We start from the raw sequence: 57,671 nt of genomic DNA on the forward strand, positions 1-57,671 counted from the left end.
TCATTCGCTCGACTTGCATGTATTAGGCACGCCGCCAGCGTTCGTCCTGAGCCAGGATCAAACTCTCCATAATAGAGAACTTAAAAAGCTCATTTTGTTTTGCTGGCATCATCATTAAATGATGTCATAATTGTTTTGCTATCAGACTAACAAGTTAATCTTTCAAGCTATTTCTTAACGTTTTGCATGTTCAGTTTTCAATGTTCATTTTGTTGTGTCGTTTTTTGCGACTTCTCTACTTTATCACTTTCGCTTTTCTAAGTCAAGAAGTTTTTTAAAAAACTTTTTCGTCGTAAGTTTGTGTTTCGTTTTTGACGACGCTTATTATAATACATCATAAAGAATTAGATTGTCAACAATAAAAACGAATAAATTTCTTATTCGTTTTTATTGCACACTCATTAACACTTTACTTTATAGCATCGATGCATGATTTGATTGCTTTTAGTGGTCTGTTCTTCTATTAATATAAAACCTTTATCCACTAAAAACTCAATAAAAACTTCAAGGTCCACTGAATATTTTTTCAGTTCTTCTTGTTCATGAATCTCTTGAATAGTCCAAAACTCTTTAGATGACAAAACTTCTAATATATGTTGAGCCCCATCCTTTGTTCTTGAATGAATTAAAAACTCACTTGCTAGAAATAGAAGTTCTAATCGTTTCTCTAACGATTCCTTACTTGATATAAGTTCATCGTATAATTTATAAATAGCAGGATCTAGTTGTTTGACTTGTTTCCAAACCATCACCTCTGGATGCATCCCATTTTCGAACACGGCTAGACGGGCTAAATGATGTAGAGAATCTACTATATGGTTATAGGCATCCAGATAATTCAACTGTTCAAAAAATACTTTACCTTCCATATATCTTCTACTTAACTTAGCAAATTCAATACCCATTCTAACTTTTCTTCCCTTTAACGGAAAATCATATAACTCTTTTTTCAGACTTTCTACATACTCATTACGATCGAAAACAACTCGTCCATTGATAATCCAGTCAACTAGTTTTGGATTAGTTCCTACTAGTAACCATTTTCTTAGTTGTGTTTCTGTAAGGATATGCATTGCTGTCTTCTTTTCATCATACGAGTAGTGCTTTGTAAAAACTGGTTTCTCGGCCTCTGATGTTATGATTAATAATATAGAATCAAACGTATCCGTAATTGGGCTAACTTCCTCCCGTTTTTCTACCGATATGATTCCTAGTGTATTTGGATCGCTTGCTCTTTCTTGATAAATTGGTCTCAATAACGCTTCCAAAATGGAGCCTCCTTTGTTTCCTACTACTTATAGCTTTTCGACAATTAGTTTAAATTTCCTTCTAACCTAATTTCAAAACATTACTTACTCCTAAAATATGATATAGTGGATTTATAATTTAGGAGGATGAAAAATGAAACCTTACAAAAACAAAATAAACCGAATACGTTCCTTTGCGCTCGGACTCATATTCTTTGGATTTATCATAATGTATGGTGCTATTTTCTTTAGAGAAAACGCAATTCTAGTAACTATTTTCATGACACTTGGATTACTATCCATCATAGGCAGTACAGCTGTATACGGCTGGATTGGTTTATTATCTACACGAGCTGTTCAAGTCGTATGCCCTAACTGCGGGAAGCATACGAAAATCTTAGGAAGAGTCGATATGTGTATGTATTGCAAAGAACCACTGACACTTGACCCAAATTTAGAAGGACAAGAATTCGATCAATCACTAAACAGAAAGAAATAATTGGACACTTTGCTTAAAAGCAAAGTGTTTTTTATATTAATATAGTATACAGCAAAGTGAAAAGTTATAGGAGAGCAATTGTTTAATAGCTTTTTTGATATTTACTATGTAGATTCCGGCTAATAGAGAAAAGTGTTTATTAACCAACCACTTTAAGGGTCAGACAAGTAAATAAACGAACAAAAAAACGAGCGTAAGACGATTACGCTCGTTTTCTTATTGCACTTTTGTCGCATGTTCTTTACATGTTGGACATGTTCCGTATATTTCCATCCGATGAGAACTCACATCAAAACCAGTTAGATGAGAAGCTAAATGCTCGACTTCATCTAGTCCAGGATAATGAAAATCTACAATTTTACCACAGGTATTACAAATCATATGATAATGATCATTTGTGATAAAATCGAATCTACTGGAAGAATCACCGTATGTTAGTTCCTTAACTAATCCCGCTTCTCTAAAAACGCGCAGGTTATTATAAACAGTTGCAACACTCATGCTTGGAAATTTACTTTCAAGTGCTTTATATATATCGTCCGCTGTGGGATGTGACATAGATTGGATAATAAATTCCAATATCGCATGGCGTTGAGGCGTAATTCGTACACCAGTTGATTTTAAAGTATCTAAAGCATCTCTTAAATGTACTTCCGTCATCGCAATGCACCTCTCTTCATATTCATTATTAATTTATAATTGTTATAATAAGTATAATGAAGAAATGCAGGAGCTGTCAAATTTTAAAGCATTTTAGAAATGAATCTTCTTTTAGTAACCTCTTTTTAAATCAATTATATTCTCTAACTGATTACTTTCATTCAACCATTCAGTCAAATTTTCAGAAAAAATCTCTAGTGCTCTTACAACATATTGCGAAGAATGACTGGAAGCATGAGGAGATACAATGACATTGTGCATCTTCCAAAATGGATGTTCTTTGTGAAGCGGCTCTTTTTCAAATACATCTAAAACAGCATATGCTATACGCTCTTCTGTTAGTGCTCGGAGTAATTCCTCTTCCTTTATAACGTCCCCTCTACCAAAATTCATAAAGATGGCAGATGGTTTCATACACTGAAAATGCTCGTATGTAAGCAAGTGTTTTGTCTCTTCCGTGCTAGGTAAAATAGATATAACGATGTCCGCATCTGGCAACACTTCCTTTAGTTGACCAAAAGAGACGATTGTATCCATAGAAGATGCCATTTTACCACTTCTGTTACATCCAATAGTATGGACACCAAAAGCCTGTAAAATTCTTCCGACCTCGCTACCGATTGCACCTGTGCCTAATATCAATGCAGTAGAACCAAAAAGCTCTGTTGGGTTCAGCTTAGGTGACCACTCCCCATTTCGCTGATTTTTAGCCATAAGTGGAAGTGATTTTTTAATGGAAAGTATGTGAGCGAGAATAGACTCTGCCATTGGAATTTTATGAATCCCACGCGCATTCGTTAATATAATATTTCGAGCAGCAATTTCATCTAAAGGCATTTTTTCAAGTCCTGCAGAAGCAACCATAATCCATTTCAATTGATCCGCTTTCTCTAAGTGAGAAGCATGTAGATCTTCCCCATATGTCACAAGTATATCAGCAGTTTTTAAAGCTTCTTCATCTAACGGTTTTTGAAAGATGAATTCTGCTTGGGGGAAATTTTCTATTAATCTAGTTTGTTGATCTCGTTTCGGATAAAAAGAAAATAATATCTTCATAATTATTCACCCTTAGAAGCAAATTTTTTTAACGTTTCTAATGCTTCATCTACATGTCCATTCACTTTCACTTTACGCCATTCTTTCACCACAGTACCTGTAGGATCGATTAAAAATGTAGAGCGTTCAACTCCCATATATTCATTGCCGAACATCTTCTTTAACTTCCATACCCCATACGCTTCAGATACCTCATGTGTATCGTCGATCAATAGGGAGAACGGAAGACCATGTTTTGCGATAAATTTCGTATGGGCTTTTTCGTCATCTGGACTGATACCTAAAATTACAGCATTCAATTCACTGAATTTCTCATGGGCATCCCTAAAATCGCACGCTTCCGTTGTGCAGCCCGGTGTTGAGTCTTTTGGGTAAAAATACAAAATAACATATTGCTTTCCTGCAAAGTCATCTAAAGATACAATTTCTCCTTGTTCATTTTTCAATGAAAACTTTGGTGCAATCATTCCTTCGAGTATTGTCATTATATTCCCTCCCTTATATACTCCTATCGTATCGAATTACTGGATGAGATTCAATTTCTTTAGCGTTTTTCACCATAATTGTCTACAATAGAAGAATACAAAAATGGCGGAGGTAAGGAATAATGAAACAAACTATATCTGAACAAATACAAATAGAGGCACTCGAACATATCGTAGGTGGAGTGAATAGTCCATCTAGATCTTATAAAGCAGTTGGTGGAGGTGCACCAATCGTAATGGAACGAGCAGAAGGGGCTTACTTTTACGATGTAGATGGCAATAAATACATTGATTACTTAGCGGCATATGGACCTATTATTACGGGGCATGCACATCCACATATTACAGAGTCCATCACAAAAGCTGCACAAACGGGTTTATTATATGGCACGCCCACTAAGCATGAGGTGACTTTTGCCAAAATGTTAAAAGAAGCAATTCCTTCTATGGATAAAGTACGCTTTGTGAATTCAGGCACAGAAGCAGTCATGACTACAATTCGTGTAGCACGCGCCTATACAGGAAGAACAAAAGTAATGAAGTTTGCAGGTTGCTATCACGGCCATTCTGATTTAGTATTAGTAGCTGCCGGATCAGGCCCTGCTACGCTTGGAACCCCTGACTCTGCGGGAGTTCCACAGTCAATTGCAAAAGAAGTAATTACGATTCCTTTTAATGATCCAAAGGCGTATGAGGAAGCAATGGAAAAATGGGGAGAAGAACTTGCCTGTATTCTAGTAGAACCAATCGTAGGAAACTTCGGTATGGTAGAACCAAATGAAGGGTTCTTATCACTTGTTCATAAAATAGCCAAAGACAAAGGGGCTCTTGTAATTTATGATGAAGTGATCACTGCATTTCGTTTTCACTATGGTGCAGCCTCTACTATGTTGAATGAAACACCTGACTTAACAGCTCTAGGAAAAATTATCGGCGGAGGTCTTCCAATCGGAGCTTATGGCGGTAAAAAAGAAATTATGGAACAAGTTGCTCCATTAGGTCCTGCCTACCAAGCAGGAACTATGGCTGGGAACCCAGCGTCTATGCAAGCAGGGATTGCTTGTCTAGAAGTATTGCAAACACCAGGAGTGTATGAAGAGTTAGACAGACTTGGTGCAATACTAGAAGCTGGCATTATAGAAGCAGCAAAGAAAAATGATATCACAATTACCGTAAATCGGATAAAAGGTGCTCTATCTGTTTATTTTACCGATGTAAAAGTAGAAAATTATGAGCAAGCGGAAGCAAGCGATGGAGAATTGTTTGCAAAGTTCTTCAAACTCATGCTTGCACAAGGGATTAACCTGGCCCCTTCTAAATATGAAGCTTGGTTTATCACAACCGCTCATACAGCAGAAGATATTAAAGAAACAATTACTGCAGTTCATCAGGCATTCGCCCAGTTAAAGCAGTAAACACTTCAATCTTGCATGAAATGAAAGGATAGGATTCAATGAAATTAGGAGCTCGCGTTTTTAAAACTGGAGTAGCCATCGTTTTCTCGTTATTCATAGCCGATTTACTCCAGCTACCTAGTCCTGTTTTTGCAGGAATAGCTGCGATTTTTGCCATACAACCTTCTATATATAGATCCTATTTGACTGTTATAGAGCAGGTGCAATCTAATATAATTGGAGCAGCCATTGCAGTGGTCTTCGCGCTAATGTTTGGCAATCACTTTATAGCCGTTGGATTTGCTGCAATAGTTGCAATTATGCTCATGCTTAAGCTAAAGCTAGAAAAAACGATTTCTTTGGCACTTGTTACCGTTATTGCCATCATGGAAATTCAAAGCGATAACTTTTTCACATACGCTTTAATACGATTTTCAACTGTTTTAGTAGGTGTCATTTCTGCATTTATTGTAAATCTAATATTTATACCACCAAAATTTGAATCTAAATTATTTAATGCAATACATTATACGCAAGATGAGATTATTCGCTGGATTCGAATTGCAGTACGTAGTGCATCGGAGCATAACTCTACTAAACAAGCGATCAATCAATTAAAAGACCGTCTAGCTCGCGTAGATCAACTGTATTCCTTTTTCAAAGAAGAACGTGGTTACTCAAAGAAAGCAATTTATACGAAGGGAAGAAAATTAGTTGTTTATCGAGAACTAATTTCCACTTCATATAAAAGCTTAGATGTACTAAAAAAACTTCACCTCCACGAAAATGAGGTGTCGGAACTTCCAGAGCATTTCCGAATGATGATTAAAGAACGATTAGATGCCCTATTAGCTTATCATGAACAGCTACATTTGAAATTTATCGGTAAGCTAAAGCCGGAACATATCGAATGGAAAAGTTCAGAAGCCTTTATCCAAAGACAAGAAGTAATGGATATCTTTGTTCAACAAATTGCATTAACTCGAATTGAAGAAGAATTCTCGACGTACCACTTATTACATTTACTATCGTCCATTTTAAAATACGAGGAACAGTTAGAACATATGGATACATTAATCACCTCCTATTTGAATTATCATGGGGAAGAGCTAACGGTTGAAATAGAAGAAACGCCATATTAAGAAAAACGTGTCACCTAAAGTCTAGGTGACACGTTTTTTAGTTTTTCATTCGTGGATCTAGGGCATCTCTTAGTCCATCACCCATTAAGTTAAATCCTAATACCGTCAACATAATCGCAATTCCTGGGAAAATCATCGTCCACGGCGCATTTCGTAAAACAACTCGCGCATCCGCGAGCATTTTTCCCCATTCAGGTGCTGGTGCTTGAGCTCCCAATCCAAGAAACCCTAATGCAGCTGCTTCTATAATAGCAGAAGCAATCGCAAGCGTACCTGCAACAATGACAGGTGCCATTGAGTTCGGGAGGATATGCGAAAATAGGATACGTACATCCTTCATCCCAATCGCTTTTGCAGAAGTTATGTATTCCTCTTCTTTAATACTCAACACTTTCGAACGAATGAGTCGGCCAAAGTTAGGAATATTAATAATCGCAATGGCTATTAATGCATTTTGTAAAGAAGGACCCAATACAGAAACAACGGCAATTGCGAGTAAAATGCTTGGAAAAGCTAACATAATATCAAATATACGAGATATTATCGTATCGACCCACTTTCCATAATAACCAGCAATAATCCCTAAAATACTTCCCGCAACAACGGATCCAACCACAGAAGAAAATCCAACCCATAAAGATATTCGAGCACCATGGATAATTCGCGAGAAAATATCTCGTCCAAAATCATCGGTTCCAAACCAATACTGACTGGATGGTGGTAGCAATCGGTCTTTTAAAGACTGATCATTAATTCCTTGTGGGGCGATGTACGGACCTAATATCGCTAAAAGTAGAAAGAAAAGAACAATCCCTGCTCCAACCAGCGCCACTTTGTTTTTACTAAAGCTTCGCCATGCATCTCTCCAAGGACCGGTCGATGGATCTGTTTGAATAACTATTTCTTTTGTCGAATTCGGTACCATTTGAGTCATATTCGTTTCCTCCTTTTAGTCATATTTAATCCTTGGATCTACTAAACCATATAAAATATCTACAAACAAATTAATCATAACGAACATAAATGCTACAACAAGAATACCTGATTGGATAACTGGATAATCACGGTATTGAATTGCATCATAAATATATCTTCCGATGCCTGGCCAACTAAATATTGTCTCTGTTAAGATCGCTCCGCCTAATAACAGTCCCATTTGAAGACCAATAACCGTTAATACTGGAATGATTGCATTTTTTAATGCATGTTTGTATACAACCCAAAACATTTTTTGTCCTTTAGCTCTTGCAGTTCGAATAAAATCACTACGCATGACCTCAAGCATACTCGACCTTGTCATTCTCGCAATAATAGCCATTGGAATAGTTGCAAGTGCAATACCTGGTAACACTAAGTGTTTCAACACTTGTCCAAGCTGATCAAATCTTCCTTGTAAAATAGTGTCTAAGACATACAAATTGGTGATCGCTGCAACAGGATTTCGTACTTCCTCTCGACCAGATGTAGGTAACCATTGAAGCTCAATTCCAAATAACCACTGCTCCATCAAGCCTAACCAAAAGATAGGCATAGATACTCCAATTAACGCGATAACCATCGCTAAATAATCGAACCAAGAATTTTGAAACCAAGCGGATATAATTCCTGCATTAACGCCGATAATTACCGCAATAATAACGGCAAACAGCGCTAATTCAAATGTAGCCGCTAAATACGGCCATATCTCGTTTGCTACAGGTTGAACTGTTCGCATCGATTCCCCTAAATCACCTTGAAATAGCCCTATCAAATAATCAAAGTATTGGGTGTACCAAGGTTGATCCAGTCCGAGTTTTATTTCTAAAGCCTCTATCGCTTCTTTCGTGGCCAACTGACCTAATATAACTTGGGCTGGATTTCCTGGTATTGCTCTAATAATCATAAATACAACAAATGTCATTCCAAGTAAAACCGGGATTAGTTGTAATAATCGTTTTCCAATGTAGCGAAGCACTGCTTTCACCTCTCCATCCAATTGAATAAGAAAAGGGAGAAATCACGAAGACCTCTCCCTTTTAAGCATATTACTTAAAGTCGACGTGCGATAATAAATCAGATCCAGTCGGATGTGGTTTGAAATCTACTATATCCGCTTTCCCTGCAAGTAATGGAGTTGAGTGAGCAAGTGGTACCCAAGGAGCATCTTCAAAAATAATCTCTTGAGCCTGCTTATACAATTCATTACGTTTATCTTCATCTACTTCTGTTTGTGCTTCAATTAGGATTTTGTGTAAATCTTGGTTGTCATAATATGTGTAGTTATTGCTTCCGATGTTGTCTCCATCAAGTAATACGTAGATGAAGTTGTCTGCATCTCCGTTATCACCCGTCCATCCTAATAAGAATGCATCTGCTTCACCTTTGCTAGCTTTGTCTAAATAAGTCGCCCATTCATAAGAAACGATCTCAGCTTTTACCCCAATCTCTTCTAGGTTCTTCTGAATAGCTTCCGCTACTTTTTTGCCATCTGGCATGTATGGTCTTGGTACTGGCATTGCCCATAGTTCCATTTCAAAACCATCTGCGAATCCAGCTTCTGCTAATAATTCTTTTGCTTTTTCTGGGTTATATTCATATCCTGTTATATCATCGTTAAAACCACTAATAGAAGATGGAAGTGGATTTTTCGCTATTTCTGCGCGGCCTTCGAAGAATGCCTCTACAATCGCTTCCTTATCTATTGCATAATTTAATGCTTGTCGAACTTTAACGTTATCAAAAGGTGGACGTGTAGTCGTTAAGCCTAAGTAACCAACATTCATAGACGGACGTTCAAATAATTGTAATGAAGAATCTCCCTCTACTGTTGTACCATCAGCTGGGTTAATACCATCCGCTAAGTCAATTGCGCCGTTAAGTAAATCATTCAAACGAGCGGAATTGTCTGGAATAGAGCGGAATATAACTTTATCTAATTTCGGAAGAGCTTCATCCCAATATCCATCAAATTTCTCAATTGTAATAGAATCATTGCGTTTCCATTCAACAAATTTAAATGGACCAGTTCCAACTGGATTATCTCCGAATTTATCACCGTCTTTTTCAAATGCAGTTGGACTTGCAATTGCAAATGGACTCATCGCGATATTTTTTAAGAATGGTGCTTGTGCTCGTGTAAGTTTGAATACTACAGTATAATCACCATCTGCAGTAACAGATTCGATTACATGACCTTCTTCTCCTTTAAAGCCACCAAACATAGATTTATAGTATGGGAATTTATCTTCTGAACCATTTGCCCAGCGTTCAAAGTTTTTTACTACAGCTTCTGCGTTGAAGTCAGTGCCATCGTGGAACTTTACCCCTTCACGAAGTGTAAATGTATACGTTAGTCCATCTTCTGATGGTTCCCATTTTGTTGCTAAACCTTCATGGATTGTCGTATCTTGTTCTCCAAAGTTTAATAAAGTTTCATAGATATTTTTTGTTACTTTAAATGATTCTCCCTCTGTTACAGTAGAAGGGTCTAATGAAGTAGAATCTCCCCCACGTCCAAAGACAAGCACTTTATCACCTGTTGATGCTGAACCATTATCCTTTGTACCCTCGTTCTCTTTCTCTGTACCGCTTTCTGATGAGTTACATGCAGCAAGTACTACACTTAGTGCGACTAACATCAAAAGCAAAAATGACCAAATTCTCTTTTTTCCCAAATTAACCCCTCCGTAAATATATTATCAATGCTGCACTTGCTCATTATATAAATGGCAGGCAACAAAATGACCAGGTTTCACTTCTTCTAGCTTAGGTACGATAGATGTACAAGCTTCCATCCTAAACGGACATCTCGTATGGAATGTACAACCACTAGGCGGATTTGAAGGACTTGGAATGTCTCCTTCTAGAATTATCTGCTCCCTTTTATGTTCCGGATCAGGAACCGGGACTGCGGATAGTAATGCCTTCGTATATGGATGAAGAGGCTCTTCATATAAAGATTCACTTGTAGCAAGCTCCGCCATTCTTCCTAAGTACATAACACCAACTCGATCACTTATATGACGCACCACCCCTAAATCATGCGCAATAAATATATAGGTTAGCTTTAATTCTTTCTGTAAATCTTGCATAAGATTAAGTACTTGGGCTTGTATCGATACATCCAGTGCAGAAACAGGTTCATCCGCAATGATCAATTTCGGATTTGTCATCAATGCTCTTGCAATTCCAATACGTTGTCTTTGCCCCCCACTAAATTGATGTGGATATCTTTTCGCATGATAACTGCTTAACCCAACAATTTCCAGAAATTCATGTACTTTCTTTTTTCGGCTTTTTGCATTTCCGATGTTATGGACAATTAGTGGTTCCATTAATATTTTTTCTACCGTATGTCTCGGATTCAACGATGCATATGGATCTTGAAATACCATTTGTATTTCTCTTCTTGCTTTTCTCATTTCTGTACTGGAAATACTCGTTAATTCTTTTCCATCAAAGGTTACTTTTCCTTCTGTCGGTTCTAGTAATCTCATAAGCATTCGACCAGTTGTGGATTTCCCACAACCTGATTCTCCAACGATTCCTAGTGTTTCCCCTTCATTTACATGAAAAGATACATTATCTACCGCTTTCACATAACCCGATTGTTTCGCTAACACTCCAGAACGAATAGGAAAATACTTTTTTAACCCTTCAACTTGTAGCAGCGGTTTTGTCATGGACTTCTACCTCCTTTTGATCGTATAAGAAGCATCTTGTTTTATGATTCGCAGATGTTTCATATAATGGAGGATTTTCTTCCGTACATCTTCCAAAAACCGATTCACAACGAGCGGCAAATCGACAGCCATTTTTTATCGTCCCAGGCTTCGGTACATTACCAGGAATAGAATATAAACGTTGCTTTTTGTGGCGCATATCAGGTACAGACGCGATTAATCCCTTTGTATAAGGATGTTGTGGATTACGGAATATTGCATCGACTGTTCCCTCTTCTACTACTTTTCCAGCGTACATAACGACTACACGCTCGCAAGTTTCCGCTACAACTCCTAAATCATGGGTAATCATAATAACTGCTGTTTTCAATCTTTCATTCAATTCACGCATGAGTTTTAAAATTTGAGCTTGTATTGTGACATCTAGTGCTGTTGTAGGTTCATCAGCAATAAGAACCTTTGGATCACAAACGAGTGCCATCGCAATCATTACTCGTTGCCTCATACCACCTGAGAGCTGATGAGGATAATCCTTCATCAATTCTTCCGCCCTAGGTAAACCAACCAGCCTCAACATTTCAACTGCTCTTGCCTTCACTTGTTTTTTATTCCAATCTTTTTTATGTAGTGTAATCGCTTCCACTAGTTGGTTGCCTATTGTAAATAAAGGATTTAAAGACGTCATCGGTTCTTGGAAAATCATCGCTACATCATTTCCTCGTACCTTTCGCATTTCTTTCTCCGAGAACTTCGTTAAATCTTTCCCTTTAAATAAAATTTGACCACTTGTAATTTTCCCTGGTGGACTTGGAACTAGACCCATTATAGAAAGCGACGTAACACTTTTACCACAGCCAGACTCTCCAACTATTCCAAGTATCTCCCCTTCTTTTACGTGAAAATCCACATGGTCCACTGACGGAATGACACCGTCATCTGTGAAAAAAGAAGTTTGGAGATCTTTCACTTCTAAAATGATTTCACGCTCTGCCATAACGCACCCCTTTGTTTTTGTGCAATTTATAATTTTCTATAAATTAATAAGCTATATTAATATTTTACACATATTAACCTTATATGCAATACTTTTCTGAAAACTGTTATTTCTTCACTTAAAATGTAACTTCCATTTGTTTTAGTAATTTTAATCATATAAATGAATACCCATTCAATTATCCCGTAAATTTATCAATATAATACTTATTGGATTACAGGCTACAAGAGTGATATCATGCCACTCTGTAAGATAGACGCTCACTCTTAGCAAATAAATTTTGCTTATAAAAAGCCCTATAAGCGCGTAACTTATAGGGCATTTACTAATTATCTAATTGTTGTATTTGAAATAAATTATAATATACATTTTTTTGATTCATTAATTGTGCATGGTTTCCATTTTCGACTACCTGACCGTTTTCAATAACGAATATATTATCAGCATGCGTAATCGTTGAAAGTCTGTGTGCAACAATGATGGTTGTACGATTAGATGCTAAACGCTCTAACGAATCCTGTATTAATGATTCACTTTCTAAATCTAATGCTGAAGTTGCTTCGTCTAGAATTAAGATCGTAGGATTTTTCAAAAATACTCTGGCGATGGCTACCCGTTGCTTTTGGCCACCTGAAAGTTTCACACCGCGTTCGCCTACTTTTGTCTCATACCCCTCAGGTAACTCCATGATGAAATCATGCGCATTCGCCGCTTTTGCAGCTTCTATCACTTCTTCATCTGTCGCATTGGGATTGCCCATTAAAATATTCGATTTAACTGAATCACTAAATAAAATATTATCCTGCAACACAATACCTATTTGCTTTCTTAATGATTCTACTGTAACGTCACGAATATCTTTTCCATCAACTCGAACACTTCCATTTGTTACATCATAAAACCTTGGTATCAAACTAATAATGGTAGATTTACCACCACCACTCATACCAACGAATGCTACCGTCTCTCCAGCTTTAACGTGAAAATCCACATTATTTAGTATCGTATTTCCGTCTTTTTCATATTGGAATGACACATTTGAAAAAGTAACTTCACCAGTAATATTCTCTAATGTGGAAGCACCTTTTTTATCGACAATATCATATTCTTCATCCATCAATTCAAAGACCCGATCCATAGAGGCAAAAGACTGTGTTAAAGTGGTAGAAGAATTGACTAAACGTCTGAGCGGACTGTATAACCGTTCAATATATGCTACAAATGCAGCCATCGTTCCGACTGATAATCTTCCATTAATAGCTTCATACCCTGCATAAGCGATAACGAGTAAAGGTGCAATATCTGTTATGGTGTTAACTACAGCGAATGCCTTCGCATTCCAAACTGTCTGGTCAACGGCTTTATCTAAAAACTCTCCATTAGCATTATTAAAGAGTTTCTGTTCATGCTTTTCTAATGTAAATGTTTTAATAATACTCATACCTTGTACACGTTCATGCAGATAACTTTGAACCCCAGCTAGAGCTTGCGAACGTTTTCTCGTTAAGTCGCGAAGTCTTCCAAAAAAGTACTTCACACTGAATGCATAGAAAGGGAATGCAAGTAAAGTAACCAGTGTTAACTTCACATTCATCGTAAGCATGATTCCAATTGCGATTAAAATAGTCGCTAAATCCAGCCATACATTCATTAGTCCAATTATGACAAAGTTTTTTGTTTGCTCCACGTCATTTATTACCCTGGAAATAACTTCTCCGGCACGTGTATTGCTGTAGTATTTTAAGCCTAGCTTTTGAAGATGGGCATACAATTTTTGACGAATATCATAAAGTATTTTATTGCTCACTAATTGAGCTAGATATTGTCTATAATACTCAATCGGCGGACGAACGATTAAAAATACTAACGCTGTCCCTCCTAGCCAATATACTAATTGTTGGATTTTTTCGTCTGCTGTAAGTGTTTTTGCACCAATAATATCATCGATAACGATTTTGATAAGAATTGGTATAAACAATGGTATGGCAAACTTAATAATCCCAATAACAAGCGTTATAAATATTTGAAAGTTATACGGTTTAACAAATTGCATATACCGTTTTAAAGATCCCATTTCATGACTCCTTTCTAAAATTGAAAAACCTGTTGTTTGTATTCAACAGGTTTTTCGTCTACTCATTTAGCTGTTTATAAAAATGATAACGATTCGTCCATGCCTCGATAAAATCTGGCGCAAATGGACCCCTTCTTTGCTTTATCCAAGAAATGAGTTTTTCAATATTTCGATCAAGAATAACGTCCATTTCTGTAGGATACATCATTTCTTTTTTATGTTGTGCGTATTCATCTTCATCTAGAATTGTATAGGTCATGTCTGGGAAAACTTTTACATCTAAATCATAATCAATATACTTTAAACGCCCATCACTATAAACAAAAGGCGAACTCATATTGATGTAATAGTATACACCATCTTCTCTTAACATACAAATAATGTTAAACCAATGCTCCGCATGAAAGTAGCAAATAGAAGGTTCTCTTGTAACCCATGTACGACCATCCGCCTCGATGACAAGCGTTCGCTCATTGGCTCCTATTACAATATTCTTGGTGCCCTTTAGTACCATTGTCTCCTGCCAGACACGGTGGATACTGCCATTATGCTTGTAGCTGTGAATTTGTATCATTTCTCCTTCTGTTGGAATCGCCATCATTTAGCCACCTTTTCGACAAGCGTAAAAATCTCGTTTATATACTTATTTAATCATTATAACAATCCATACCCAAAAACTATAGTAAAAAATCATAAGTATTCTTTAAGTGTCTGTAGTTTTCCAAAGCTTCCCACAAAGACTATGTAAATTAATTTAAGAATAATGCATCTTAATTAGTTGCAGCCAACGTGCTAATTCCTACTAGCTGAATAATCCAGTTGATATCTAAGGGCAATCAATTAGCTATAGAGAGCAACCAATTCCAAAAGACATTCTCAATAAATTAACAGGAATCTCTCAAATAAAAAAATCAACGAAGGCAAAATGCCTCCGCTGATTTTTGGTGAATCCATGTTATTACTTTGTTTGGTTATAAGAACTACCTGCTTGTTTACCGCTAGCTTGTTGTTTTCTCATCTCAGCTTGACGGTTCTGTTCTCTTACCTCTTGAACATCAGTTTCAGAAGCAAATTCAGGGGTCTTGAATTTATTCTGAGACTGACCGCTTTGAGATTGGCGGTTTTGTTCTCTTACTTCTTGTACATCAGTTTCAGAAGCAAATTCAGGGGTCTTGAACTTATTCTGAGACTGACCGCTTTGAGATTGGCGGTTTTGTTCTCTTACTTCTTGTACATTCGTTTCTGAAGCGTTGTTTTTCTTTGTCATGGATTTCACCTCCGGTACACAAGTATCTTGTGCACTTTCAGGAGATATATGCATTTTAAAAATTAATTCTTTTCCTTCCATGCATTCCATATTTTTAATATTGGTACTGGCATTGGTTGATTGGAAATCTCATCTATAGCGAACCATTTGCATGCCGCTGGTAGTTCTTTTTCTAATAGCAATTTTCCTTCAAAGCTTTCCATTTCCCATACTAAATGAGAAAAAACATGTTTGAATGCTATTAATTCTTCGCCCCTTACAATATCTATTCCATAATCATGTTCGATTACTTCTTCTATAGTATGTGTTGCAGTTGGAAGCTCTACCATTGGAAATTGCCACATATTTGCGAGTAATCCTTTTGAAGGCCGCTTTTCTAATAAGACTCGACCATGCTCATCCCTAATAACAACTGCTTTCATTTTGTGTACTTTCGTTTTCTTATTAATCGTTTTAATCGGTAATTGGTCTTGCATACCTTCAAAAAATGCTGTGCAATATTCTCGTACAGGACAAAGTAAACACTTTGGTTTCGTCGGTGTACATATGAGTGCTCCAAGCTCCATTAATCCTTGATTGAATGCAGAAGGATTGTCCTCATCGATTAACTCCATTACTGCTTCTTCAAATATTTTCTTCGTTTTAGGTTTTGCGATATCTTCTTTTATCAATAAAAGACGAGATAGAACACGCATCACATTTCCGTCCACTGCATGCTCTGGAACCCCGTATGCAATACTTAGAACTGCTCCCGCAGTATAAGGTCCAACTCCCTTTAAAGCGGATATATCTTTTCGAGTATTTGGAACGATACTTCCATATGAGTCGACGACTTCTCTAACACCAGCTTGTAAATTACGTGCTCGCGAATAATAGCCTAGTCCTTCCCATTCCTTTAATAATTCTTCTTCTTTTGCATGGGCAAGTGATTCAAGGGAAGGATATTTTGCGATAAATCTTTCATAATAAGGTATAACAGTATCCACTTTTGTTTGTTGAAGCATCACTTCAGATACCCAAATTTTATATGGATCTTTTGTCTTCCTCCACGGTAAATCACGCTTTTCTTCTAAAAACCAGGATACTAAAGCATTTCTAACTTGTGTTTTATATAATTCGTTCAATGTTAAGTCCTTCCTTACGATTATTTTCATGAAGAATGGGGTATATCATGTGTAATTGCTTTGTTATTAGTCAATTTTATTTTATGATGAGAATAACTTGGTATCCAAAAAGGAGCTGGTGATGCATGGATACAGGTACACATATTGTAATGGGTATTGCACTCGGCGGATTAGCACTTGCGGATCCTGTCGTTGCAAATAGCACGTTAACTACAACTGCGGTTATTGCAGGTACAATTATAGGATCACAGGCACCTGATATAGATACCGTTTTAAAATTGCGAAATAATGCTGTGTATATTCGACACCACCGTGGCATAACGCATTCTATTCCTGCGGTTATATTATGGCCACTATTAATTTCGGGCGTATTATGGCTTATAATGCCGGAAGCAAACTTATTGCATTTATGGTTATGGACGTTTCTGGCAGTTTTTTTACATGTGTTTGTTGATATTTTTAACTCTTACGGAACACAAGCGTTGCGACCATTTTCAAGAAAATGGGTCGCGCTAGGTGTCATTAATACATTTGATCCAATTATTTTCGGTATCCACGTAGTCGGTTTGTTATTTTGGATGTTTGGTGCAAATCCCGTTACGACGTTTCTTATTATGTATGCGATTATATTCGTTTATTACATTTTAAGATTTGCCGTTCAAAGTGCCGTAAAAAATTCCGTTAAGCATACGATTCCCGATGCAGATGAAATTATTGTCGCTCCCACGATGAAGTTTTTTCAATGGCGAGTAGCTGCGATTTCAAAAACGCATCATTATGTTGGACGAGCTTATGGAAGATCCATTTCTATATATGACAAATTTGAAAAAGTACCGTTACCAGAATCAGATTTAGTGAAAGCAGCACTAAAAGATAAAAACTTAAGTGCATTTACCTCATTCTCTCCAATTTATAGATGGGAGATTACGGAATTCGAGAAGTTATTTGAAGTACGATTAATCGATCTTCGTTATCGGAGTAACGATTACTACCCATTCGTTGCAGTAGCGCATTTAAATGAAGAGCTCGAGATTGTAAATTCCTACACAGGCTGGATTTTTAGTGAAGATAAACTTCGAAAAAAACTCGACTTTATGCCAAATTAAAACTGGAAACGCTAGGATTTTTTAAATCCTAGCGTTTTATTTAATGGAAGAAATCGTCTGTTTCTAATAAGTGTTTGTACTTTTCATTTGATCCAGCAAATTCATGAAGTTGTTGACCGTAACTTTCAATCCATTTTTTAATAACCATTTCCGTGACCGCAGCTCCTTTATATTCGTACCCGGCACGGGCATAAGACGATTCGAAGTCAGACCAAAGCAGTTCTATCCAAGCGCGTGCTTTTGCTGCGGATAATTGATCATTTTTTTCTAGTAATTGATAGGTTAATGCATCTATTATTGTTTGCATATTATTTTCCTTCCTTTAATGGCTCTAATAATGAAATAGGTAATGCTTCTTCATACTTAGCTCCACCTAATCGATATCCCCATGCAAATCGACCTTTTAAATATTCCACCTGAAAGAAAATACCTGGATCACTTGTAATTCGGTACAGTTCGCCAGGTTTAATCGTCGAAGGGTCGGTTAAGAAGCTTTGAGCCATTGTTGCTTTTCTTTCATATACTGCATACTCATTTACAATGCCCAATTGTTCTGCTTTTCGAGCTTTCTCTTTTAAATTGGCAATTTCTGTTCTAAGTTCTTGTTCGGTCATATCGCTATATTTTTTTTCACTCATCTTGTTGTTCTAGCTCCTTTTTTTCCAAATACTGATCGATTTGTTCAGCAGGGAATCCTTTTTGGTACAACGCTTGTTTAACACGTCTTTTCAAATCATAGCTACTATATTTGGAGGCATATTTCCTCCAAATTTTATCACCTTGGGTTCCGATTATTTCTACCCATTCTTCGTCGTTTTTTTCCAGTTCAAAAGAGTCGATTGCTTGCGAGATTATCGTAAAATTGTAGCCTTTTCTCTGCAATGCATCCTGTACTTTTTGTTTTATTTGTCTGGGCGTTTTCGTACTGTTTTGATTGATGATTTTCTCGGTTAATGTTCGTGCAATTGTCAACTGTTCTTCTTCCGAATACGCCGATAGCACTTCTTCTTGCAAATCTTTTTCAATTCCTTTTTTCTTTAACTCTTGCCGAATAGCAGCAGGACCCTTCTTGCTATTTTTCTTTTGGGTCGCAACTAATGCTTTTGTAAAGCTTTCATCATTTAAAAAACTATGCTCATACAGCTTACGAATAGCCTCCAATATGACGGCTTCCCCAAATTCACTTTGTAGTAGTTTTTGTTTAACTTCATGCTCACTTCGCATGCGGTAACTTAAAAAGTTAATCGCTTTATTATAAGCCTTTCTAACTTCATCATCAAAAACGATTTCATCAATCGTAAAATCTTCGATAACTTTTCCTTTCGTAAGCTGATACTTGATCAATACTGCTTCGTCCACACTAAAAGCATATTTTTCATCTAAGTATAAATTATACCGTTCATTATTCTTTTTTTGACGACCTATTTTGGTAATAATCGGCATAAGTATATCTCTCCATTCATCTTTCTACTATTATACCGTATATATTCATAGGTGATAAACGTTTCGCATGCTAAGATGTTGGAAAGGGGAGGTTGGATGCACTATGAAAATTGCCATTACTGGTGGTACTGGTTTTGTTGGAAGAATAGTAACACAGCTTTTAGTTGAAAAAGAACATGAAGTTTTTATTTTATCTCGTAGTGTAAATAAACAATCAAATAATGTCACGTATGTAAAATGGTTAACAAATGATGCTACTCCTGAAAATGACTTAACAGGAATTGATGCTTTTATCAATCTTGCAGGTGAATCTATCAATAATGGTAGATGGAACTCCGTGCAAAAAAAGAAAATTTACAACAGTCGTATGCAAGCAACGGAGGAAGTTCTTCGTATTATTAAAACTTTAAAACAAAAGCCAAAAGTTCTCATAAATGCAAGCGCAATTGGAATTTATCCAGCCTCAAACGAAAAAATATATACCGAGCAATCACCTGAGATTGGTACAGACTTTTTAGCAAAAACCGTCCATGATTGGGAACAAAAAGCGAAACTCGCAGAAAATTTAGGAGTCCGTGTAGCATTTGGTAGGTTTGGTATCATCCTTGGAAAAGATGATGGTGCCCTTCCACTAATGGCTCTCCCTTATAAAATGTTCGTAGGTGGTCCAATTGGCTCTGGGCAAAATTGGCTGTCTTGGATTCACGTGAAAGATGTTGCAAATGCATTAGTTTTTGCAATAGAGCATGACATTCACGGCCCATTCAATGTAACAGCACCAGAGCCGAAAAAAATGAAGGAATTTGGAAAAGAATTAGCAGCCGCTTTAAAGCGTCCCCACTATTTCTTTGTTCCAGAATTCGTGTTAAAAATGGCTCTTGGAGAGAAAAGTCAGCTTGTCCTAGAAGGTCAACATGTTTTACCAGAAGTATTATTGAAAAATGGTTTTACTTTTGAATTTCCTCAATTACCAATTGCACTTACCGATATTTATCTGTGAATAAATAAAGTCCCCTAGCACAATCTACTTGTAAAAGGAGGTTGTGTTTTACATGTGGAAATATCATTTATTTGGAATCGTTATTGCAGCTTTTGTACTTAGTATGGGATTTGTGTACCAGCCATTTTCTGCACAAGCGCAAGAAATTCATTGGGGATTAAAGAAAGCGACTAAAGAAATACCTGCGGAAGCCGGTGCAGAGTTAGATGCAATGCTTGAAAAACACGGTGCTATTTATAAAGGTTCCCCAGAGAAAAAAATCATTTACTTTACTTTCGATAATGGATATGAGAATGGTTATACAGAAAGCATTTTAGATACTCTAAAAAAAGAAAAGATTAAGGCCACTTTCTTTTTAACTGGACATTACTTAGAAAGTGCCACCCCACTAGTTGAACGAATGATCAAAGATGGGCATCAAATAGGAAATCACTCCTACGGACACCCTAACCTAGCGCGGCTCTCTAAAGAAGGAATTCAAAAAGAATTAATACAGTTTGACAAGAAGCTTAGTGAACTTACTTCTCTGGAAAGAACCACTGTTACTCGTCCCCCAGAAGGAATTTTTAACGAAAAAGTGTTAGAAGCCGCAAACGAAATCGGCTATCAGCATATTTTTTGGTCCGTTGCGTTTATCGACTGGCATAAAGACCAGAAGAAAGGCGGCAAATATGCATATGATCAGTTAATGTCGCAAATTCATCCTGGTGCAATTATTTTGATGCATACTGTTTCTCCAGATAACGCAGAAGGTCTCCCCATGTTTATCAAAGATGCAAGAAAAATGGGATACACATTCGGAACACTGGATGAATTGAACATGAATAATCAGGATATTCCGCTTTCTTTTAATCCTAGATAATCTCCCTTATAATAGAAGGAAGATTATAAGGCGAAACTTTATATAGTGATTTTTTCCACTGTATGTTAGTTAAGCCAAAAGGACGTGTAGCAATGAAGGAACAAGCAGTTATACAAGTAGGACAAGAATTTCCCCTAACTATAAAAAGACTCGGCATTAACGGTGAAGGGGTCGGATTCTTTAAACGAAATGTCGTTTTTGTAAAAGGTGCGCTTCCAGGCGAGGTAATTACAGCACAAGTAACAGAAGCAAAAAACAAATATGCAGAAGCAAAGATTAAGAAAATCCGCCAAGCATCGAAAGACCGAGTAACCCCACCCTGTTTAATTTATGATGCATGCGGGGGCTGCCAACTGCAACATATGACGTACGAAAGACAGTTGATAGAAAAAAGGGATTTAGTCATTCAAGCACTGGAACGTTATGTGAAAGATTTAGCACCGCAAATTGAAGTAAAGCAAACGATTGGAATGGAAGATCCATGGAACTACCGCAATAAAAGTCAATTCCAAGTAAGAAAGCCTGGCAACAAAGTCATCGCTGGGCTGTACGCTGAAAGCTCCAACAAACTAATCGATATTAATAAATGCATCGTTCAGCATCCAGTAACAACACATATTACAAATGAAATTAAAGGTTTTTTACAAAAACTGAACATCCCTATTTACGATGAGAAAAATCCACAAGGAATTGTTCGGACAATTGTCGTTCGTACAGGGATGAAAACTGGGCAAATACAAGTAACACTTGTTACAACGAAAAAGAAAATGCCACATAAAGAAGAACTTGTACAGCTTATACGAGCAATCGATTCTAATATTGTGTCCATTAGCCAAAATATTAATGCAGAAAAAACATCTCTTGTTTTCGGGGAAACAACATTTAATCTGTTCGGAAAAGAAACGATCCATGAAAAACTTGGAGAACTCGCATTTGATTTGTCTGCCCGTGCCTTTTTCCAGTTGAACCCAGAACAGACCGAGCATTTATACAACGAAATTGAAAAAGCTGCTGAATTAACTGGGGAAGAAACAGTTGTGGACGCTTACTGTGGTGTTGGAACAATCGGACTATGGCTTGCAAAAAATGCAAAAGAAGTTCGAGGAATGGATATCATTGAAGAATCTATTCAGGATGCTAAAAAAAATGCTAAACGAAATGGCTTTAGCAATACAAAATATGTTCACGGTACAGCTAAACAATGGCTTGGAAAATGGAAAAACGAAGGCTTTGTTCCAGACGTACTGACAGTAGATCCACCACGAGCTGGCCTGGATGATGAATTACTAAAAACCATTTTAGATATTAAACCAAAACGTTTTATTTACACATCGTGTAACCCGTCTACACTGGCAAAAGATTTACAGCAGCTGACCAAAATTTATGATGTAAAATATATACAACCAGTTGATATGTTCCCACAAACTTCTCATGTGGAATGTGTAGTGAAATTAGAACTAAAAAAGTCTTAACAATATTTACAAAAAGAGTTCATTCATGAACTCTTTTTGTGTTTATATTCAAATACTTTCGATTATCCAAAAACCGTCTCCGTAAACCCACTTCGTTAATGAATGTCTTGAATGACTTTTTCTAGAAATTCACCCATTCGCTTAACGGCCGGCTCTGAAAAATCAAAACTAACCCCAGTTTCTTTATAAATAGCTGCGATGGATTGATTGTAATCAGCACTTGCACCTTTTTTAAAGGATTCGATAGCTTGCTCTGGATTCTTTTGATAATTCTCAAGTAATTGAAGTGCTCCCAGCATTGAGATAGAGTATTCAATATTATAGAAAGGATATTCTATATAGTGAAGAGTACCTGCCCAACTCATCCCAATTTCTTCCTCTAACCCAGTAGTATCTACAGGGCTCAAGCCATAACGTTTGGAGATTTCAAAGTATTTTTCATCTCGTTCTTTGGCCGTATGTTTAGGATTCGTATACATCCAATGTTGGAAGAGATCCCCTGCCAATGGACCGAATAACATGGTAAATGCCCGTCTCAACTCTTCACGCTGTGCGCTCTTAAATTCTTCTTCTTCCGGATAAAATTGATCCAGCTTATCCAATAAGAGCAATTCCATCCCATGAGAATACAGTTCAGCAATTTCCGCTCGTCCTTGGTATTCTTCAAGAGGACCGTGCTCTGAAAACTCCAGGTATCCATTCACCGCATGGCCCATTTCATGAATTAAAGCAATAAGAGAGAAAAAGGATGGACTAAAGTTTGCAAATACAAATGTATCCCCCGATACAGGCAAGGAAGTACAGAAACCACCCGGGCTTTTTCCTTTTCGATCTCCAAGATCGAGTAACCCATGCTCTCGCATGTAATCAAAACGATCTGCAAAATATGGGTCCGTCTTCGCTAACATCTCAGAAACGCCGTCCATAAGAGTAGATACCTCAGAGTATGGTGGTTTTTTCAAGAGTTTAGCTGTGTTATCCCAAGGACGATAAGTATCCACACCTAGCTTGGACTTAAAAACCTCTGCCAGTCGATTCCAAGCTGGGATAATATGCTTTTCTACATTTTCATGAAAGTCATAACAATCCTGGATGCTATACTCTCGATTTTTGACCACGAACATATAATCACGATAATTTTCAAAACCTGCATTTAAAGCAATTTGATGGCGCAGTTGAACGAGCTCATCCATAATGGCATCCATTTCGGACTTAATTTGTCGATAGGCTGACCCTATTAAGTTATAAGCCTTTTCTCGCACGGCTCTGTCTAGATGATCGAGTTGAGATTGGATAAACGGAAAAGGCTTTTCTTCCCCCTCCCATTCAATTGTTTGTCCACCCATAATTTCACTATACTTGGTACAGAGCTCTTGTTCCTTTATAGTTAAAGGAATATTTTCTTCTCTGAACAGTTTAACTTTGGACTCGCGAACGCGACGCATTAAGCCATAACGGATTTCATCTAATTGATTTACATAAGGAGACGCACAAAATTTTTCATTCAGTTTTGCTTCATATTTCATTAAAAGTGGTTGGATTACTTGCTGGTCATGAAGATAAGTTGACTTGATGTCCGTATCCTCTGTGTTTCGGTAGAAGTCGACTTGATGACCTGTCATCGCCTCTGTAATTTTAATCGTTATATCCTGTTCATCTTTTAACCAATTTTCTAGATCAGCAATAGATTGAATCGGCACCTCAAGTAAACTTCTAAGTTGAGCTTCGAACTCTTCTACATCTTTTAAATCAATTAATTCTTTATAATAATTCAGACCTATATTTTGTGTCATGGATAACTCTCCTTCCCCTTTGAGTTTTTTAAATTATCCTAATAATTATAATATAGTTTTCTAGTTACCAAATCTAGCTTATTCAAAAGGAGCAACAATTATTTCTGTAAAGGAAGATAATAAAATCTGCTTTTAGCATACCTATGTTGAATGATTTTAAGTATATTACTCATCCTAATAACAAAGGAGATGAGAATAATGATGCTAAAAACATTGATGGCTGTTGGGATTTTTATTGCAGGCAATACCGCACTAATATATATTCCAACTGTTATTCCTGCCCTACAAACAACTCCGTCTTATGCCAAGTGGGGACAGCTTGCTATAAAAGAAACACAATCCAAATATCCTAGTGCGAGTATTGTTGACTACTTGCATGAAGGAAGCGAATCTAAACACGATTCAACCATTGAAAAGTTCAAGCTTTGGTTAAAAGATGGTGACCACGAATTCGGTGTCTTTGTACGAATCGAGTATAGTACCATTACGGAGAAAGTGGTCAATATTGAACTACAGGAAACCTCTAGGTAACCACCTACATCTAAATAAATAAGATATATAAACAGGTTAACCGAGAAATCTGGTTAGCCTTTTTTGTTCTTCTAACCAGTTTTTACATAACCAATTCTTTATATGCATATGATAAATTGGAGTTATTTTATTTATGTAATATTGGAGGTTACTTGATAAATGACAAATAGTGGAAGCATTAATCAAAATAATCAAGATTCCAATAAAGCAATTAGCGCAGCTGAGCTTGCTGTCCTTGGTGCACTCTTCACTACATTTGGTGATGTATTAGCTACTATCGCCGCAGTGCTCGCATTAGAGGAAGAACGAAAAGATGATGGGGACAATAACGATTTACAGAAACAGATTGACGACTTGACCAATGAAGTAAAAAAACTAAAAAAACATATAAATAATGATAAACCAAGACGTTTTTAGAAATGAACATTTCCGCTCATCTTGTGGAACTATAATTCACAGCGTTCTTATATTAGTGCTTCAAGTTGAAAGAGAAATCTGATTAGACTTATATCTTTTTTGGCTTTATTAATAGAGGCATAGTATGTTATTATATTTCCATAATCACAAAATATTCAAAAATATCTTCTAGAACGGTGGATTAAAATGGCAAGCGAACCCAATACAAAAGTTACAGTGGAAACAATAGTACTTGCACCAGTAGAGAAGGTTTGGGATTATTGGACAAAGCCAGAGCATATAACAAAATGGAATAGTGCTTCTGATGATTGGCATACACCATCTGCTGAAAATGACTTGCAAGTTGGCGGTAAGTTCTCTTCCCGAATGGAAGCGAAAGACGGAAGCTTTGGATTTGATTTTGGCGGTGTGTATGATGAAGTTAAATCAAACGAGCTCATCGCTTATACATTAGGCGATGGAAGACAAGTGGAAATATCTTTTATCAATCAAGATAACAACACGAAAATCACAGAAGTATTTGATGCAGAATCAGAAAATCCAATCGAAATGCAGCAACAAGGTTGGCAAGCAATTTTAAATAATTTTAAAAAGTATGCAGAACAACAATAAAACAAGGGCAATCAGGACTTTCAGCGTCCTGATTGCCCTTGTTTATATTTTTCCATATAGCTTGGCATATAAATATATCCATTAATTTAAAACGAATATTAGTTTTTTTATATAAAAATGGGTAAAGAATAAGGAGAAAGCATTTTGAGGAGGAGATTTTTTGAAGGCAGTAACATACCAGGGTGCTAAAGATGTTGAGGTTAAAGAAGTACCAGATGCAAAGCTAGAAAAAAAAGATGATATAGTCGTTAAAATTACTTCAACGGCCATTTGTGGGTCTGATCTTCATATTTATAGAGGTGCCATTCCTACTCATAAAGACTACGTCATTGGTCATGAACCGATGGGTATCGTCGAAGAAGTTGGACCAGATGTAACAAAAGTGAAAAAAGGAGATCGTGTCGTTATCCCATTTAACGTATCTTGTGGGGAGTGTTTTTATTGTCAAAACGATTTGGAGAGTCAGTGTGACAATTCAAATGACAATCCTGCAGTGGATTCGGGAGGATATCTTGGATTTACAGAGCGATACGGCAATTATCCAGGTGGACAAGCCGAATATTTAAGAGTCCCGTATGGAAACTTCATGCCTTTTGTCATTCCTGAATCTTGTGAATTAGAAGATGAGTCGTTACTGTTTATATCAGACGTTCTCCCGACTGCCTATTGGAGTATTGAAAACTCTGGCATGAAATCAGGCGATACTGTTGCGGTACTTGGGTCAGGTCCTATCGGATTAATGGTCCAAAAATTTGCATGGATGAAAGGTGCCAAGCGAGTTATTGCGGTAGATCATCTTCCTTATCGTCTTAATCATGCGGTAAAAATGAATAATGTAGAAGCGTATAATTTTGATGAGTTCGATGATATGGGAAGTCATATTAAGGAAATCACAAACGGTGGTGTTGATGTAGTCATCGATTGTGTAGGGATGGACGGAAAAATGAATATCATGGAAAAGGTTGAGCAAAAACTGAAGCTTCAAGGAGGGACATTGAGTGCCATTGATATTGGCTTAAACGCAGTTCGTAAGTTTGGAACGATCCAATTAACGGGTGTTTACGGTTCATTGTACAATATGTTCCCTCTCGGAAATATCTTTGAACGCAATGTGACACTCAAAATGGGACAAGCACCTGTTATCCACTACATGCCTATGCTATTTGACATGATTAATAAAGGTGAGTTCGATCCAAGGGAAATTATTACACATAGCGTTCCTTTAAGTAAAGCTAGTGATGCCTATCGAATTTTCCATGACCATGAGGAAGAAAGTATTAAGTTCATCTTAAAACCGTAAGTAAAATAACTAGGAAAGCGTTGAATAACAGATGTTCATTTAAATCTGGTATTCAACGTTTTTTTATAGATTGTTTATTACTTTTGGAGAAGTACTAAATAAGCCAATCATTAGTGTTAAACCAGCAATAATTGCTGGAATCCCATTGAAGCTCAATTGTAGCATCGGATATAGAAATGGTACTGAATAATTGTTAGGATCGGATGTAGTATTTTCAATGATGGAGATAACCATAGGATAATAACATGCGAAAAATAAAAATGGTAACGTCACACAAACAAGTAACGGCCAATTCCATTTAACTGACCATTCTTTGATAAAAAGGATAGAAAGATATATTCCTAATAAAAAATTAGCAATAAATTGAAACCAAATAATAGGAAGCATATGAAATGTAGTTGCCACATGATTTTTCACCTTTAACTCTAGGTTGTAACTAATCATCAATAAAACAATTAACCCAACTGTCCATAATAATTTCCAAGCATATGGAGTCCAATTTTTACGCACAATATCTCCTCCTTTCCATATAATTTCCTTACAAATATCATATACATATTCAAATTTATTTGCATCCTTATTTATTCAATTTTTCAGAATACAACAAAAAAACACTACAAATTTTTCTCTCCTTTTAAGAGGCTCAAATCCGTAGTGCTTTATTCATTAGCATTCTAAGTTGTTTCCTGTAGACTTCGATTCTTTTGTGGATTAGCAAAAAAGATAATACTCGCTAGCGTTCCGAGGAGAACCGCAACTAATATTAAAAAGCTAACTCCTTCAAAAACTTGGATAAACAGACCACCTAAAAATGGGCCAGAAAGACTTCCAATACTAAAAGAAATTCCACACATCAAATTACCAGTTGGGAGCAGTGCCTTTGGCGTTAAATCCGCCATATAAGAAATGCCAAGTGAAAATGTGGATCCAACAAACATACCCGCTATGAAAAAGAGTGTACCTATTATCAAAGAGGAGTTTTCGAAAAAGCTGGCTATTCCAAAAGTCAATGATCCTAGACCTATCATAATCATCAATACTTTTCGTCTCCCTATTTTGTCGCTTAATACACCAAGCGGTAATTGCGAGACAACCCCTCCTATTGAAAAGGCTGCCAATATGTACGATAAACTAGTTACTTCTATAGAATTACGTAGTGCATAAACCGGGTAAATGGCATTAAGCGATGATTCTAAAAAACCATAGCTAAATGGCGGTATAAATGCCACCCAAGCAACTGCTAAGGCTGCACCAAAACGTTTCCACGTCCCTCCTTCATGAGCAGAAGCACCTTTAATAATCTCTGGTTTTTCATTTTTCACAAAGAAAATAAGTACCCATGCACCTAAACAAAGAATGCTAGAAATAATGAACGGCAGTCCTTCGAAAATTTCTACTAGTTGGACAAACAAAGGGCCAACAGCAAATCCCACTCCAAAAGAAAGACCATAAATAGCAATATTTCGCCCTAAACGATGCTGAGGAGAAAAACTTGTAATCCAAGTTTGTGTAGAAAAATGAAGGGCATTATCGCCAATCCCTATAAATAATCGCAAGACAAACCAAAAAGCGACACTTTTCCATAAAGGAAAAAGTAATAAGGAAACAATAACGATTAAACCACCAGCGATAATAATCGGCTTATAACCAAATTTACGAAGAGGCGGTTCAATAAATGGAGATATCAATAATGTACCAACATAAAGACCGGTTGCACTTAGCCCATTTATCATCGGACTTACTCCGTCCTGCTCAAATATAACAGATATAAGTGGCAATAACATTCCTTGTGAAAATCCTGAAATAGATACAATTGCTACAAGTATCCAAAACCTTCTTCTTTCAATTGCTGTAAACTGTTGCATACATTACCTCATTAATATATTTAAATTATTCTATTCAGTAGTGTATCAGACAACAGCCTTACTTCCTATAAAGAATTTATCAAAACTTCCTTTATTCTTTCCATTATTACATAAATTCAGTTTTACAAATCAACAACAAAAGGCTCAGTCCATATCCGCATAAGATTGACTGAGCCTTTTAAATATAACTAATATCCTCTTGAGTAATCATAACTGCATTTTCAGCGTATTTGCCGGTGAAATGTCTGAATCCCCTCCTTCTTATTGAATGAATGGTTTCTCGACTATTCACTACGCCCTCCCTTCTATGTATGGGTTGTAAATATTATAACACGAAGATTAAATAATGTAAATATTCTAAATTAATAAATTACAAAATTAACACCTTCGTCCTATCTTTTCTTTTCAATTTGTTTTATTCTTATCATATAAAGTGAAACTTCAACCAGAAAGGTGTTTTTCTGTGGGTAAACAAATTTCAAATCCGGAACAACAAGTATCTTATTTAAAAGATCGACTACAAATGTTTTTAGAAGTATTAGACACAATTGAGCCTGAATCAACTGAACTAGAAGATATCGACCGTCTAATTCAAATGATGGATGATTTAGAGTTGAAAATGGAACAGTTTAAAAATACAAAATTTGAATAAGTTAAAAGAAGCTTGGAAAGTACCATTTCTAAGCTTCTTTTTTATGGAATGGAAAGAAAATGCTCGCATTCGACGGATATATGATTGATTACTTGAACCTTTTGCTCGCTCTCCATTTCTTTGCTCGGTTACGCTCTTGGATTGCTCGCATTCGCCGGATATATGCTCGGTTACGTGATCCTTTTGCCCATTTACCATTCCTTGTACACACGTATGCTATTCATAATCGAATCCCAAGCGAACTGCCCTTTTTTTAATAGAAATATAATAGTATACTAAAAAGTGTTTGGAACTCATACATAAAAGGAGCGTTTACACCATGCAATTGGAGCAATTGGAAAAAAGTATTTATGATTTAATTACTGAAACATCTACAAATTTACCAAAAGACGTACGACGCGCTATAAAAAAAGCAAAAGCAGCAGAAAATGCTGGTACAAGAGCTGCAATGAGTTTAGATACTATTACAAATAATATCCAAATGGCAGACGACAATGTTTCCCCTATTTGCCAAGATACTGGTTTACCTACTTTTAAGATTAAAACACCGATTGGCGTAAACCAATTGGAAATAAAAACAGCGATTAAACGTGCGATTGTAAGCGCTACAAAGGATGCAAAGCTCCGTCCCAACTCCGTAGATTCCCTAACAGGAGCTAACAGTGGGGACAACCTTGGAGAAGGCGTCCCTGTTATTAAATTCGAACAATGGGAAAATGATTATATAGAAATGAAGCTCATCCTAAAAGGTGGTGGCTGTGAAAACAAAAATATTCAATATAGCTTACCAACTGAGTTAGAAGGTTTAGGCCGTGCTGGACGTGATTTAGATGGAATTCGTAAATGTATTTTGCATTCTGTTTACCAAGCACAAGGCCAAGGCTGTTCTGCCGGTTTTATAGGCGTAGGTATTGGTGGAGACCGTTCTTCGGGATATGATCTTGCAAAAGAACAATTATTCCGTCATGTAGAAGATACAAATCCAAATCCAGACCTTGCTAGTTTAGAAGCGTATATTGTGGAAAAGGCAAATACACTAGGAATCGGAACAATGGGATTCGGAGGTGAAGCCACTTTACTTGGCTGTAAAATTGGAGTTATGCACCGTATTCCGGCAAGTTTCTACGTATCTGTTGCGTATAACTGTTGGGCATACCGTCGTATGGCGATTAATATCCATCCAACTACTGGCGAAATTATCGAATGGCACTACCAAGACGGAGAAAAAATTGAGTTCAAAGAAGAAACAACAGAAGAGGCACCTAAAAAAGTAGTGGAACTTCAAGCTCCTATTACCGAGGAACAAATTCGTTCTCTCCAAGTTGGTGACGTTGTGTCTATTACTGGTCGTATGTATACTGGTCGCGATGCTATTCACCATCATTTAATGAGCCATGATGCACCTGTAGATCTAGACGGGCATATTATTTATCACTGCGGCCCTGTAATGCAAAAAGATGAAGAAGGTAAATGGCATGTTCGTGCAGCTGGTCCAACAACATCTATTCGAGAAGAGCCATACCAAGGTGATATTATGAAAAAATTCGGTATTCGCGCAGTAGTCGGTAAAGGTGGTATGGGACCAAAAACACTTGCCGCTTTAGCGGAACATGGTGGGGTTTACTTGAACGCGATTGGTGGAGCGGCTCAGTATTATGCTGACTGTATTAAAGAAGTTGAAGGCGTTGATTTAATGGAGTTTGGTATTCCAGAAGCAATGTGGCATTTGCGTGTTGAAAACTTCACTGCCGTTGTAACTATGGACTCTCATGGTAACAGCCTACATGCAGATGTAGATAAATCTTCTTTAGAAAAATTAGCGAACTATAAAGAGCCAGTTTATAATTAATCTAATCTATTGACGTTTCACCCTCCTTACATTATAATTATTATAAATTAGTAACGAATATAAAATGGATTTCTACTCAGAAATCCATTTTTGCTATTTTATACACTCAAATAAGAGTGAAACTCATTATCAAGGAGGGTATTAAATGTCCACTATTCATGAATTTATACAAAGAAAACCACTCACCCAAATAATAATCTCCCATGTAGAATTAGTAGCTGCCCTGTTTTCTGGAATACTTATTTTAATCGCCTGGTTGGTGGGAAACGAAACATCTTCTATCATTCTTTATATACTGGCATTTGTAATAGGCGGATTTGCGAAAGCAAAAGAAGGTATGGAAGCAACGATACGAGACAAAGAACTGAATGTCGAAATGCTCATGATTCTAGCTGCAATTGGTTCCTCTATTATTGGCTATTGGACAGAGGGAGCTATTTTAATATTCATCTTTGCAGTTAGTGGCGCGTTAGAAACTTATACAATGAATAAAAGCGATAAAGAAATTTCCTCCTTAATGGAGCTCCAACCAGAAGAAGCATGGAAGCTTAATAGTGACGGTACAACGACTCGCGTTTCTATTAATGAACTTACTTTAGGAGATCATTTAGTTGTAAAACCGGGAGAACGAATTCCAGCTGATGGAATCGTTATGCGTGGAGCAACATCCATTGATGAAGCAGCAATTAGTGGTGAATCGATCCCTGTATCCAAGCAAGTAAACGATGAATTATTCGCTGGTACAGTTAATATTAGTGGCGCAATTACAATGGAAATGACAAAAGCAAACGAAGATTCCCTTTTCCAAAAAATAATTCAATTAGTTCAATCTGCTCAAGACGAAAAATCACCTGCTCAGCAATTTATCGAAAGATTTGAAGGCACTTACGTTAAAGTAGTACTCATTGTAGTAGGTTTCATGCTATTTCTTCCACATTTTTTACTTGATTGGGATTGGAACACTACTTTCTACCGAGCTATGGTTTTATTAGTAGTTGCATCGCCTTGTGCACTAGTTGCTTCTATCATGCCAGCAACACTTTCGGCTATTTCAAATGGAGCTAAAAATGGGATTTTGTTTAAAGGTGGCGTTCACTTGGAAAACGTCAGTGAGATGAAAGCTATCGCACTCGATAAAACCGGTACTTTAACACAAGGTAAACCAATCGTAACTGATTTCTTTACTCGAGAAGATTTAGATTTTAAAACGACACTGACTACTTTAGCGACAATTGAAGCGCAGTCCAATCATCCCTTAGCGCAAGCTATTACAGCCTACGCAAAAATAAATGGGATTGACCAACTGCCCTCTCTTCCTATAGAAGATAAACCTGGATTTGGCTTACTAGCGAATATAAACGGTCAGATGATTACCGTCGGAAAACCTGACTTTGTCAACAAAGAAGATGCACTCGCATTCCATCAAGGCATAGCAGAAACATTAGCAGCAGAAGGAAAAACCGTGATCTTTATGCGCGACGAAAAAGGGATTGCAGCAGCGGTCGCATTAAAAGATACTGTACGAGAGGAAGCAAAAGAAGCGATAAAACTCCTCCACTCTTTAGGTATTAAAACAGTTATGCTTACAGGAGATAACGAAACTACAGCAAAAGCAATCGCTAAAGAGGCCGGTATCGATCAATATTATGCGGAATGTCTTCCAGAAACAAAGGTAGAAAAGATGAAAACTTTATTGAAAGAATACAAATTCGTAGGAATGGTCGGAGACGGTATAAATGATGCACCTGCTCTTGCGACTGCGACGACAGGATTTGCAATGGGTGAAGGAACAGATGTAGCACTTGAAACAGCGGATGTTGTACTAATGAAAAACGATTTATCAAAAATTGCTTATGCGGTGAAAATGTCACGTAAAATGCAACGAATCGTGAAACAAAATATTATATTTTCTCTTTCCGTTATAGCTGTGCTCATCATTTCCAACTTCCTACAAGCAGTAGATTTACCACTAGGTGTTATTGGTCACGAAGGAAGTACAATCTTAGTAATTTTAAATGGTTTAAGAATGTTGAATAGAAACTAAAAGCACGGTAAAGTTCCTGTCTCTGGTAGAAGACGATAAAGGGAATTACCGCTTATAATAGGGATACTGCGCGGTAAGGCTTTAATAGGTGTCCACCGTGATTTTCACTCCAGCCGGACGCTTTCCGTGGGGTGAGCGATGAGCCATCCCCGCCGCTTAGGCGTACGTTGGGATGTCTTCATTAGCCCAAGTGGAACAAAGGCTAAGAACGCCACATCGTGTGGCAATGCCTTTGAAACCAACATCCTGTTGGCCTCGCCGTCTGGAGCGAAAATCAATGTTAAATTCTTTTTTATTTATGAACGACTTGCTAAAAACTAAAACATCAACAGTTTTTTTTACTAACTAAATCCAATAAATGGATACGGGCAATCAAACAGCTGTCGAAAGCAACCAATTTTGATAGAATAAGTTTACTCGGATTGAGACACCGATAATTACCGCGCAGTTTCCTAAATATTACGAACACAATAAAAGCAGAGGGATTAGTCTTTTCCCTCTGCTTTTTCTATTGCTATTTTTCGTTCCTGTGTAACGGCATTTATTTGACCGCCAACTAATAGTACTATTCCGGATATATATAGCCATAACATAAGTACGATGATCCCACCTATACTGCCATATGTGGAAGAATAATTTCCGAAATTGCTAACATAGTATGAGAAACCTAGTGATACGATAATCCATCCTAAAGTTGCAAATACAGCTCCCGGAAATACGCTACGCAAAAACAGCTTTTGGTTTGGGACAATCCAATATAATCCTGTTAAAACAATTAGCATTATAAGTGGAGTAATTGTCCACCTTAAACTATTCCAAAGTTTTACAAAACCTTCTTCAAATCCAAAATAAGAAAATAATATAGTACCAATCTGTTGTCCAAACACTGGTAAAACTAACATTACGGCAAACAATACTATCATAATTAAAGTAAAGACAACCGATAAACCACGTACGATAAAGAATGGTCTTGTTTCGTCTAAATTATAGGATCTATTTAATGACTTAACAATTGCATTCATCCCATTGGAAGCTGACCAAATGGTACCTATTATCCCGATGGACAACAATCCACCATTTCGTGTCAGCAAAATGTCGGAAACAGTATCCTCAATTAGAATATATACATCCTGTGGAGCATAATTTTCTATAAAACGAAATACTTGTGCTTCGTCTAAATTTAAATAAGGTAATAGGGTAACAATAAAAATAAGTAAGGGAAATAAGGATAATAAAAAGAAATAAGCAAGCTGAGCCGCAAGTCCTGTTATATCTGTTTTTTGGATATGTACGATTAAATGTTTGAAATATCCTTTCCATGTCGTTAAATCTTGGGGCTCTTCTATCTTTTTATCCTTTTTTTTCATGTTAAGAAACTTTAGTTTATTAAACCAATTATTAGAAGAGGAGGAATGCGCCTTCAAATTATGCTCTTGTTCTTTTTCGGGGTTCATTCTATCCCCTCCTTTCATTATAATTATTGCTTGACGATATATTCTTCTGATTCTGGGTCTACAATGGATTTGTATTCCTCTTTCGATTGGGCAAATGCTTCCTTCGTATCCGTTAATAATGTTTTGACATGAGGAGTCATTTCTTTTACTTCATTTACTTTTTGCGATATGTAAGTCGCATCAGAGTTTATTTGTTCATAAAATGATTTCCATTTCGTTACTTGTTCCTCAAGAATCACTTTCAGTTCTTGCCTATTTGTACTGTAATATTTTATTTGACGTCCAATACTATTCGTTTTTTGGACAACTGCATTTCTTGTCTTATTATCTAACATTGTTAATGCACCACCAATAAGTGCTCCACATACTACGCCTTTTACAAATTTGCTCTCACTCATCTCATAACCTCCGTTATATTATGTTTGTATAAATTAATTATACCCCCGACTGGGAGGAATAAAACAAAAGTATTTTTATTTCAATTTTAAAATTTATCTTGACTATGTCTCTAATTTATTGAATATTAGCAATAAGGGGAAATCTACTAGAAAGGATAGAAATGTTCACTTGATAGAAAAATAGAAAATGGGGGTTTTATAAAATGGAGAAGTTGAATGAAATTTTAGGGAGTATCTCTTCTGTAATTTGGGGAATACCACTCCTAATATTAATCGTGGGGACAGGTATTTATTTAACAGTACGAGTAGGTGTACTACAAATAAGATTACTGCCTGCAGCTTTAAGACTAGTATTCTCTAAAAAGCATGATAAGACAGCAGAAGGGGACATTACCCAATTCCAAGCACTCACTACTGCACTAGCTGCAACAGTTGGTACTGGTAATATTGTTGGGGTCGCAACAGCAGTTGTCCTTGGTGGTCCTGGTGCTATATTTTGGATGTGGGTTTCTGCATTCTTTGGAATGGCAACAAAATATAGTGAAGCTATCTTAGCGGTAAGATTTCGTGTGAAAGACGCTAAAGGTCAAATGGCGGGTGGTCCCATGTATTATCTAGAGCATGGACTTAAGCAAAAATGGCTAGCTGTATTGTTTGCAATTTTCGGTGCGCTAGCAGCATTCGGTATTGGTAACGGAACACAATCTAATTCTGTTGCTGGGGTTGTAAAATCGACATTTGGTCTAGATACTTGGATTACTGGAGCGGTTCTTATGATCTTTACCGCACTTGTTATTCTTGGTGGTATTAAGTCAATCGGTAATGTAACGGCAATTTTTGTACCTATTATGGCAGTTTTTTATTTAATTGCAGGTTTACTTGTTATGGCTATGAATATTACTGCTATTCCAGATGCATTTGCTACAATCTTTAGAATGGCGTTTTCTGGAGAGGCTGCTGTTGGTGGAGCAATTGGTGCCGCTATACGTTATGGTATTGCTCGTGGGGTATTCTCCAATGAAGCTGGTCTTGGGTCTGCTCCTATTGCTGCTGCTGCTGCAAAAACGGACTTACCTGGACGACAAGCACTTGTTTCGATGACCCAAGTATTTTTAGATACATTCCTTATTTGTTCGATTACTGGCGTTACAATCGTCATGTCTGGTATGTATACAGATACTAGTCTTGCTGCAAACGAGTTAACATCTGCATCTTTCGGCCATTTCTTAGGTGATTTTGGACCATATGTTGTAGCGATTGGATTAATCTTTTTTGCTACTTCTACTATTTTTGGCTGGGCTTATTACGGAGAAAAATGTTTCCAGTACTTATTTAAAAATCCTTCTTTATTAATCATTTATCGTATTGCATTTGTTATTATGGTACCTATTGGTGCTGTTGTTTCGCTTGATCTAATCTGGACGTTCTCTGATATAGCAAACGGCTTAATGGCGATTCCGAACTTAATAGGTTTACTAGGTCTTTCTGGAATTGTCGTATATGAAACAAAACGTATACAGCAAAAGCTAAAAGAAGAAAAAGAAGAAGCAAAAGCTGCTAAGTCTATTTAGTATTTGACAATCAAACCAGAGCGTGAAATGATAAAGTGAAACTTCAATCCGGTTCTTTCGGATTGTTAGTTGAACCATTCGGGCTTTTACGGGCAGTTAACCTCTCGTTATATGGAACCCGATTCATTATTTAGAGTCTAAATTACATTGGATATTGTACTGCCCGTTAAATCGGGATAAAGTTCTAATGTATGAAAGGTAGGTACAAAAGAATGAATTTATCAGAACCATCTGTTGAAAATGTGGCGTTTATGATTGATACCATAAAAGAAAAACTACGTATGGTAAATGTTGATGCAATGAAATCAGAACATTTTAATGCATCTCAATATGAAGATTTAGTGTATTTATATGAAATGGTGAAAAAAAGAGATTCTTTTAGCCCAAGTGAAATGCAAGCGATCGCCGCTGAACTTGGAAGCTTACGTAAATAAAAATTCCTTCCCAATATAACGTTGGGAAGGAACTTTTTCTTTTGTGGAAGAATAAAATTATTTATTCAATTCAACTGCAATTTGAGCTCCAACTCTTGCATTGTTATACACAAGCTCAATGTTGGATTCTAATGACTTACCTTCTGTTAACTCTTTTACTTTGCCAAGTAGGAATGGCGTTACGTCTTTTCCTTTAATGCCGTTTTCCTCTGCTTCTTTTAACGCTGTGTGGATGATGTCATTGATATAAGCTTCATCTAATGAGAATTCTGCTGGGATTGGGTTTGCAATAATTGCTCCTCCGTTTAATCCTAGCTCCCATTTCACTTTAAGCATTTCTGCTACTTCTTTTGGCTCATTTAAACGGAAGTTAGCAGCAAATGGACTTGTTGCTGTATAGAACGCTGGGAATGCATCTGTTCCAAAGCCTACTACTGGCACACCTTTTGTTTCTAAATATTCTAAAGTTAAACCGATATCCAAGATAGATTTTGCCCCAGCACATACAACTGCTACATTTGTAGAAGCAAGTTCTTCTAAGTCAGCCGAAATATCCATAGTCGTTTCAGCGCCTCTATGTACGCCTCCAATTCCACCTGTTACGAACATTTTGATGCCTGCAAGTTCTGCACAAATCATCGTTGTCGCAACTGTTGTAGCACCAATTTCTTTAGAAGCTACTACATATGCAAGATCTCTTCTTGATGTTTTTCTTACATTTTTACTTGTAGCAAGCGTTTCTAAATCTTCATTTGAAAGACCGATTTTAATCTCGCCATCCATAATAGCGATAGTTGCTGGTACTGCTCCATTATCACGAATAATTTGTTCTACTTTTTTTGCCATTTCTACGTTTTGTGGATAAGGCATACCATGTGAAATAATTGTTGATTCTAATGCTACGATTGGTTTTCCTGCTGCCATCCCTTGTTCTACTTCTTGTGAGTATGTTAAATATTGTTTCATAATTTATAATCCTCCATTTCATTTTTTAAACCGATTTTTGTAAGTTCCGTACGAACCGTTTCAGCGGACTGAAGCGTTTTATTGGCATTTACCATCCCGGTTTGTACCGCTTCGGTTATCTCCACGCCTTCAATCCACGCATGTAATGTTCCAGCTACAAATGCGTCTCCTGCCCCAGTTACGTCTACAATGAAGTCTGCAGGTATGGCTGGCGCTATAGTTGTTTCCATTTGTTGCCCAGCAAATACAACACCTTTACTACCACCTGTTACAACCACTTGTTTGATCCCTTTTTCTACAAATAATTCTGCTGCTTTTTTCCACGATGAATCGTCTTCTATTGTCATTTGGAAATAAGTTTCCGCCTCATCTTTATTTGTTATTAACCACTCAATTCCTTCTAGCGACTCCGGCATTCTGTTCATCTTAGGCGAAGAAACCGGAATAATAGCAAGTGGTATTTTATAGCCTATTGAGATGGTTTGTACATATTCAATGACATCTTTTGGACAATTCATATCAATAATTAGCAGCTGAGCTTTCGTTAAATGTGTTTCCTGTTTCTTCAAATACTCCACCGTAAATTGATCGTAAATGTCCATGTTTGCTAAAGCAAACAACATTTCTCCATGTGTGTCTAGTATGGCAGAGTAAGTCCCTGTTTGATAATTTGATAATTTTTCTACGGAAAATAAATTCATCCAAGGGCTTGAAGCTTTTTCAATGGATTCATATTCCATGTCATTGCCTACTACAGTAAGCATACGCACATTATGTCCTAATCTTCCCAAATTTTCTGCAATATTCCTTGCAACTCCACCGATACTCTGTAAGCTAGTCGTTGGATTGGACGTTCCCATTTGCAAGTCGCTTTTCACTATATATTTTCTGTCTACATTCGCTCCGCCAATACAAATAATTTCTTTGTTTTCCGGTAATATATAAGCTCTTCCAGTTATCTTTCCAATTTTAATAAGACCAGAAATAATATTAGCAACAGCAGGTCTAGACATTTGTAATTCATTTGCAATTTCTAACTGAGATGCATAAGGATTCTTTTTAAGATAGTTTAAAATTTTAACTTCTTTTGAGTCCACTTCATTTCCTCCTTTCCCGCGATAATGAACTTTTGTTTTAATTATAAACTTTTGTTTCAAAAAGTCAAAAGAAAACTGACAACAAAAATAAGTTGCCAGTTAGTAGTATTACTGTGGAGAGTCATTTAATGTACCGTCTTCTAATACACGTGGTTGAATAAGTACTTCGACTCTTCTATTTTGAGCCCGACCTTCCGCAGTATCATTGGAAGCTACAGGTCTAAATTCACCATATCCCTTTGCACTAAAATAAAGAGGGTCGATCGTATTATTTCCTACTAAAATTTTTAAAAAGTTCACAGAACGCATAACACTTAGTTCCCAGTTAGATGAAAATTCACTACTTGATATTGGGATATCATCTGTATGTCCAGTAATAACAACATTTCTAGGAGGATCAAATATGAGAAGCTCCGATATATCTTCCGCGATTTGTCGATACTCTGGCTTTACTTCTGCTTGTCCCATCTCAAATAATATATTATCTCGAATAGTAACGAGCAGCCCTTCATTTGTTAACTTTGTAGCAAATTGCTTTTCTAGTGCATTCACTGCAATGTATTCATCGACACTATCTTGGATACCAGCTAAGGCTTTTTGGTCTTCTATATAGGCAGAGCTTTCCTCTGACTCATTTGTCTGATTTGGCACTACTGGTACATCTAATGGAGACGGATTATCCATAAAGCCTGTCCCACCATCGAAAATTTGGTCAAATACTTGTGACATCTTCTCCAGTTTTTGTTGATCTACTGTACTTGCTGCAAAGAGTACGATGAACAAGGCTAATAATAATGTGAGAATATCCGCATATGGAATAAGCCAAGATTCATCCATATGCTCTTCTTCTTTATGCTTTTTACGCTTCCTTGCCAAGGCCATCCTCCCCGCTTCCACCTAAAATTTTCTTGCGGTCCGCCATCGACAAATAAGAAGCTAATTTTTGTTCAATAACACGAGGGGAATCCCCTTCCAATACGGAAAGAATACCTTCTAGCATCATCGTCTTTTGACGAACCTCTTGTTTAGACTTTCGCTTTAATTTATTTGCAAATGGGTGCCAAATTACATAACCTGTGAAAATCCCTAAAAGCGTAGCAACGAACGCCGCCGAAATGGCATGACCTAGTTTTTCAATATCATTCATATCTTTTAAAGCAGCAATAAGACCGATAACTGCTCCCAGTACTCCAAGTGTAGGTGCATACGTTCCTGCTTGTGAGAATATAGAAGCCCCGCCAGCATGACGATCTTCTAATGCATCAATTTCTTCGGATAATACATCTCGAATATAATCCGCATTTTGACCATCTATGGCTAATGTTAAACCATTCTTCAAAAAAGGATCCGTCACCTCAGTAGACTTACTTTCTAATGCGAGTAACCCTTCTCTACGTGCTAAATCCGCCCAGCTAGAGAACATCTTAATAATTTCTGCATCTGACTCTAATTTATCATCTTTAAAGAGTACCCCAAAAAGTTTAGGAACCCGTTTTAATTCACTCATTGGAAATGCAATAACAACTGCTGCAACAGTACCAAATATAATGATGAAAATAGCAGCAGGATTCAAAAGTGCATCCGGCGTAACTCCTTTAAAAAACATCCCTACTAATAAGGAAACAATAGCAATTATAAGACCAAAAACGGTAGACTTATCCAATCTCTTAACCTCCACATTCTATTTCTTTACTTTATTTCGGCAATATTGACGAAGTTTGAATATAAAACTTTCTTTTTCAATGATATAAATCTATTAATAGTGAACAATTTTCTACTTTTTTAACTCCAATGTATATTGTCACAGCATTCAAAAAACTGATACTATGAATTATGTACAGAAAGGGTGGAGGAAAATGTCTTTGTTCAATCAAAAACTAGAAAAATATGCTGCTTTAGCAGTAGAAGTTGGGGTAAATATTCAACCAGGGCAAAAGTTATACATTGCGGCTTCGATCGATAGTGTAGAACTTGTCCGATTAATCACGAAAAAAGCATATGAAGTTGGAGCGGCTCAAGTATTTGTAGACTTTTCAGATGATGAGATTACACGCTTACGTTACGAGTTAGCTCCAAAGGATTCTTTCAACTATTATCCTTCATGGAAGGTACAGGAACGAGAGCTATTAGCTGAAGAAGGCGCTGCATTTATGAGCATTATGAGCCAAAGTCCAGATCTATTAAAGGGAGTCGACACCGCTAAAATAGCTGCTTTCCAAAAAGCTACAGGGCAAGCTTTAAGTAAGTATCGTCAGTACGTACAATCAGATAAAATCAGTTGGACAGTAATCGCCTCTCCGTCAAAAGATTGGGCAAGTAAGGTGTTCCCACAACTAACCGAAGAAGAACAAGTACCAGCTCTATGGGAGGCTATTTTTAAAGCAGTTCGTGCAGATTTAGAAGATCCAGTTTCAGCATGGAAAGAACATGACACGCTTTTACATGCAAAAGTAGATTACTTAAATAATAAAAACTATCAAAAACTCCGTTATACTGCTCCTGGAACAGACTTAGTTATCGAACTTCCAAAAGGACATCTATGGTGTGGGGCAAGTAGTGTAAACGAAAAAGGCGAAGATTTCATGGCAAATATGCCAACAGAAGAAGTATTTACGGTTCCATTAAAAACAGGTGTAGAAGGATATGTGGCAAGCAGTAAGCCATTAAGCTATGGCGGAAATATTATTGATAATTTTACAGTCACTTTTGAAAAGGGTCGTATCGTAAAAGTAGAAGCAGAACAAGGTCAAGAAGTGCTTGAGAATCTTGTTGCTACTGACGAAGGTTCTCACTATTTAGGGGAAGTAGCACTTGTACCGCATGATTCACCAATTTCTAACTCTAATTTACTATTTTATAACACATTATTTGATGAGAATGCTTCTAATCATTTGGCTATCGGAAGTGCATACGCTTTCTGTATCGAAGGTGGTAAGAAAATGAGTCGTGAAGAGCTTGCAGAAAATGGATTGAATGATAGTATCACACATGTAGACTTTATGATTGGTACAGAAAAGATGGACATAGACGGCATAAAAGAAGATGGAACTACAGAACCTATTTTCCGCAATGGTAACTGGGCGTTCTAATAGACGTATTCGTTTCTAAATATTTCTTCTTACTTTTTCCCGTCAACTAAGCTATAATGATAGTATCATAACTAGTGAGGTGTTTAACAATGGGCTTATTCACAGTTACCGTTCTTGGTTTTGCAGTATGCATAGGAATTTCAGGATATGCAATTATTCATTACTTCGCTAAAGGCATGAACACACACGATGCGATCCAAGTAGATCCTAAACCTTCTAAATAATACAAACAACCGCATTTTATGCGGTTGTTTTTTTGCTTTCTAGTAACATTTCTATGAATGTGCAGGAATAACTTTACCAGATTTTTAAATGCAAAAGGAGCGCTAGCTATGGGAGTACACCTCTAATGGTTCGCTTTACTAATCTGACTAAGCTATTACTTTTTTAGTTAGTGTCCCTATTACAAAGGTGCTTATTTTGCAAGAATAAGTAGGGCAACAAGATTATCGAAAACTAATCTGATAATACAAATTCAAACTTAGAGACTTGCTCATTTTTAACTAAATTAGATGTCATTACTTCTCTTTTTCCTTTCATTTTCGTAACAAGAGTGTTTCAAATATATGACTAAGTAGTTCCATTATATCAATATAGCAAAATCTTTTAATTACATATAACTACTTCTTCATGAAATATACGTAAACTTCCAACATATAACATATGGCAAACCTATTATTATCTATTATACTTACTAAGTATCTAGAATTCAGACATGCCTCTAGAGGCTTGCATAGGCACTTACACTTATAATGTACGATTGGATTGGAGGAACAAAAATGTTTTCAAACGCACATATTGGAATAGATTTAGGAACAGCAAATACATTAGTTTATACAAAAAGCAAAGGCTTAATTATAGATGAACCAACTATTGTAGCAATTAATACAAAGACAAAAGAAATAGTAGCTTTCGGTGAAGAAGCAAAAAAAATGGTAGGTAAAACACCTATTTCCATCGAAGTCGTTCGCCCTCTAAAAGATGGCGTCATTGCGGACTTTGATACTACGACTCAGCTACTAAAGTTAATTATGCAAAAAGCTAGTAAAAAATTAGGCACTGCACTAAGAAAACCGACTGTCATCGTTTGTACTCCTTCTGGCGCAACTTCGGTAGAGCGTAGAGCAATTCAAGATGCGGTACGTCAAAGCGGTGCAAAAGAAGTACAACTTATGGAAGAACCTGTAGCTGCAGCAATCGGGGCTGGTCTTCCTGTAAACGAACCTGTTGCGAGTATGATTGTTGATATTGGTGGAGGTACGACGGAAGTTGGTATTATATCGTTTGGTGGCGTAGTAGCTTCTAACACAGTTAAATCAGCAGGTGATCGAATGGATGAAGCGATTATCCATTTTGTTCGAAAAGAATATAATGTCATCATTGGAGAACCAACTGCTGAAAATATTAAGAAAACAATTGGTCATGCATTAGTCCCACATACTGTGGAACAGATGGATGTGCGCGGAAGAGATCTTGTGACTGGTTTGCCTAAAACAATTCATCTTTCTTCTACACAAATTCAAGGAGTTTTAAAGGAATCTCTTGAAATTATTTTAGAAGTAGTCCGTGCAACGCTTGAAATTATCCCACCTGAACTTTCGGGAGATATCGTAGATCATGGAGTAGTACTTACAGGTGGCGGTGCCCTATTAAAAGATATGAAAGAATGGCTTTCAAGTGTTATTGAAGTTCCTGTTCATCTTGCACCTGAACCGCTACAATCAGTAGCCATTGGAACAGGAAAATCTTACTTTATATCTGAGCGCAAACAAAAAGTAGCAAAATAGATTCGAAACAAATTCCAAGCAATCCCCTTTCATTTCATATAAAATAAAAGAAAATTATTATCGAAGGGGTAATACTATGTCACAGTTAAATGAAATTTTAGATTTCAATAAATCTTTTGTAGAAAACGAACTATACACGCCTTATGTAACTACAAAATTTCCAGATAAACGAATGGTCATTTTAACATGTATGGATACGAGACTTACAGAAATGCTTTACAAATCAATGAACATCAAAAATGGTGACGTTAAAATAGTAAAGAGTGCCGGCGCTGTTATTAATCATCCATTTGGCGGTATTATGAGAAGCTTGATTGTCGCTGTTTATGAACTTCAAGCAGATGAGATTTTTGTCGTCGGCCATCATGATTGTGGTATGAGTGCAATTCAACCGGATAAATTAGTAGAAAAAATGATTGAAAGAGGCGTAGATCCACATACTTTCGATGTCTTAAAATACTCTGGTGTTAATATGGATAAATGGTTAGAAGGCTTTTCTGACGTGAAAGAAAGTGTTTTACATAGTGTGGAATTGATCAGAAATCATCCGCTCATTCTACCAAGCATTCCTGTGCATGGCCTGATTATTGACCCTACGACTGGACGTTTAGACTTAGTTACAGATGGTTCAATCGACAAGAACTAATTTATTTCCCAGGAAATCGACACATAAAAAGCCGGTTGTTCAGAAATGGAACAACCGGCTTTTTAGTTTTCTATAAAGACTCTTACCTTTTCAATGCTCTTCACTCAGTGAAGCATACATGTAATGGTCTTCCCATTTACCGTTAATAAACAAAAGTTTTCGTAGCAATCCTTCTCGTAAAAATTCATTTTTTTCTAACACTCTAATAGACCCCATATTTCGTGGAGATACATATGCCTCTATGCGATTTAAATGGACATGTTCAAATCCAAAAGATTTAACGATATGTACTGCCTCCGATGCTATCCCTTTTCCAACAAATTGTTCATCAATAGAATAACCAATTAGTCCACTTGAAAAGGGCATTCTTTTTAGGCTATATAATGAGATATGACCTATCATTCTATCCGTATGATGTTCGAAGATGCCAAAACCAAATTCTCTTTTTTCTTGCATCAAAAGCAGAGATTCTCTAATTTTCTCTCTTTGAACGGTAGTAGTGTAATAGTCATCTCGGTGCAGAGGTTCATAAACGGACCAATAATATTTGTTTCGATAGACAAGATCTGCTAAACTCGGTGCATCTTTTATACTTAACGTCTGTAGATAACAGGTATCCCCTTCTAAGTAAACCAAACTTTTTTCACCCTTTTACATTAGTAAATTGAATAAATTCGTTCACATCTTGAATACACAAGTTAATACCTTTTATCCAAAATGCTTCTTTCGTAATATCTTCCCCTAAATGCTTCATTGCCAAATCTTCCACTGTCATCACTGCAGTATCTTGAAGCAGAGCAATATATTTCTCTTCAAAGCTAGATCCTTCTGTAATAGCTTTCGCATAAATACTTAAAGAAAATAGATACCCAAACGTATATGGGAAGTTATAAAAAGGTACGTCTGTAATATAAAAATGTAATTTTGAAGCCCAGAAATGTGGATGAGTTGTTTCTAGCGCATCGCCATATGCTTCTTTCTGAGCAGTTACCATCAACTCATTCAATCTTGTTGCAGAGACCATACCCTTTTTACGTTCTTCATAGAATCTAGTTTCAAATAAGTAGCGAGCATGGATATTCATAAAAAATGCTACACTACGTTGAATCTTATCTTCTAAAAGAGCGATCTTTTCTTCTTCTGTTTTCGCTTCTTTTACTGCAGCATCTGCAACAATCATTTCAGCGAATGTGGAAGCTGTCTCCGCTACTCCCATTGCATACTGACGATTCATCCAATGTACTGGTCTTAAAGCATATGAATGAAAAGCATGTCCTAATTCATGAGCAAGTGTCGAGACATTGGACATGGATCCACTATACGTCATGAAAATACGTGACTCTTCGGACACAGGCATACCCGTACAAAACCCTCCTGGTCGTTTGTTCGGACGATCTTCTGCTTCAATCCACCCTTTTTCGAAAGCATTTCTAGAAAACGCTGCTAGCTTAGGACCAAACTCTTTGAAATGCTTCAAAATAAATGCGGCTCCTTGTTGAAAATCCATTTTTTCTGTAGAAGCGCTAACTGGTGCATCTAGGTCATACCAATGCATTCTTTTTTCGCCTAGCATATCCGATTTTCTTTGTAAATATTCAACAAATGGTGCTTTGTTTTTGGAAATAGCTCCCCACATTGCATCCAGTGTTTCTTGTTTCATGCGATTAATTTGCAAAGGTTCTTGTAAAACGGATTCCCAGCCTCTTTTTTCGTATACAGCAAGTCTAAAGCCTGCTATATGGTTTAGCGTTTTTGCAAAAAAGTCTTCTTTCTCTGTCCAAGCGGTTTCTAACGCATTAAATGATTCCTTTCGAATAGCAGCGTCCTCGTGTGAGCTTAAATTGTTCGCTTGACCCACAGATAGCTCCTTTTCCACTCCATCTAGTGTTAACTTAATGCGAATATCACCTACTAGCAGATCGTATAGTTGGCCCCAAGCATGATATCCGTCTACGCTAAGGGTTGTAATCATATCTTCTTCTTTTTCCGATAGCATTAGCTTTGCTTCGTTTCTCCATTCGTTTAATACAAATGCAAATGATGAAAGCTCGTTTGTTTGAAGCAAATCTTGCCATACCGATTCTTCTGTTTGTCCAAGCATTTGCTGGATTGTAAGCATAGAGGAGGAGAGTTTTGCATATAGCATTCCTACTTCCCCTTCTAATAATGCCGCTTGTTTATCTGTTGTGTCTTGGGCTTGGAAGCAACCGATTACTGCTCCTGCTTCTGATAAATTCACTGCAATATCCTTCAATTTCTCAATTGTATGTACTATTTTGTTTACATCTTGGATGGAAGATGGTGTATTAAAATCTTTCAGTTCCTCTTCAAAGGCTAACAATTTATTTTTCACTTCATCCAAATGCTTTCTAAGTGCTGTTGAGCTACTTCCCCCTACAAAAAACGAATCTAAATCCCATACAACTGAATAATTTTCTTCAATCATTTCCATTTCCCCCTAAAGTGACAGTTTATTTAGAAATCTAGTATACCATGTTTTGAACTACTCTATTATCCGGTTTTCGTCACATAATATTCATAATTGTAATTTGTCGAACGATTATTTCAAAGGTATACTTACTATAGAGAAGGAGGAGATCGAATGGTCAAAATAATCCTTTTGATTTTAAGCTTAATATCTACTATCACTGTACATATACTAGCAAATACGCTTCCTATAAACGGTCAAACAACTGTAAGTATTTTAAATAGACTTCCCATATTTTTTACACCTGCTCATTATGTATTTTTCATTTGGTTCATCATCTATATATTATTGGCATGTTGGATTTGGAATAGTATTAAAGAGTATTCGGCTACGCGTCAACTCCCTTTAAAACGAGTTCTACTCTTCGCCTTTACTTCTATTTTTCAAATAGCGTGGATTCTTTTTTGGCATTTTGAGCTGTTTCATTACGCATTAATTTCAATGTTTGCTTTACTTGGAACCTTATTTTCACTTTATATAACTTATCCAGTTCTACAACGAAATTGGATGAGTAGATTGCCTATTTCTATTTATTTTGGTTGGACTTTTATCATGACGTTTATCAACCTAGATTACCTTTTAACTTACTATGAATTCAGTGGTTTAGGAATTACAAAGTCATTGTGGACAGTTATTCTCTTAACTATTGCCACAGCTATTGCCCTTCATTTCCGATATCATTTCGAAGATCAAGCAATAGTAATCGTTTTTATCTGGACTTTTTTAGGACTAGCCTGTCGTCATCTGTTTAACGAATTACTCATATCAACTGCTTCCATTTTTTTAAGCAGTGTGCTTGTTGTAGGTATATTTTTCATCAAAAAAACGCCACCGAAGGAATGATTTCGGTTGGCGTTTTCCTTATTTTAATCTAATTTTGTTAACAAAATCGGTCCTTCTTTTGTAACTACAATTGTATGTTCGATTTGAGCTACTAATGATTTATCAGGCGTGATGAACGTCCATCCATCCCCAGACTCTACAATATGTTCTGCTTTTTCAGAGATAAACGGCTCTACCGCAAGTACCATACCTTCTTTTAAAATCGTTGGATCCCATGCATCATAATAATTTAGTACATGCTGTGGTGCTTCATGAAGTGACTTTCCAATTCCATGTCCCGTTAAGTTCATAATTACATGTAAACCATTGTCCTTTGCTTCTCTAGCCACAGCTTTTCCGATCTGGTTTAGACGAGCACCTGTCTTTACTTTTAACATTGCACGGTTGAAAGCACTCTCTGCTACTGTACATAGTTTTTCTTTTTCTGAATAGCCTTCTCCCACAACGAATGAAATACCAGTGTCAGCAAAATATCCATCGCATGAGCCAGACACATCAATATTGACCATGTCGCCTTCTTGAATGACACGTGATCCCGGAATTCCATGGGCAACTTCCTCATTTACACTAATGCAAGTATATCCCGGAAAATCATATTCACCTTTTGGTCCTGAAATGGCACCCGTTTCTGCAAACATTTTGCCTGCAATTTCGTCTAATTCCTTGGTTGTAACACCAGGTTTTGTTGCAGCCTGCATCGCATCACGTATTTCTGCTACAATGCGACCTATTTTTTTTAACGCTTCTAACTCTTCATTTGTTTGTACAATCATCTATATAAGATCCCTTCTCCATTAACTGTACAATAATCATATCATATTTATACTTTATTCGGCAGTAAAAGGCGTGGTGCTTTTACAAACAAAACAGTACAAATAAATGCAGCAACTAAAAATACTGGGATCATATAAGTAGAGTTATAAATAATAGAGTATAAAATCGGATTTTGATCCCCAGCAAATTCGCTAAAAAATAGAAATCCAGATGTTACATGTGCTAAATAACGAAGGAATGCCGCGATAAAAGTTCCAGCAATAACGGCTATAGCCATTTTCTTTGTGTCCTTGTTTTCCAACGCTCTTATAAATGCGGGTCTAAAGAAACCAGCGAATCCCGCGACCATAAACGCGATAAAATAATCGATTGCTACTTGTAAAACAACGATTTCAAAAGACAGCGGTGCTGGGTAAAAACGTCCAGTTACTACTTGCAACAAACCGATTAAAAATCCAGTAATAAGACCTGCTACAACTCCACGTCTGAAAGCAATTAAAATAACTGGTACTAGCACAAAAGTTACGGATCCACCTTGTGGCATGCCAAATCCAATCAGGTCTAATACATATCCTAAAGCTGCAAATATAGCTATTTCTACTAATAATAATACACGTTGATTTCTCATTGTACTCCCCTTTTTTCCCACAAAAAAACGACGCCCGGGATAGACCCAGACATCGCGCGATTGTCAGTTTCCATCCACATCCCTACGCAAGCTTGAACTTACAGGTTCGAAGGGTACAATCTCAGCCGCATAGCGACGCCCCTTGTGGTTATGAATTATTTAGTTCGAGTTCATTGTAGCAGTGTAAAATAAGGAATGCAACCCCTCTTCCTTCATTGGTATACTTATAGAAATAATAGATAACGGAGGGGTTACTAAAATGATAGAGTTATTGAAAGATTTAATCCGTATTAAAAGTGATGATTTAGAAGGAGCGAACGAAGCTCTTTTATATTGTAAAACTTGGCTAGAAAAACGTGATATTACACCAACAATATATGAACATGACGGTAAACTTATGCTGGTTGCAGAAATAGGTAGTGGGGATGATTGTATTATATGGAACGGACACGTCGATGTTGTCCCTGGGGAGCTAGAACAATTTATTCCTTATATTGAGGGTGACCTGTTATTTGGAAGAGGAGCTGCGGATATGAAAGCTGGCGTGGCTGCGATGATGCAAGCTTTCTACGAGCTTTCATTGGTTCCTCACAAGCTAACCCCAAAAGTGCAATTGCATATTGTAACAGACGAAGAAACATCGGGAGATACATCCAAGTATCTTGTCGATATTGGATTTCACGGAGATTTCGTTATTTGCGGTGAACCAACTCAATTACATATTGGATTACAAGCGAAAGGAATTGTCCAATTAGATATCGTTTTAAAAGGAAAATCTAGTCATGGAAGTCGTCCTTGGGAAGGGATTAATGCGATTGAACAAGCATTCCTATTCGATCAGGAAATGCGTAAACTTTCTTTTTTAACAGCTAGTAATACATTTTATGATTATCCATCTTTAAACTTGGCAAAAATACATGCAGGTGAAAGATACAATGTAGTACCTGATGAATGTATTATGTCTTACGATATTCGCTTTGTTCCGGGACAATATGCAGTAGACATTATTAATGAAATAAAATATATGACTAGCAGTCTCTACCCAAATAGCGAGGTAATAATTCATTCTACTGCTCCTGCCGTTACGACAGAAGAAAACAATAAATATGTACAAAAACTACAACAAGTAACTTCTTCTATATCCGCACGTCCAACTGAGTTATTTGGTCAACACGGCTCTGCTGATACTCGATTTTATGCAGAAAAAGGGGCAGGGGCTATTGAGTTTGGACCAAGTGGTGCGGATTGGCATGGAAGAAAAGAATATGTTTTGATTTCATCTGTGGAGCGATTTAAAGAAATTTTAATTTCATTTATATTGGACTGAGTTGTTGAATATGGAAAGGAGATCCTGATAAGTGGTTAATAATAAAATGTTAAGTGCATTATCGTATTTTAGTGTATTATTTGCGCCATTCATTGTACCAATTATCGTCTTTTTTGTTTCACAGGATAAAGAAGTAAAATATCATGCAAAAAAGTCACTTTTTTCGCATATTATACCAGTCATTCTAATGATTATTATATTTATTAGTATATTTGCAACTACGATTCCTTCCTCTACTTCCATGGTCATGATGTTAGAGAAGCCATCCTTTTGGGCAACATTTGGACCACTGTTATTTATCATATTGTATATCATTATTTATTTAATTGTTTTAATCTGGAATATTATACAAGGCATTAGAGTGTTAAGATAATGTTTATGATACACTCATAATGGGAATATAGACAGCATAGAGAAACCCAGGGAGAGATATAATGATGAAAGTAAAAGCGATCGTAAAAACTGCAATCAAATTAGCTCCAATCGTCTTACCGATAGTAAAAAAAGCAATACAAGCCAAAAAGACCACGAAATGATTAAAAGCTGTTCCCTGTAAAGGGAGACAGCTTTTTAAATGTATGGTTTTAATGCTGTTAATGATAGATAATTTTCGAAGCCTTCTATTCTGGAAACAGGGGAGTTTACGGTTTCTTTTTGACTCTTTATAATTTCTTCAAATGTGAGAGGATTCGGGTTTGGTAACTCGTTTGGTCGTACGTGTAAGTTTTTATTATAATGTGCAAAGAACGCATTTGCCATAATCCGGTATCCTTCCATCGACGGATGTACATCAGCCGGATTAGGAATAAGTTCCTTTGCTTGTGGTGCGAATGCTTCTTCTACGGATACATATACCGCACCATTACTTTCTGCTTGTGTTTTTAATATGGAATGCAATGTATTGAGTTCTTGTTGAATCCCTTGCTTTTGCGATTCATGTACATGGGGATAAGCAAAATAATAACCCATTACATAAACTTTCGCTTTTGGAGCAGCTTTTTTTACTTCTTTTATAATTTCAGCGATACTTTTACGTACATTATTTAAGGCAAAATCAGCTGGAATTTGTTGATAGGAAAGTGTTCCATTTGCCGGGTTTGCTTGCACCAGTCTTAGTAAATCATTTGCACCAGCAGAAATTGTTACGAGCGTTGCATTTTTTAGTAGTTCTTGTGCTTCCTCTGATTGCAAGGTGGATAGGATGTCAGCCGTCGTAAATCCCGGGAATGCGAGCCCTTTCGAATAAAAAGCAAGCTGACGTGAACGTTTCAATTCCTGAGCTATTAAATCTGCATAGCCGACATCTATTTCCCTATTTGGCGTTTGCCCAGCCGCCAATGAATCACCTATTGCAATATACACTTCCGGACTTTTTGCTTCTACAGACACAGCCGAAAAAGGAAGCAATAAAAAAACGATTATCACAAACCATTTCTTCATGCTTTGTTCCACTCCTTAAAATGCCCAAGTACCTTTATGGAAAATAGGCTCCATTGTTCCATCTTCTAACTCACCCATAATATCCATATCAGCGCTACCAATCATAAAATCTTCATGGACGATGGATGTGTTAATACCAATTTGTTCTAGTGCTTTATGAGATAATCCACGAGCTCCTTCTACACATGTGGGATATGCCTCGCCAATTGCAAAATGATTCGATGCATTTTCATCGAATAATGTGTTGAAGAACAATACATTGGAAGCAGATATAGGAGATTCATGCGGAACTAATGCAATTTCACCTAAATACTTAGCTCCTTTATCAGTTTGTGTTAGTTCTTGTAAAAGTTCTTTGCCAATTAATGCCTCTATTTTAGTAATGGCACCATTTTCAAATGTCAGTGTAAAGTCATCTACAATATTTCCTTGGTATACGAGTGGTTTCTTATTTTTTACATACCCATTCACACCAGTTTTTAGTGGTGCTGTATACACTTCTTCAGTTGGCATATTGGCAATATAAGGAACACCTTGAGCATTTTTACTTGCCCCTGTTAACCAAATATGATCTTTTGGCAGCTCTACTTGAATGTCTGTTCCTTCCGCTTTATAATGGAGCTTTTTAAAACGTTTTGCATTTAAAAGAGCAGCCCGACTTTCCAGATTGCTAATATGCTCTTTCCATTTTTGGACCGCAGTACCTTCTCCCACTCTCACCACTTTGAAAATAAGATCCCATAATGCTTCCATTTGGCTTTCCACTTTTAGCTCTGGAAATACTTTAGCAGCCCATTTTTCTGAAGGAATTGCAACGATCGACCAAGTTATCACATCATTCATCACTGCTTTTCGATAATTTTCTAATGCTTTTCCTGATGCCTTTTGAAAATTAGAAATTCGGTCAATTGACACACCTTCCAATAAATCTGGATTGTCTGCATCTATCCATAATAATGCACCTTTGTTTTCAATTAACTCATCTCGCTGCATTGCTAACCATTTTGGATATTCATGAAATGCTTCGTCGGGAGCTAAATCATAAAATGCTCGTGCATTTACTTCATCCGTATAGTTTACATCAACACGTTTCGCACCGGCTTCATACGCTTTTTTTACGATAAGCCTAGTAAATTCGATTGTATCTGTTGTTGTACCAATTAATAACGGCTGCCCCTTTTGAATATTCAAGCCAACTTTGACAACTAGCTCCGCATATTCTTCTAGCTTTTGTTGGAAATTCATCTCTATTTCCCCTTTTTCTCTACAGTTTTAGAGTTTCCTTCTATTAAGGCACCACGATGCCAGATTTTTTGAACCGGTTTGCTCGGAAGCTCTTTTGTCCATTTCTTATATGTTTTTTCATCTGAATAAGTTAATAAAGTCAATACTTCTCCATCTTTCCCTGCGCGACCTGTACGACCTGAACGATGTAAATATTGTTCGATTGAATGCGGAACGTCTACATGAATGACATGGGTTAAACCCGAAATATCGAGCCCGCGTGCTGCTACATCTGTCGCTATTAAAATGCTCACTTTTCCATTTTTAAAATCATCCAATGCTTTTTTTCGTTCTTCTTTTTTCATCTCCGAGTGAAGAGAAACAATTGGAGCATCCATATACGTCAGTTTAGAATCCTTCATAAGTAATTGATCCAAACTATTAACAAACGCGAGTCCTTTCATCCCTTTTACGTGTGAGAGTCTTCTTAAAAGATCTGTTTTGTCTCTTGGCTCTGTTTTAACGTAACTATGGATTACTTCTCCCTTAGCTGGAATCTCTTCTGCAGATACTTGAATACGTACTGGATTATCCATCATTCTATCTGCTACTAGCTCAATTTCATCTGTAATCGTAGCAGAAGTAACAACGAGTTGGCTTTCTACTGTTGCATCGATTAATCCTTTTACAGTGGTGCGGTGTTCTCTGCTTAATAATTGGTCGCCCTCATCTAATACGATTGTTTTAATTTCGTGCATTTTTAGTTTTTTCGTCTTTACAAGTTCTTGTAATCGTCCAGGTGTTCCTACGACAATTGTTGGTTTCTTTTTCAGTGTGTCTATTTGTCTTTGGATATTAGCTCCGCCGATTAATTGCGCAACGGTGATGTCTGTACCTGCAACCCACTCACGAAAAACTTCAATAATTTGCATGCCTAGTTCTTGAGAAGGCACGATTACTAATGCTTGCACTTGTTTCTTCTTAGGATCTACCTTCTGTAAAAGCGGAATAACATAAGCTAATGTCTTTCCTGTTCCTGTCGGAGATTCTGCTACTATATCTGAACCGTCCAACATATGCGGGATTAGTTTGGTTTGTATTGGCATCTCAAATGCGAAATTTGCTTTCGCCCATTTTTCTTGTAATGTTTCATTTAAATTTTGTAAAAAAGTCAAGTTTTATTCCACCTTATCTATGTTTGATTCAAGTGTACCACACTTTTATTATCGGCAATTAGTGATTCGGAATTGAAAGAATTCACTAAAAAGTGTAAGTGTGCTTCAAGTGTATTTTGTTTAGTGAAGCTACTGAAAAAGGATAGTTTACGTAGTAAAGGGAATGTCCGCCATGATTTCCGCTGCAGGCGGACGCTTTCCGTGGGGCGAGGAGATTGAAGTCGTGCCCGCGGAATGCGTCCACCCTGTAGCGAAAATCCCAACGGACACTTAATAGCTCTGTCTTAAGACGCATTATTCCTAAAAAGTGGCATGCCAAAGAGAAGCATAAAAAAAGTGCCTTACTTATAGGCACTTTTCACTTTCTTCTTCTGCTATATATTCTTTCATTAATTCATAATAATTTAGTTGGTATAATTGTCTTCCATCGATTTTAAATATTCCTTTGTTCACTAGATCCTCAATTATATTGTCACGTTTCTCTTCCATTTTTGATTCTTTCATTTGCATGTTCATAGTTGTCTCCTTGCATAGTTAATACAATGTATGTTTACCCAAATTAGAGGATAATAAACTACTTTTTAAAAGCTTTCGTGATAACTGGAAAACGCCTGTGGATGAACAAATAACATAGGTACCCTAAAAACGCACCTAGTGTATTCAACCAAAGATCGTCCACATCGCTACTTCTACTTTGAGGAATTTGCGTAATTTCAATAAAAAGGGATACGCATAATCCGATGATTACTGTATTCGGAAAATATACCATCCTTCTATAAAGTAACGGCAACAAAAAACCGATCGGCATAAAAAGAATAATATTCCCAAGAAAGTTAATATAAAAAGGTTGCCAAAACCCTAAATACATAATCGCATTATACGTTTCTTTTACTACACGAAACAGCTGTAAGTTCACGCCTGTTCCATAGGCTTGCTCCGCTCCTGGCTTCGGAATAATTGTTTGAGAAAATAATCCGATGAGAACACATATAAACAGAAGAAACCCAATTTCATGTAAACTTTCCTTTACATTAAATCCTCTTTTCTTCCAGCGAGCAATACGCCAAATAATCACAAGTGGGAGAGCTATACAAATAAAAAAGAACATATCGTCCAAATAAGCCATAATGACAGTCATTTATTCACCTGCTAACAATTCCTCTAAAAATTTTTCACGATGATCTAAAAAATACTTGGTTATTTGGTAATGGCCCGTCATTTCATATTCCAATTCTTCAATTTCGCCATGATCAAAACTAAGAATGGTAGCATTAGGATAACCTAAAATAATTGGAGAATGCGTGGCAATGATAAATTGACAATCTTCTTCCTCCACAAGATCATGCATAATACGCAAAAAAGACAACTGCCTTTGTGGGGATAGTGCTGCTTCTGGCTCGTCCAATAAGTAAATAGCACGTCCATTGAAGCGATTTAAAAATAAAGAAAGAAATGATTCCCCATGTGATTGCTCATGTAAAGATTTCCCTCCGTAGCTATCTAAAACGCCCGGAAGTTCTCTTTCTAGCTCATCAATATGGGACGCGAATTGATAGAATGATTCCGCACGTAGGAAAAAACCATTCGTCACTTTTGGCATCCACGACAAACGAATATACTCCCCTAATGCACTTTCGGAAGCATCTACCTGAAATAAATTATTTCTGCTTCCACCCGCAGTATTAAATTCACAATTATCCGCAATACCTTCTAGTAGTGTAGATTTACCAGTTCCATTTTCACCAACTAAGAAAGTTACACTGCTTGTCAACTCGAGTTCTGTTAAATTTTTTATCGTCGGTATAGTAAACGGATACTGATTATCCTTATTTGCTTCTCTATGTAATATTGAGATTTTATTTAAAAACATATGTATCCTCCCCTACTCATACTATCTATTAATAACTTCGAAAGGCTGTGAACCTTGAATCTACCCGTTCGTATAGAAACAAAGCGTATTTTTAAACATTCACCTTCCGTGAATGTTTACTATCCTATTGTAACTAACTTACACCATCCGCATATAGAAAAAAAGATTAATGCAGATATTATTACGCTTCTTAACAAAATGTTGATCGAGCAAGGCTTTTACACAGAAGGTGTACAAGAGATTACTGGGTATTATGAGATAAAAAATAATCAGCGGGACATTTTAAGCATATTATTGATTGTTTACACTTTTTCTGGCGGTGCTCATGGTTTAACCGTCTGCAAATCGTTAACTTTTGATGTTACTACTGGGAAAATGTATACATTACAAGAATTATTTAAACCGAATAGCGATTATGTCAAAACCTTATCTGCCATTATCAATAAAAAAATTATCGAATGGGATGTACCACTTCTCGGAGAATTTAAGGAAATACGAAAAGACCAAGATTATTATATTGCAGACCATTGTTTAGTCATCTATTTTCAATTATACGAGATAACGCCATATGTATATAATTTTCCATTTTTCCCCATTGTCATTAAAGACATAGAAAGTCTCATTCCATTAAATAGTCCACTTGAAAAAATGCTCTACTTCTAGTGACACTTCCCCTTTACTAAGTTAAAGTATTAAGTAAGATAGTAAAGGGGGAAAATTCAGAAATGAAAGCTATTTTTTTCGATTTAGATGATACTTTATTATGGGATAAAAAAAGCGTGGAAACCGCATTTGAAAAAACATGTGCATATGCGGCTTCAAAAGTAAACGTCGATGCAGCATCACTAGAACTTGCCGTTCGAGAAGAAGCAAGTGCTCTATATGATACATACGAAACACGTCCTTTTACA

At 36.7% G+C, this 57,671-nt stretch carries 60 protein-coding genes, 1 rRNA gene and 1 riboswitch (1 of these 62 running past the window's edge); of the genes, 25 read left to right on the forward strand and 36 right to left on the reverse strand.

Annotation, left to right across the window (positions count from 1 at the left end):
- Together FG382_RS17455 and FG382_RS17460 are read right to left on the reverse strand one after the other, a co-directional pair.
- A 16S ribosomal RNA gene (locus FG382_RS17455) occupies positions 1-73 on the reverse strand; the annotation flags it as partial.
- A 328-nt stretch (positions 74-401) separates the two neighbouring features.
- A complete protein-coding gene (locus FG382_RS17460; protein WP_142540175.1) occupies positions 402-1,268 on the reverse strand; it encodes a nucleotidyltransferase-like protein in 867 nt (288 codons plus the stop codon).
- A 133-nt stretch (positions 1,269-1,401) separates the two neighbouring features.
- On the opposite strand from FG382_RS17460, the gene FG382_RS17465 reads away from it, so the two are divergent.
- Positions 1,402-1,746, forward strand: coding sequence for a YgzB family protein (locus tag FG382_RS17465; protein WP_142540176.1), 345 nt, complete (start codon positions 1,402-1,404; stop codon positions 1,744-1,746).
- Positions 1,747-1,962: 216 nt separating this feature from the next.
- Here FG382_RS17465 and perR read toward each other — a convergent pair whose 3' ends face one another.
- The 3 genes from perR to bcp all read right to left on the reverse strand — a co-directional run bounded on the left by perR (position 1,963) and on the right by bcp (position 3,947).
- Complete coding sequence (gene perR, locus FG382_RS17470) at positions 1,963-2,406, reverse strand: peroxide-responsive transcriptional repressor PerR (RefSeq protein ID WP_142540177.1); 444 nt, start codon at positions 2,404-2,406, stop codon at positions 1,963-1,965.
- Positions 2,407-2,517: 111 nt separating this feature from the next.
- Positions 2,518-3,462 (reverse strand): D-2-hydroxyacid dehydrogenase, encoded by a 945-nt coding sequence (locus FG382_RS17475; RefSeq protein ID WP_142540178.1) that lies wholly within the window; start codon positions 3,460-3,462, stop codon positions 2,518-2,520.
- Positions 3,463-3,464: 2 nt separating this feature from the next.
- On the reverse strand, positions 3,465-3,947 hold the full coding sequence (gene bcp, locus FG382_RS17480; RefSeq protein WP_142540179.1) for a thioredoxin-dependent thiol peroxidase: 483 nt from the start codon (positions 3,945-3,947) through the stop codon (positions 3,465-3,467).
- Positions 3,948-4,069: 122 nt separating this feature from the next.
- Between bcp and FG382_RS17485 the strand changes: the two genes are divergently transcribed.
- Both FG382_RS17485 and FG382_RS17490 read left to right on the forward strand, forming a co-directional pair.
- Positions 4,070-5,362: a glutamate-1-semialdehyde 2,1-aminomutase gene (locus FG382_RS17485; protein WP_142540180.1), complete on the forward strand. Its 1,293-nt coding sequence runs from the start codon at positions 4,070-4,072 to the stop codon at positions 5,360-5,362.
- A gap of 38 nt (positions 5,363-5,400) precedes the next feature.
- Positions 5,401-6,483 (forward strand): FUSC family protein, encoded by a 1,083-nt coding sequence (locus tag FG382_RS17490; protein ID WP_142540181.1) that lies wholly within the window; start codon positions 5,401-5,403, stop codon positions 6,481-6,483.
- Positions 6,484-6,520: 37 nt separating this feature from the next.
- Here FG382_RS17490 and FG382_RS17495 read toward each other — a convergent pair whose 3' ends face one another.
- The 9 genes from FG382_RS17495 to mutY form a co-directional block, all read right to left on the reverse strand.
- Positions 6,521-7,408, reverse strand: a complete 888-nt coding sequence (locus tag FG382_RS17495) for an ABC transporter permease (RefSeq protein ID WP_142540330.1) — start codon at positions 7,406-7,408, stop codon at positions 6,521-6,523.
- Between the two features lie 24 nt (positions 7,409-7,432).
- Positions 7,433-8,437 carry an ABC transporter permease gene (locus FG382_RS17500; RefSeq protein WP_142540182.1) on the reverse strand — a complete coding sequence of 335 codons (1,005 nt, stop codon included), beginning with the start codon at positions 8,435-8,437 and terminating at the stop codon, positions 7,433-7,435.
- Between the two features lie 70 nt (positions 8,438-8,507).
- The gene (locus FG382_RS17505) at positions 8,508-10,136 is read right to left on the reverse strand and encodes an ABC transporter substrate-binding protein (RefSeq protein ID WP_142540183.1); all 1,629 of its coding nucleotides are present in this window, start codon (positions 10,134-10,136) and stop codon (positions 8,508-8,510) included.
- Positions 10,137-10,160: 24 nt separating this feature from the next.
- On the reverse strand, positions 10,161-11,144 hold the full coding sequence (locus FG382_RS17510) for an ABC transporter ATP-binding protein (protein WP_142540184.1): 984 nt from the start codon (positions 11,142-11,144) through the stop codon (positions 10,161-10,163).
- Positions 11,119-12,138: an ABC transporter ATP-binding protein gene (locus FG382_RS17515; protein ID WP_142540185.1), complete on the reverse strand. Its 1,020-nt coding sequence runs from the start codon at positions 12,136-12,138 to the stop codon at positions 11,119-11,121. Before FG382_RS17515 ends, FG382_RS17510 begins: the two co-directional genes overlap by 26 nt.
- Positions 12,139-12,463: 325 nt before the next feature.
- Positions 12,464-14,212, reverse strand: coding sequence for an ABC transporter ATP-binding protein (locus tag FG382_RS17520; RefSeq protein ID WP_142540186.1), 1,749 nt, complete (start codon positions 14,210-14,212; stop codon positions 12,464-12,466).
- A gap of 58 nt (positions 14,213-14,270) precedes the next feature.
- Entirely contained in the window at positions 14,271-14,810 is a 540-nt protein-coding gene (gene ntdP, locus FG382_RS17525; protein WP_142540187.1) for a nucleoside tri-diphosphate phosphatase, read from the reverse strand.
- A gap of 360 nt (positions 14,811-15,170) precedes the next feature.
- On the reverse strand, positions 15,171-15,479 hold the full coding sequence (locus FG382_RS17530; RefSeq protein WP_142540188.1) for a gamma-type small acid-soluble spore protein: 309 nt from the start codon (positions 15,477-15,479) through the stop codon (positions 15,171-15,173).
- A 62-nt stretch (positions 15,480-15,541) separates the two neighbouring features.
- Positions 15,542-16,633: an A/G-specific adenine glycosylase gene (gene mutY / locus FG382_RS17535; protein WP_142540189.1), complete on the reverse strand. Its 1,092-nt coding sequence runs from the start codon at positions 16,631-16,633 to the stop codon at positions 15,542-15,544.
- A 95-nt stretch (positions 16,634-16,728) separates the two neighbouring features.
- Here mutY and FG382_RS17540 point away from each other — a divergent pair, with 95 nt between their 5' ends.
- On the forward strand, positions 16,729-17,709 hold the full coding sequence (locus tag FG382_RS17540; protein ID WP_142540190.1) for a metal-dependent hydrolase: 981 nt from the start codon (positions 16,729-16,731) through the stop codon (positions 17,707-17,709).
- A gap of 40 nt (positions 17,710-17,749) precedes the next feature.
- On the opposite strand, the gene FG382_RS17545 is transcribed toward FG382_RS17540, so the two are convergent.
- From FG382_RS17545 to recX, 3 genes are read right to left on the reverse strand one after another with little or no spacing between them, the layout of a single operon-like run.
- The gene (locus tag FG382_RS17545) at positions 17,750-18,016 is read right to left on the reverse strand and encodes a YfhJ family protein (protein ID WP_142540191.1); all 267 of its coding nucleotides are present in this window, start codon (positions 18,014-18,016) and stop codon (positions 17,750-17,752) included.
- A gap of 1 nt (position 18,017) precedes the next feature.
- Positions 18,018-18,347 carry a YfhH family protein gene (locus tag FG382_RS17550; protein ID WP_142540192.1) on the reverse strand — a complete coding sequence of 110 codons (330 nt, stop codon included), beginning with the start codon at positions 18,345-18,347 and terminating at the stop codon, positions 18,018-18,020.
- Entirely contained in the window at positions 18,340-19,152 is an 813-nt protein-coding gene (gene recX / locus FG382_RS17555) for a recombination regulator RecX (RefSeq protein WP_188713363.1), read from the reverse strand. Before recX ends, FG382_RS17550 begins: the two co-directional genes overlap by 8 nt.
- A gap of 103 nt (positions 19,153-19,255) precedes the next feature.
- Here recX and FG382_RS17560 point away from each other — a divergent pair, with 103 nt between their 5' ends.
- From FG382_RS17560 to rlmD, 3 genes are all read left to right on the forward strand, one after another.
- The gene (locus FG382_RS17560) at positions 19,256-20,152 is read left to right on the forward strand and encodes a TIGR01777 family oxidoreductase (RefSeq protein WP_142540194.1); all 897 of its coding nucleotides are present in this window, start codon (positions 19,256-19,258) and stop codon (positions 20,150-20,152) included.
- A 52-nt stretch (positions 20,153-20,204) separates the two neighbouring features.
- Entirely contained in the window at positions 20,205-21,014 is an 810-nt protein-coding gene (locus FG382_RS17565) for a polysaccharide deacetylase family protein (RefSeq protein WP_142540195.1), read from the forward strand.
- A gap of 92 nt (positions 21,015-21,106) precedes the next feature.
- Positions 21,107-22,486, forward strand: coding sequence for a 23S rRNA (uracil(1939)-C(5))-methyltransferase RlmD (rlmD, locus tag FG382_RS17570; RefSeq protein WP_142540196.1), 1,380 nt, complete (start codon positions 21,107-21,109; stop codon positions 22,484-22,486).
- Positions 22,487-22,581: 95 nt separating this feature from the next.
- Here rlmD and FG382_RS17575 read toward each other — a convergent pair whose 3' ends face one another.
- Entirely contained in the window at positions 22,582-24,279 is a 1,698-nt protein-coding gene (locus tag FG382_RS17575) for a M3 family oligoendopeptidase (RefSeq protein WP_142540197.1), read from the reverse strand.
- A 201-nt stretch (positions 24,280-24,480) separates the two neighbouring features.
- Between FG382_RS17575 and FG382_RS17580 the strand changes: the two genes are divergently transcribed.
- The 4 genes from FG382_RS17580 (at position 24,481) to FG382_RS17595 (ending at position 27,139) form a co-directional block, all read left to right on the forward strand.
- The gene (locus tag FG382_RS17580; protein ID WP_142540331.1) at positions 24,481-24,810 is read left to right on the forward strand and encodes a DUF3889 domain-containing protein; all 330 of its coding nucleotides are present in this window, start codon (positions 24,481-24,483) and stop codon (positions 24,808-24,810) included.
- A gap of 159 nt (positions 24,811-24,969) precedes the next feature.
- A complete protein-coding gene (locus FG382_RS17585; protein WP_142540198.1) occupies positions 24,970-25,227 on the forward strand; it encodes a hypothetical protein in 258 nt (85 codons plus the stop codon).
- Positions 25,228-25,413: 186 nt separating this feature from the next.
- Positions 25,414-25,839 carry an SRPBCC family protein gene (locus FG382_RS17590; protein ID WP_142540199.1) on the forward strand — a complete coding sequence of 142 codons (426 nt, stop codon included), beginning with the start codon at positions 25,414-25,416 and terminating at the stop codon, positions 25,837-25,839.
- Between the two features lie 160 nt (positions 25,840-25,999).
- The gene (locus tag FG382_RS17595) at positions 26,000-27,139 is read left to right on the forward strand and encodes a zinc-dependent alcohol dehydrogenase (protein WP_142540200.1); all 1,140 of its coding nucleotides are present in this window, start codon (positions 26,000-26,002) and stop codon (positions 27,137-27,139) included.
- A gap of 63 nt (positions 27,140-27,202) precedes the next feature.
- On the opposite strand, the gene FG382_RS17600 is transcribed toward FG382_RS17595, so the two are convergent.
- Positions 27,203-27,649: a hypothetical protein gene (locus FG382_RS17600; RefSeq protein WP_142540201.1), complete on the reverse strand. Its 447-nt coding sequence runs from the start codon at positions 27,647-27,649 to the stop codon at positions 27,203-27,205.
- 164 nt (positions 27,650-27,813) lie between these two features.
- Positions 27,814-29,004 (reverse strand): MFS transporter, encoded by a 1,191-nt coding sequence (locus tag FG382_RS17605; protein ID WP_142540202.1) that lies wholly within the window; start codon positions 29,002-29,004, stop codon positions 27,814-27,816.
- Between the two features lie 463 nt (positions 29,005-29,467).
- Here FG382_RS17605 and FG382_RS17610 point away from each other — a divergent pair, with 463 nt between their 5' ends.
- The 3 genes from FG382_RS17610 to FG382_RS17620 all read left to right on the forward strand — a co-directional run bounded on the left by FG382_RS17610 (position 29,468) and on the right by FG382_RS17620 (position 33,549).
- Positions 29,468-29,656 carry an SE1561 family protein gene (locus FG382_RS17610; protein ID WP_142540203.1) on the forward strand — a complete coding sequence of 63 codons (189 nt, stop codon included), beginning with the start codon at positions 29,468-29,470 and terminating at the stop codon, positions 29,654-29,656.
- 319 nt (positions 29,657-29,975) lie between these two features.
- The gene (locus FG382_RS17615; RefSeq protein WP_142540204.1) at positions 29,976-31,505 is read left to right on the forward strand and encodes a fumarate hydratase; all 1,530 of its coding nucleotides are present in this window, start codon (positions 29,976-29,978) and stop codon (positions 31,503-31,505) included.
- A 145-nt stretch (positions 31,506-31,650) separates the two neighbouring features.
- On the forward strand, positions 31,651-33,549 hold the full coding sequence (locus tag FG382_RS17620; protein ID WP_142540205.1) for a heavy metal translocating P-type ATPase: 1,899 nt from the start codon (positions 31,651-31,653) through the stop codon (positions 33,547-33,549).
- Positions 33,550-34,034: 485 nt separating this feature from the next.
- On the opposite strand, the gene FG382_RS17625 is transcribed toward FG382_RS17620, so the two are convergent.
- Positions 34,035-35,003, reverse strand: a complete 969-nt coding sequence (locus FG382_RS17625) for a YihY/virulence factor BrkB family protein (protein ID WP_142540206.1) — start codon at positions 35,001-35,003, stop codon at positions 34,035-34,037.
- Between the two features lie 23 nt (positions 35,004-35,026).
- Entirely contained in the window at positions 35,027-35,401 is a 375-nt protein-coding gene (locus tag FG382_RS17630) for a YtxH domain-containing protein (protein ID WP_142540207.1), read from the reverse strand.
- Positions 35,402-35,604: 203 nt separating this feature from the next.
- Between FG382_RS17630 and FG382_RS17635 the strand changes: the two genes are divergently transcribed.
- Complete coding sequence (locus FG382_RS17635) at positions 35,605-36,972, forward strand: alanine/glycine:cation symporter family protein (protein ID WP_142540208.1); 1,368 nt, start codon at positions 35,605-35,607, stop codon at positions 36,970-36,972.
- 212 nt (positions 36,973-37,184) lie between these two features.
- Positions 37,185-37,406, forward strand: coding sequence for a DUF1128 domain-containing protein (locus tag FG382_RS17640; RefSeq protein WP_142540209.1), 222 nt, complete (start codon positions 37,185-37,187; stop codon positions 37,404-37,406).
- Positions 37,407-37,463: 57 nt separating this feature from the next.
- On the opposite strand, the gene FG382_RS17645 is transcribed toward FG382_RS17640, so the two are convergent.
- The 4 genes from FG382_RS17645 to motA form a co-directional block, all read right to left on the reverse strand.
- Positions 37,464-38,372 carry a pseudouridine-5'-phosphate glycosidase gene (locus FG382_RS17645; RefSeq protein WP_142540210.1) on the reverse strand — a complete coding sequence of 303 codons (909 nt, stop codon included), beginning with the start codon at positions 38,370-38,372 and terminating at the stop codon, positions 37,464-37,466.
- On the reverse strand, positions 38,369-39,469 hold the full coding sequence (locus FG382_RS17650) for a PfkB family carbohydrate kinase (RefSeq protein ID WP_142540211.1): 1,101 nt from the start codon (positions 39,467-39,469) through the stop codon (positions 38,369-38,371). Before FG382_RS17650 ends, FG382_RS17645 begins: the two co-directional genes overlap by 4 nt.
- A 108-nt stretch (positions 39,470-39,577) precedes the next feature.
- The gene (gene motB / locus FG382_RS17655) at positions 39,578-40,345 is read right to left on the reverse strand and encodes a flagellar motor protein MotB (RefSeq protein ID WP_142540212.1); all 768 of its coding nucleotides are present in this window, start codon (positions 40,343-40,345) and stop codon (positions 39,578-39,580) included.
- Entirely contained in the window at positions 40,329-41,132 is an 804-nt protein-coding gene (motA, locus tag FG382_RS17660) for a flagellar motor stator protein MotA (protein WP_142540213.1), read from the reverse strand. Before motA ends, motB begins: the two co-directional genes overlap by 17 nt.
- 193 nt (positions 41,133-41,325) lie before the next feature.
- Between motA and FG382_RS17665 the strand changes: the two genes are divergently transcribed.
- From FG382_RS17665 to FG382_RS17675, 4 genes are all read left to right on the forward strand, one after another.
- Positions 41,326-42,558 carry an aminopeptidase gene (locus FG382_RS17665; protein WP_142540214.1) on the forward strand — a complete coding sequence of 411 codons (1,233 nt, stop codon included), beginning with the start codon at positions 41,326-41,328 and terminating at the stop codon, positions 42,556-42,558.
- Positions 42,559-42,647: 89 nt separating this feature from the next.
- Positions 42,648-42,782: a hypothetical protein gene (locus FG382_RS23390; RefSeq protein ID WP_268238284.1), complete on the forward strand. Its 135-nt coding sequence runs from the start codon at positions 42,648-42,650 to the stop codon at positions 42,780-42,782.
- Between the two features lie 555 nt (positions 42,783-43,337).
- Entirely contained in the window at positions 43,338-44,345 is a 1,008-nt protein-coding gene (gene mreBH / locus FG382_RS17670) for a rod-share determining protein MreBH (RefSeq protein WP_142540215.1), read from the forward strand.
- Positions 44,346-44,421: 76 nt separating this feature from the next.
- On the forward strand, positions 44,422-44,991 hold the full coding sequence (locus tag FG382_RS17675) for a beta-class carbonic anhydrase (protein WP_142540216.1): 570 nt from the start codon (positions 44,422-44,424) through the stop codon (positions 44,989-44,991).
- A gap of 90 nt (positions 44,992-45,081) precedes the next feature.
- On the opposite strand, the gene FG382_RS17680 is transcribed toward FG382_RS17675, so the two are convergent.
- Together FG382_RS17680 and FG382_RS17685 are read right to left on the reverse strand one after the other, a co-directional pair.
- Positions 45,082-45,627 (reverse strand): GNAT family N-acetyltransferase, encoded by a 546-nt coding sequence (locus tag FG382_RS17680; protein WP_142540217.1) that lies wholly within the window; start codon positions 45,625-45,627, stop codon positions 45,082-45,084.
- Between the two features lie 7 nt (positions 45,628-45,634).
- Positions 45,635-47,437 (reverse strand): M3 family oligoendopeptidase, encoded by a 1,803-nt coding sequence (locus tag FG382_RS17685; protein WP_142540218.1) that lies wholly within the window; start codon positions 47,435-47,437, stop codon positions 45,635-45,637.
- A 156-nt stretch (positions 47,438-47,593) separates the two neighbouring features.
- Between FG382_RS17685 and FG382_RS17690 the strand changes: the two genes are divergently transcribed.
- A complete protein-coding gene (locus tag FG382_RS17690) occupies positions 47,594-48,322 on the forward strand; it encodes a tryptophan-rich sensory protein (RefSeq protein ID WP_142540219.1) in 729 nt (242 codons plus the stop codon).
- A gap of 23 nt (positions 48,323-48,345) precedes the next feature.
- Here FG382_RS17690 and map read toward each other — a convergent pair whose 3' ends face one another.
- Entirely contained in the window at positions 48,346-49,095 is a 750-nt protein-coding gene (gene map, locus FG382_RS17695; RefSeq protein ID WP_142540220.1) for a type I methionyl aminopeptidase, read from the reverse strand.
- 47 nt (positions 49,096-49,142) lie between these two features.
- Entirely contained in the window at positions 49,143-49,724 is a 582-nt protein-coding gene (thiT, locus tag FG382_RS17700; protein WP_142540221.1) for an energy-coupled thiamine transporter ThiT, read from the reverse strand.
- A 62-nt stretch (positions 49,725-49,786) separates the two neighbouring features.
- Positions 49,787-49,877, reverse strand: a riboswitch (TPP riboswitch).
- A gap of 106 nt (positions 49,878-49,983) precedes the next feature.
- Between thiT and FG382_RS17705 the strand changes: the two genes are divergently transcribed.
- Together FG382_RS17705 and FG382_RS17710 are read left to right on the forward strand one after the other, a co-directional pair.
- Complete coding sequence (locus FG382_RS17705; RefSeq protein WP_142540222.1) at positions 49,984-51,051, forward strand: M20 family metallopeptidase; 1,068 nt, start codon at positions 49,984-49,986, stop codon at positions 51,049-51,051.
- A gap of 46 nt (positions 51,052-51,097) precedes the next feature.
- Positions 51,098-51,424: a magnetosome magnetite crystal formation protein family gene (locus tag FG382_RS17710; protein WP_373287657.1), complete on the forward strand. Its 327-nt coding sequence runs from the start codon at positions 51,098-51,100 to the stop codon at positions 51,422-51,424.
- A 197-nt stretch (positions 51,425-51,621) separates the two neighbouring features.
- On the opposite strand, the gene FG382_RS17715 is transcribed toward FG382_RS17710, so the two are convergent.
- The 6 genes from FG382_RS17715 to FG382_RS17740 form a co-directional block, all read right to left on the reverse strand.
- The gene (locus FG382_RS17715; RefSeq protein ID WP_142540224.1) at positions 51,622-52,491 is read right to left on the reverse strand and encodes an SGNH/GDSL hydrolase family protein; all 870 of its coding nucleotides are present in this window, start codon (positions 52,489-52,491) and stop codon (positions 51,622-51,624) included.
- A 15-nt stretch (positions 52,492-52,506) separates the two neighbouring features.
- Complete coding sequence (locus tag FG382_RS17720) at positions 52,507-53,736, reverse strand: aminopeptidase (RefSeq protein ID WP_142540225.1); 1,230 nt, start codon at positions 53,734-53,736, stop codon at positions 52,507-52,509.
- Between the two features lie 2 nt (positions 53,737-53,738).
- Positions 53,739-54,890: a DEAD/DEAH box helicase gene (locus tag FG382_RS17725; RefSeq protein WP_142540226.1), complete on the reverse strand. Its 1,152-nt coding sequence runs from the start codon at positions 54,888-54,890 to the stop codon at positions 53,739-53,741.
- 345 nt (positions 54,891-55,235) lie between these two features.
- Entirely contained in the window at positions 55,236-55,406 is a 171-nt protein-coding gene (locus FG382_RS17730; protein WP_142540227.1) for a Fur-regulated basic protein FbpA, read from the reverse strand.
- A gap of 58 nt (positions 55,407-55,464) precedes the next feature.
- The gene (locus tag FG382_RS17735; protein ID WP_142540228.1) at positions 55,465-56,028 is read right to left on the reverse strand and encodes a VanZ family protein; all 564 of its coding nucleotides are present in this window, start codon (positions 56,026-56,028) and stop codon (positions 55,465-55,467) included.
- Positions 56,029-56,760, reverse strand: coding sequence for an AAA family ATPase (locus tag FG382_RS17740; RefSeq protein WP_142540229.1), 732 nt, complete (start codon positions 56,758-56,760; stop codon positions 56,029-56,031).
- A 108-nt stretch (positions 56,761-56,868) separates the two neighbouring features.
- Between FG382_RS17740 and FG382_RS17745 the strand changes: the two genes are divergently transcribed.
- Both FG382_RS17745 and FG382_RS17750 read left to right on the forward strand, forming a co-directional pair.
- Positions 56,869-57,423 (forward strand): DUF3298 and DUF4163 domain-containing protein, encoded by a 555-nt coding sequence (locus FG382_RS17745; RefSeq protein ID WP_244950547.1) that lies wholly within the window; start codon positions 56,869-56,871, stop codon positions 57,421-57,423.
- Between the two features lie 62 nt (positions 57,424-57,485).
- On the forward strand, positions 57,486-57,671 hold the 5' portion of the coding sequence (locus FG382_RS17750; RefSeq protein WP_142540231.1) for an HAD family hydrolase. It continues 591 nt past the right edge of the window; 186 of the gene's 777 nt are visible here — the first part of the coding sequence; it begins with the start codon at positions 57,486-57,488; the stop codon falls past the right edge of the window.

This window comes from Psychrobacillus lasiicapitis (assembly GCF_006861795.1).
GTDB lineage: Bacteria > Bacillota > Bacilli > Bacillales_A > Planococcaceae > Psychrobacillus > Psychrobacillus lasiicapitis.

Coding starts and splice junctions, on each gene's coding strand:
- FG382_RS17465 (WP_142540176.1), top strand. CDS start 1,402: ATGAAACCTTACAAAAACAAAATAAACCGAATACGTTCCTTTGCGCTC.
- perR (WP_142540177.1), bottom strand. CDS start 2,406: ATGACGGAAGTACATTTAAGAGATGCTTTAGATACTTTAAAATCAACT.
- FG382_RS17475 (WP_142540178.1), bottom strand. CDS start 3,462: ATGAAGATATTATTTTCTTTTTATCCGAAACGAGATCAACAAACTAGA.
- bcp (WP_142540179.1), bottom strand. CDS start 3,947: ATGACAATACTCGAAGGAATGATTGCACCAAAGTTTTCATTGAAAAAT.
- FG382_RS17485 (WP_142540180.1), top strand. CDS start 4,070: ATGAAACAAACTATATCTGAACAAATACAAATAGAGGCACTCGAACAT.
- FG382_RS17490 (WP_142540181.1), top strand. CDS start 5,401: ATGAAATTAGGAGCTCGCGTTTTTAAAACTGGAGTAGCCATCGTTTTC.
- FG382_RS17495 (WP_142540330.1), bottom strand. CDS start 7,408: ATGGTACCGAATTCGACAAAAGAAATAGTTATTCAAACAGATCCATCG.
- FG382_RS17510 (WP_142540184.1), bottom strand. CDS start 11,144: ATGACAAAACCGCTGCTACAAGTTGAAGGGTTAAAAAAGTATTTTCCT.
- FG382_RS17515 (WP_142540185.1), bottom strand. CDS start 12,138: ATGGCAGAGCGTGAAATCATTTTAGAAGTGAAAGATCTCCAAACTTCT.
- FG382_RS17520 (WP_142540186.1), bottom strand. CDS start 14,212: ATGGGATCTTTAAAACGGTATATGCAATTTGTTAAACCGTATAACTTT.
- ntdP (WP_142540187.1), bottom strand. CDS start 14,810: ATGGCGATTCCAACAGAAGGAGAAATGATACAAATTCACAGCTACAAG.
- FG382_RS17530 (WP_142540188.1), bottom strand. CDS start 15,479: ATGACAAAGAAAAACAACGCTTCAGAAACGAATGTACAAGAAGTAAGA.
- mutY (WP_142540189.1), bottom strand. CDS start 16,633: ATGAAAATAATCGTAAGGAAGGACTTAACATTGAACGAATTATATAAA.
- FG382_RS17540 (WP_142540190.1), top strand. CDS start 16,729: ATGGATACAGGTACACATATTGTAATGGGTATTGCACTCGGCGGATTA.
- FG382_RS17545 (WP_142540191.1), bottom strand. CDS start 18,016: ATGCAAACAATAATAGATGCATTAACCTATCAATTACTAGAAAAAAAT.
- FG382_RS17550 (WP_142540192.1), bottom strand. CDS start 18,347: ATGAGTGAAAAAAAATATAGCGATATGACCGAACAAGAACTTAGAACA.
- recX (WP_188713363.1), bottom strand. CDS start 19,152: ATGCCGATTATTACCAAAATAGGTCGTCAAAAAAAGAATAATGAACGG.
- FG382_RS17560 (WP_142540194.1), top strand. CDS start 19,256: ATGAAAATTGCCATTACTGGTGGTACTGGTTTTGTTGGAAGAATAGTA.
- FG382_RS17565 (WP_142540195.1), top strand. CDS start 20,205: ATGTGGAAATATCATTTATTTGGAATCGTTATTGCAGCTTTTGTACTT.
- rlmD (WP_142540196.1), top strand. CDS start 21,107: ATGAAGGAACAAGCAGTTATACAAGTAGGACAAGAATTTCCCCTAACT.
- FG382_RS17575 (WP_142540197.1), bottom strand. CDS start 24,279: ATGACACAAAATATAGGTCTGAATTATTATAAAGAATTAATTGATTTA.
- FG382_RS17580 (WP_142540331.1), top strand. CDS start 24,481: ATGCTAAAAACATTGATGGCTGTTGGGATTTTTATTGCAGGCAATACC.
- FG382_RS17585 (WP_142540198.1), top strand. CDS start 24,970: ATGACAAATAGTGGAAGCATTAATCAAAATAATCAAGATTCCAATAAA.
- FG382_RS17590 (WP_142540199.1), top strand. CDS start 25,414: ATGGCAAGCGAACCCAATACAAAAGTTACAGTGGAAACAATAGTACTT.
- FG382_RS17605 (WP_142540202.1), bottom strand. CDS start 29,004: ATGCAACAGTTTACAGCAATTGAAAGAAGAAGGTTTTGGATACTTGTA.
- FG382_RS17615 (WP_142540204.1), top strand. CDS start 29,976: ATGCAATTGGAGCAATTGGAAAAAAGTATTTATGATTTAATTACTGAA.
- FG382_RS17620 (WP_142540205.1), top strand. CDS start 31,651: ATGTCCACTATTCATGAATTTATACAAAGAAAACCACTCACCCAAATA.
- FG382_RS17625 (WP_142540206.1), bottom strand. CDS start 35,003: ATGAACCCCGAAAAAGAACAAGAGCATAATTTGAAGGCGCATTCCTCC.
- FG382_RS17630 (WP_142540207.1), bottom strand. CDS start 35,401: ATGAGTGAGAGCAAATTTGTAAAAGGCGTAGTATGTGGAGCACTTATT.
- FG382_RS17635 (WP_142540208.1), top strand. CDS start 35,605: ATGGAGAAGTTGAATGAAATTTTAGGGAGTATCTCTTCTGTAATTTGG.
- FG382_RS17640 (WP_142540209.1), top strand. CDS start 37,185: ATGAATTTATCAGAACCATCTGTTGAAAATGTGGCGTTTATGATTGAT.
- FG382_RS17645 (WP_142540210.1), bottom strand. CDS start 38,372: ATGAAACAATATTTAACATACTCACAAGAAGTAGAACAAGGGATGGCA.
- FG382_RS17665 (WP_142540214.1), top strand. CDS start 41,326: ATGTCTTTGTTCAATCAAAAACTAGAAAAATATGCTGCTTTAGCAGTA.
- FG382_RS23390 (WP_268238284.1), top strand. CDS start 42,648: ATGGGCTTATTCACAGTTACCGTTCTTGGTTTTGCAGTATGCATAGGA.
- mreBH (WP_142540215.1), top strand. CDS start 43,338: ATGTTTTCAAACGCACATATTGGAATAGATTTAGGAACAGCAAATACA.
- FG382_RS17675 (WP_142540216.1), top strand. CDS start 44,422: ATGTCACAGTTAAATGAAATTTTAGATTTCAATAAATCTTTTGTAGAA.
- FG382_RS17685 (WP_142540218.1), bottom strand. CDS start 47,437: ATGATTGAAGAAAATTATTCAGTTGTATGGGATTTAGATTCGTTTTTT.
- FG382_RS17690 (WP_142540219.1), top strand. CDS start 47,594: ATGGTCAAAATAATCCTTTTGATTTTAAGCTTAATATCTACTATCACT.
- map (WP_142540220.1), bottom strand. CDS start 49,095: ATGATTGTACAAACAAATGAAGAGTTAGAAGCGTTAAAAAAAATAGGT.
- thiT (WP_142540221.1), bottom strand. CDS start 49,724: ATGAGAAATCAACGTGTATTATTATTAGTAGAAATAGCTATATTTGCA.
- FG382_RS17705 (WP_142540222.1), top strand. CDS start 49,984: ATGATAGAGTTATTGAAAGATTTAATCCGTATTAAAAGTGATGATTTA.
- FG382_RS17710 (WP_373287657.1), top strand. CDS start 51,098: ATGTTAAGTGCATTATCGTATTTTAGTGTATTATTTGCGCCATTCATT.
- FG382_RS17715 (WP_142540224.1), bottom strand. CDS start 52,491: ATGAAGAAATGGTTTGTGATAATCGTTTTTTTATTGCTTCCTTTTTCG.
- FG382_RS17720 (WP_142540225.1), bottom strand. CDS start 53,736: ATGAATTTCCAACAAAAGCTAGAAGAATATGCGGAGCTAGTTGTCAAA.
- FG382_RS17730 (WP_142540227.1), bottom strand. CDS start 55,406: ATGAACATGCAAATGAAAGAATCAAAAATGGAAGAGAAACGTGACAAT.
- FG382_RS17735 (WP_142540228.1), bottom strand. CDS start 56,028: ATGACTGTCATTATGGCTTATTTGGACGATATGTTCTTTTTTATTTGT.
- FG382_RS17740 (WP_142540229.1), bottom strand. CDS start 56,760: ATGTTTTTAAATAAAATCTCAATATTACATAGAGAAGCAAATAAGGAT.